Source organism: Pontibacter toksunensis (assembly GCF_042686245.1).
GTDB classification, from domain to species: domain Bacteria; phylum Bacteroidota; class Bacteroidia; order Cytophagales; family Hymenobacteraceae; genus Pontibacter; species Pontibacter toksunensis.
Genome location: NZ_JBHUOX010000014.1, coordinates 115,344 through 171,634, shown reverse-complemented (window position 1 = coordinate 171,634; position 56,291 = coordinate 115,344). Strand labels below are relative to the sequence as shown.

General features: G+C 48.9%; 54 protein-coding genes (1 of these 54 only partly in view). 32 read left to right on the top strand and 22 right to left on the bottom strand.

The window, feature by feature from the left end; genetic code table 11:
* Positions 1 to 79: 79 nt before the first annotated feature.
* The 5 genes from ACFS7Z_RS18040 to ACFS7Z_RS18020 all read right to left on the bottom strand — a co-directional run bounded on the left by ACFS7Z_RS18040 (position 80) and on the right by ACFS7Z_RS18020 (position 4,458).
* Entirely contained in the window at positions 80 to 247 is a 168-nt protein-coding gene (locus ACFS7Z_RS18040; protein WP_377487538.1) for a hypothetical protein, read from the bottom strand.
* 8 nt (positions 248 to 255) lie between these two features.
* A complete protein-coding gene (locus tag ACFS7Z_RS18035) occupies positions 256 to 1,437 on the bottom strand; it encodes a ribonuclease D (RefSeq protein WP_377487536.1) in 1,182 nt (393 codons plus the stop codon).
* 144 nt (positions 1,438 to 1,581) lie between these two features.
* Positions 1,582 to 1,809, bottom strand: coding sequence for a hypothetical protein (locus tag ACFS7Z_RS18030; protein ID WP_377487534.1), 228 nt, complete (start codon positions 1,807 to 1,809; stop codon positions 1,582 to 1,584).
* 356 nt (positions 1,810 to 2,165) lie between these two features.
* A complete protein-coding gene (locus ACFS7Z_RS18025; protein ID WP_377487532.1) occupies positions 2,166 to 3,911 on the bottom strand; it encodes a M28 family metallopeptidase in 1,746 nt (581 codons plus the stop codon).
* Positions 3,912 to 3,978: 67 nt separating this feature from the next.
* Positions 3,979 to 4,458 (bottom strand): very short patch repair endonuclease, encoded by a 480-nt coding sequence (locus tag ACFS7Z_RS18020; RefSeq protein ID WP_377487530.1) that lies wholly within the window; start codon positions 4,456 to 4,458, stop codon positions 3,979 to 3,981.
* Positions 4,459 to 5,086: 628 nt separating this feature from the next.
* Between ACFS7Z_RS18020 and ACFS7Z_RS18015 the strand changes: the two genes are divergently transcribed.
* From ACFS7Z_RS18015 to lpdA, 3 genes are all read left to right on the top strand, one after another.
* Entirely contained in the window at positions 5,087 to 7,852 is a 2,766-nt protein-coding gene (locus ACFS7Z_RS18015) for a 2-oxoglutarate dehydrogenase E1 component (protein ID WP_377487528.1), read from the top strand.
* Between the two features lie 110 nt (positions 7,853 to 7,962).
* Complete coding sequence (odhB, locus tag ACFS7Z_RS18010) at positions 7,963 to 9,549, top strand: 2-oxoglutarate dehydrogenase complex dihydrolipoyllysine-residue succinyltransferase (protein WP_377487526.1); 1,587 nt, start codon at positions 7,963 to 7,965, stop codon at positions 9,547 to 9,549.
* 211 nt (positions 9,550 to 9,760) lie between these two features.
* A complete protein-coding gene (gene lpdA, locus ACFS7Z_RS18005; RefSeq protein ID WP_377487524.1) occupies positions 9,761 to 11,164 on the top strand; it encodes a dihydrolipoyl dehydrogenase in 1,404 nt (467 codons plus the stop codon).
* Between the two features lie 150 nt (positions 11,165 to 11,314).
* Here lpdA and ACFS7Z_RS18000 read toward each other — a convergent pair whose 3' ends face one another.
* From ACFS7Z_RS18000 to ACFS7Z_RS17985, 4 genes are read right to left on the bottom strand one after another with little or no spacing between them, the layout of a single operon-like run.
* Positions 11,315 to 12,019, bottom strand: coding sequence for a hypothetical protein (locus tag ACFS7Z_RS18000; RefSeq protein ID WP_377487522.1), 705 nt, complete (start codon positions 12,017 to 12,019; stop codon positions 11,315 to 11,317).
* A 27-nt stretch (positions 12,020 to 12,046) separates the two neighbouring features.
* Entirely contained in the window at positions 12,047 to 12,937 is an 891-nt protein-coding gene (locus ACFS7Z_RS17995) for a DUF4097 family beta strand repeat-containing protein (RefSeq protein ID WP_377487520.1), read from the bottom strand.
* Positions 12,938 to 12,968: 31 nt separating this feature from the next.
* Positions 12,969 to 13,766, bottom strand: coding sequence for a HEAT repeat domain-containing protein (locus ACFS7Z_RS17990; protein WP_377487518.1), 798 nt, complete (start codon positions 13,764 to 13,766; stop codon positions 12,969 to 12,971).
* The gene (locus tag ACFS7Z_RS17985) at positions 13,753 to 14,265 is read right to left on the bottom strand and encodes an RNA polymerase sigma factor (protein ID WP_377487516.1); all 513 of its coding nucleotides are present in this window, start codon (positions 14,263 to 14,265) and stop codon (positions 13,753 to 13,755) included. The genes ACFS7Z_RS17990 and ACFS7Z_RS17985 overlap by 14 nt, the downstream gene beginning before the upstream one ends.
* 327 nt (positions 14,266 to 14,592) lie before the next feature.
* Between ACFS7Z_RS17985 and ACFS7Z_RS17980 the strand changes: the two genes are divergently transcribed.
* From ACFS7Z_RS17980 to ACFS7Z_RS17955, 6 genes are all read left to right on the top strand, one after another.
* Positions 14,593 to 15,444 (top strand): ABC transporter ATP-binding protein, encoded by an 852-nt coding sequence (locus ACFS7Z_RS17980; RefSeq protein WP_377487514.1) that lies wholly within the window; start codon positions 14,593 to 14,595, stop codon positions 15,442 to 15,444.
* Entirely contained in the window at positions 15,434 to 15,676 is a 243-nt protein-coding gene (locus ACFS7Z_RS17975; RefSeq protein WP_377487512.1) for a hypothetical protein, read from the top strand. The genes ACFS7Z_RS17980 and ACFS7Z_RS17975 overlap by 11 nt, the downstream gene beginning before the upstream one ends.
* 4 nt (positions 15,677 to 15,680) lie before the next feature.
* On the top strand, positions 15,681 to 16,418 hold the full coding sequence (locus ACFS7Z_RS17970; protein ID WP_377487510.1) for a hypothetical protein: 738 nt from the start codon (positions 15,681 to 15,683) through the stop codon (positions 16,416 to 16,418).
* Between the two features lies 1 nt (position 16,419).
* A complete protein-coding gene (locus tag ACFS7Z_RS17965; protein ID WP_377487508.1) occupies positions 16,420 to 16,788 on the top strand; it encodes a GntR family transcriptional regulator in 369 nt (122 codons plus the stop codon).
* Between the two features lie 39 nt (positions 16,789 to 16,827).
* The gene (locus tag ACFS7Z_RS17960) at positions 16,828 to 17,010 is read left to right on the top strand and encodes a hypothetical protein (RefSeq protein WP_377487506.1); all 183 of its coding nucleotides are present in this window, start codon (positions 16,828 to 16,830) and stop codon (positions 17,008 to 17,010) included.
* Positions 17,011 to 17,159: 149 nt separating this feature from the next.
* Positions 17,160 to 17,948, top strand: coding sequence for a pentapeptide repeat-containing protein (locus ACFS7Z_RS17955; RefSeq protein WP_377487504.1), 789 nt, complete (start codon positions 17,160 to 17,162; stop codon positions 17,946 to 17,948).
* A gap of 13 nt (positions 17,949 to 17,961) precedes the next feature.
* Here ACFS7Z_RS17955 and ACFS7Z_RS17950 read toward each other — a convergent pair whose 3' ends face one another.
* Entirely contained in the window at positions 17,962 to 18,555 is a 594-nt protein-coding gene (locus ACFS7Z_RS17950) for a hypothetical protein (RefSeq protein ID WP_377487502.1), read from the bottom strand.
* Between the two features lie 98 nt (positions 18,556 to 18,653).
* Here ACFS7Z_RS17950 and ACFS7Z_RS17945 point away from each other — a divergent pair, with 98 nt between their 5' ends.
* The 5 genes from ACFS7Z_RS17945 (at position 18,654) to ACFS7Z_RS17925 (ending at position 23,909) form a co-directional block, all read left to right on the top strand.
* Positions 18,654 to 18,878 (top strand): PLDc N-terminal domain-containing protein, encoded by a 225-nt coding sequence (locus tag ACFS7Z_RS17945; RefSeq protein ID WP_377487500.1) that lies wholly within the window; start codon positions 18,654 to 18,656, stop codon positions 18,876 to 18,878.
* Positions 18,879 to 19,263: 385 nt separating this feature from the next.
* Entirely contained in the window at positions 19,264 to 19,980 is a 717-nt protein-coding gene (locus ACFS7Z_RS17940) for an ABC transporter ATP-binding protein (protein ID WP_377487498.1), read from the top strand.
* Between the two features lie 53 nt (positions 19,981 to 20,033).
* Complete coding sequence (locus ACFS7Z_RS17935; RefSeq protein WP_377487496.1) at positions 20,034 to 21,278, top strand: ABC transporter permease; 1,245 nt, start codon at positions 20,034 to 20,036, stop codon at positions 21,276 to 21,278.
* 121 nt (positions 21,279 to 21,399) lie between these two features.
* Positions 21,400 to 22,647: an ABC transporter permease gene (locus ACFS7Z_RS17930; RefSeq protein WP_377487494.1), complete on the top strand. Its 1,248-nt coding sequence runs from the start codon at positions 21,400 to 21,402 to the stop codon at positions 22,645 to 22,647.
* A 164-nt stretch (positions 22,648 to 22,811) separates the two neighbouring features.
* Entirely contained in the window at positions 22,812 to 23,909 is a 1,098-nt protein-coding gene (locus ACFS7Z_RS17925; RefSeq protein ID WP_377487492.1) for an efflux RND transporter periplasmic adaptor subunit, read from the top strand.
* Between the two features lie 107 nt (positions 23,910 to 24,016).
* Here the strand turns inward: ACFS7Z_RS17925 and ACFS7Z_RS17920 are convergent, their stop codons facing one another.
* On the bottom strand, positions 24,017 to 24,607 hold the full coding sequence (locus tag ACFS7Z_RS17920) for a membrane-associated protein (protein WP_377487490.1): 591 nt from the start codon (positions 24,605 to 24,607) through the stop codon (positions 24,017 to 24,019).
* Between the two features lie 266 nt (positions 24,608 to 24,873).
* Here ACFS7Z_RS17920 and ACFS7Z_RS17915 point away from each other — a divergent pair, with 266 nt between their 5' ends.
* On the top strand, positions 24,874 to 25,371 hold the full coding sequence (locus ACFS7Z_RS17915; RefSeq protein ID WP_377487488.1) for a GNAT family N-acetyltransferase: 498 nt from the start codon (positions 24,874 to 24,876) through the stop codon (positions 25,369 to 25,371).
* A gap of 113 nt (positions 25,372 to 25,484) precedes the next feature.
* Here ACFS7Z_RS17915 and ACFS7Z_RS17910 read toward each other — a convergent pair whose 3' ends face one another.
* Complete coding sequence (locus ACFS7Z_RS17910; RefSeq protein ID WP_377487486.1) at positions 25,485 to 26,045, bottom strand: DUF4864 domain-containing protein; 561 nt, start codon at positions 26,043 to 26,045, stop codon at positions 25,485 to 25,487.
* 140 nt (positions 26,046 to 26,185) lie between these two features.
* Between ACFS7Z_RS17910 and ACFS7Z_RS17905 the strand changes: the two genes are divergently transcribed.
* The 5 genes from ACFS7Z_RS17905 (at position 26,186) to ACFS7Z_RS17885 (ending at position 30,866) form a co-directional block, all read left to right on the top strand.
* Positions 26,186 to 26,977, top strand: coding sequence for a phosphatase PAP2 family protein (locus ACFS7Z_RS17905; protein WP_377487484.1), 792 nt, complete (start codon positions 26,186 to 26,188; stop codon positions 26,975 to 26,977).
* Positions 26,978 to 27,029: 52 nt separating this feature from the next.
* Positions 27,030 to 28,292, top strand: coding sequence for a zinc dependent phospholipase C family protein (locus tag ACFS7Z_RS17900; RefSeq protein WP_377487482.1), 1,263 nt, complete (start codon positions 27,030 to 27,032; stop codon positions 28,290 to 28,292).
* Positions 28,293 to 28,523: 231 nt separating this feature from the next.
* Positions 28,524 to 29,012, top strand: a complete 489-nt coding sequence (locus ACFS7Z_RS17895; protein ID WP_377487480.1) for a hypothetical protein — start codon at positions 28,524 to 28,526, stop codon at positions 29,010 to 29,012.
* Positions 29,013 to 29,251: 239 nt separating this feature from the next.
* Positions 29,252 to 30,340, top strand: a complete 1,089-nt coding sequence (locus ACFS7Z_RS17890; RefSeq protein WP_377487478.1) for a DUF3616 domain-containing protein — start codon at positions 29,252 to 29,254, stop codon at positions 30,338 to 30,340.
* 82 nt (positions 30,341 to 30,422) lie between these two features.
* Positions 30,423 to 30,866, top strand: a complete 444-nt coding sequence (locus ACFS7Z_RS17885; RefSeq protein WP_377487476.1) for a hypothetical protein — start codon at positions 30,423 to 30,425, stop codon at positions 30,864 to 30,866.
* An 82-nt stretch (positions 30,867 to 30,948) separates the two neighbouring features.
* On the opposite strand, the gene ACFS7Z_RS17880 is transcribed toward ACFS7Z_RS17885, so the two are convergent.
* The 5 genes from ACFS7Z_RS17880 to ACFS7Z_RS17860 all read right to left on the bottom strand — a co-directional run bounded on the left by ACFS7Z_RS17880 (position 30,949) and on the right by ACFS7Z_RS17860 (position 35,870).
* Positions 30,949 to 31,233 (bottom strand): hypothetical protein, encoded by a 285-nt coding sequence (locus ACFS7Z_RS17880; RefSeq protein ID WP_377487474.1) that lies wholly within the window; start codon positions 31,231 to 31,233, stop codon positions 30,949 to 30,951.
* An 84-nt stretch (positions 31,234 to 31,317) separates the two neighbouring features.
* The gene (locus tag ACFS7Z_RS17875) at positions 31,318 to 32,844 is read right to left on the bottom strand and encodes a hypothetical protein (protein WP_377487472.1); all 1,527 of its coding nucleotides are present in this window, start codon (positions 32,842 to 32,844) and stop codon (positions 31,318 to 31,320) included.
* A gap of 101 nt (positions 32,845 to 32,945) precedes the next feature.
* On the bottom strand, positions 32,946 to 33,362 hold the full coding sequence (locus ACFS7Z_RS17870; RefSeq protein WP_377487470.1) for a hypothetical protein: 417 nt from the start codon (positions 33,360 to 33,362) through the stop codon (positions 32,946 to 32,948).
* A 215-nt stretch (positions 33,363 to 33,577) separates the two neighbouring features.
* Entirely contained in the window at positions 33,578 to 34,936 is a 1,359-nt protein-coding gene (locus ACFS7Z_RS17865) for a lysophospholipid acyltransferase family protein (RefSeq protein WP_377487468.1), read from the bottom strand.
* Positions 34,937 to 34,943: 7 nt separating this feature from the next.
* A complete protein-coding gene (locus tag ACFS7Z_RS17860) occupies positions 34,944 to 35,870 on the bottom strand; it encodes a M28 family peptidase (protein WP_377487466.1) in 927 nt (308 codons plus the stop codon).
* Between the two features lie 472 nt (positions 35,871 to 36,342).
* Between ACFS7Z_RS17860 and ACFS7Z_RS17855 the strand changes: the two genes are divergently transcribed.
* The gene (locus ACFS7Z_RS17855; RefSeq protein WP_377487464.1) at positions 36,343 to 36,993 is read left to right on the top strand and encodes a DsbA family protein; all 651 of its coding nucleotides are present in this window, start codon (positions 36,343 to 36,345) and stop codon (positions 36,991 to 36,993) included.
* A gap of 4 nt (positions 36,994 to 36,997) precedes the next feature.
* Here ACFS7Z_RS17855 and ACFS7Z_RS17850 read toward each other — a convergent pair whose 3' ends face one another.
* Positions 36,998 to 37,399, bottom strand: a complete 402-nt coding sequence (locus ACFS7Z_RS17850) for a hypothetical protein (RefSeq protein ID WP_377487462.1) — start codon at positions 37,397 to 37,399, stop codon at positions 36,998 to 37,000.
* Positions 37,400 to 37,632: 233 nt separating this feature from the next.
* Complete coding sequence (locus ACFS7Z_RS17845; RefSeq protein WP_377487460.1) at positions 37,633 to 37,851, bottom strand: hypothetical protein; 219 nt, start codon at positions 37,849 to 37,851, stop codon at positions 37,633 to 37,635.
* A gap of 110 nt (positions 37,852 to 37,961) precedes the next feature.
* On the opposite strand from ACFS7Z_RS17845, the gene ACFS7Z_RS17840 reads away from it, so the two are divergent.
* The 6 genes from ACFS7Z_RS17840 to ACFS7Z_RS17815 all read left to right on the top strand — a co-directional run bounded on the left by ACFS7Z_RS17840 (position 37,962) and on the right by ACFS7Z_RS17815 (position 47,039).
* The gene (locus tag ACFS7Z_RS17840; RefSeq protein WP_377487458.1) at positions 37,962 to 38,543 is read left to right on the top strand and encodes a CAP domain-containing protein; all 582 of its coding nucleotides are present in this window, start codon (positions 37,962 to 37,964) and stop codon (positions 38,541 to 38,543) included.
* Between the two features lie 145 nt (positions 38,544 to 38,688).
* Positions 38,689 to 41,502 (top strand): carbamoyl-phosphate synthase large subunit, encoded by a 2,814-nt coding sequence (carB, locus tag ACFS7Z_RS17835; protein ID WP_377487456.1) that lies wholly within the window; start codon positions 38,689 to 38,691, stop codon positions 41,500 to 41,502.
* A gap of 267 nt (positions 41,503 to 41,769) precedes the next feature.
* Positions 41,770 to 42,690, top strand: a complete 921-nt coding sequence (locus ACFS7Z_RS17830) for a hypothetical protein (protein WP_377487454.1) — start codon at positions 41,770 to 41,772, stop codon at positions 42,688 to 42,690.
* 513 nt (positions 42,691 to 43,203) lie between these two features.
* Positions 43,204 to 43,494 (top strand): DUF4834 family protein, encoded by a 291-nt coding sequence (locus ACFS7Z_RS17825; protein WP_377487452.1) that lies wholly within the window; start codon positions 43,204 to 43,206, stop codon positions 43,492 to 43,494.
* A 42-nt stretch (positions 43,495 to 43,536) separates the two neighbouring features.
* Positions 43,537 to 45,984 carry a YfhO family protein gene (locus ACFS7Z_RS17820; protein ID WP_377487450.1) on the top strand — a complete coding sequence of 816 codons (2,448 nt, stop codon included), beginning with the start codon at positions 43,537 to 43,539 and terminating at the stop codon, positions 45,982 to 45,984.
* A gap of 155 nt (positions 45,985 to 46,139) precedes the next feature.
* A complete protein-coding gene (locus tag ACFS7Z_RS17815) occupies positions 46,140 to 47,039 on the top strand; it encodes a 1-aminocyclopropane-1-carboxylate deaminase/D-cysteine desulfhydrase (RefSeq protein ID WP_377487448.1) in 900 nt (299 codons plus the stop codon).
* On the opposite strand, the gene ACFS7Z_RS17810 is transcribed toward ACFS7Z_RS17815, so the two are convergent.
* On the bottom strand, positions 47,040 to 48,218 hold the full coding sequence (locus ACFS7Z_RS17810) for a hypothetical protein (protein WP_377487446.1): 1,179 nt from the start codon (positions 48,216 to 48,218) through the stop codon (positions 47,040 to 47,042).
* A 65-nt stretch (positions 48,219 to 48,283) separates the two neighbouring features.
* Between ACFS7Z_RS17810 and ACFS7Z_RS17805 the strand changes: the two genes are divergently transcribed.
* Positions 48,284 to 48,919, top strand: coding sequence for a DUF4230 domain-containing protein (locus ACFS7Z_RS17805; RefSeq protein WP_377487444.1), 636 nt, complete (start codon positions 48,284 to 48,286; stop codon positions 48,917 to 48,919).
* 207 nt (positions 48,920 to 49,126) lie between these two features.
* Here ACFS7Z_RS17805 and ACFS7Z_RS17800 read toward each other — a convergent pair whose 3' ends face one another.
* On the bottom strand, positions 49,127 to 49,615 hold the full coding sequence (locus ACFS7Z_RS17800) for a regulatory protein RecX (RefSeq protein WP_377487442.1): 489 nt from the start codon (positions 49,613 to 49,615) through the stop codon (positions 49,127 to 49,129).
* 217 nt (positions 49,616 to 49,832) lie between these two features.
* Between ACFS7Z_RS17800 and ACFS7Z_RS17795 the strand changes: the two genes are divergently transcribed.
* From ACFS7Z_RS17795 to ACFS7Z_RS17785, 3 genes are all read left to right on the top strand, one after another.
* Entirely contained in the window at positions 49,833 to 50,714 is an 882-nt protein-coding gene (locus ACFS7Z_RS17795; RefSeq protein WP_377487440.1) for a DMT family transporter, read from the top strand.
* Between the two features lie 307 nt (positions 50,715 to 51,021).
* On the top strand, positions 51,022 to 53,625 hold the full coding sequence (locus ACFS7Z_RS17790; protein WP_377487438.1) for a DUF5686 and carboxypeptidase regulatory-like domain-containing protein: 2,604 nt from the start codon (positions 51,022 to 51,024) through the stop codon (positions 53,623 to 53,625).
* Positions 53,626 to 53,910: 285 nt separating this feature from the next.
* Positions 53,911 to 54,264 (top strand): hypothetical protein, encoded by a 354-nt coding sequence (locus ACFS7Z_RS17785; RefSeq protein WP_377487436.1) that lies wholly within the window; start codon positions 53,911 to 53,913, stop codon positions 54,262 to 54,264.
* Positions 54,265 to 54,318: 54 nt separating this feature from the next.
* Here the strand turns inward: ACFS7Z_RS17785 and ACFS7Z_RS17780 are convergent, their stop codons facing one another.
* Positions 54,319 to 55,269: an EamA family transporter gene (locus ACFS7Z_RS17780; protein WP_377487434.1), complete on the bottom strand. Its 951-nt coding sequence runs from the start codon at positions 55,267 to 55,269 to the stop codon at positions 54,319 to 54,321.
* 136 nt (positions 55,270 to 55,405) lie between these two features.
* Here ACFS7Z_RS17780 and ACFS7Z_RS17775 point away from each other — a divergent pair, with 136 nt between their 5' ends.
* A protein-coding gene (locus tag ACFS7Z_RS17775; RefSeq protein WP_377487432.1) for a bifunctional UDP-N-acetylmuramoyl-tripeptide:D-alanyl-D-alanine ligase/alanine racemase crosses the window boundary here: on the top strand, positions 55,406 to 56,291 show its start. It continues 1,571 nt past the right edge of the window; the window shows 886 of its 2,457 coding nt (coding positions 1–886); its start codon is at positions 55,406 to 55,408; its stop codon lies beyond the right edge, outside the window.

Here is a 56,291-nt window from a genome sequence, read left to right as displayed (position 1 = left end):
GGGAGAGTAGGTGGCCGCCAACCCCAACAACAAGGCGCCCCCTGTCCCAAACGGCAGGGGGCGCTCTTGCTTTAAGGACCTACGCAATGTGGAGCAGCGGCAGTAAAAGAGTGCCTGCCTCAGCACCGAAAGCGGTGGGTGGCAGAACCTGCACCAGCAGTAAGGGCGCCTGCCTTTCCATAGAAACAGGAACAAACAGAGAGGCCCCAGCAGTAGTTACTGCTGGGGCCTCTCTGTTATTTATCATACATGCTATTACTGTTCAACGTTCTTGAACACAGGTTCGGGCAAGTGAATATCTAATTCGGAGGCCGCATTGAGAATAATGTCGGTGGCATATTGTTTTGTGCAGCGCAACTGGCCGGTTATGCTATAGTCGGTGATAAGGCTTTGGTTAATAATAAGCCTGGAGGTAAACTCGCCATACTTTGACATGATATGCTTCTGCACTGTCGTCAGATCCTCTTTTCGCTTCTCTGTTTCCGGCGTGCGCGGAGGGCGCTGCCAACGATTTTGAGAATAATCGTGGCTGATATTTTCTGCCTTGGCTTTCCTTTTAGCTTCCTCTAAGGCCTCCTGTAGCAGCTTTTCGTTGCGAGATCTTTTAAGGGCACCATGTATTCCCTTGGTATGGTTCACCCATTCATGAATATCCGTGTTGGGGTTACTTGCTAACTCTACTAATCCTTCGTTAGAGATAACATAGGAAGATGGTTTATTCAGTTGCTTTCCCATTTCATCCCGAAAAGCAAATAACTCCTTCAAGATAAACTGCTGGTAATTGTTAAGCCTGTAGGCGTTCCGGAGCTTCATGTGCGGATTCTCAGGCTCTGAATAAATGAGAGACTCCAGTAATAAGTTTTCCTCCTTCAGCCAATGCATGCGGCCTTTTTCTTCTATTTCCTGTACCAGCCTTTCTTTTACCTGGTGCAGGTATATCACATCGATGGCAGCATATATCAGTTGAGCTTCTTTAAGCGGTCGTGTGTTCCAGTTACTCGATTGCTGTGATTTATCTACCTCCTGATCAAACTCTTCTTTCATCACAGTTGCCAGAGAAGAACGTTCATAGTTGAGGATTTTTGCGGCAACGTCAGTGTCCATCACACCCCGGATACTGCAGCCTAATTTGTCAAGCAGCAGGATATCATTGTTGGCATGGTGAATAATCTTTGTGTACTGCTCATCCTCTAACAGGTCGAAGAGTGGTTGGAGGTTGTTTATGGTGAAAGGGTCTATGATGTAGCAGGTGCCGTTTCCATCAGATATTTGCACCAAGCAAAGGTTGAAACCATACGTGAAGCGGTTTTGATCGAACTCAAGGTCCAGCGCAAGCACTTTATATTGATGCAAATCCTGAACTGCAGAATGCAGTTTCTCATCTGTCTCTATCAGCTTTATGTTTACGTCATCGTGCGTCAGCGTTTTGTTTTCCATTCCTAAAGTTAAAAAGTTTGCCGCATATATGACTCTTCTGTTTCTTTTTTAAAGTGTGAAAATACTATTTATAAAGAACAGGCGGCACAAAAAAAGGTCCCTGCCTTAAGAGCAGAGACCTTTTGTAATTATACTTATTTCTAACTATTCAATTGGCGGCTGCTCCTCCTGGATATCGTCAACTACGCCATCATTAACAGTTGTATCTTCCAACACAGTAGTGTCTTCAGTTTCCATTTCGGTTTCCATATCTGTTTCAACCTCCTCAGTAGTTTCAAGGTTCTCTGATTCAGTGGTTGTATCTTCAGATGAGCATGCCGTAAATGCGAACATTGCAAAGGCGGCAAAAGCTAATTTCCAAGTCTTTTTCATAATAAAAGTATATTTGGTTTTGTACTCCTTTATACGCAAAGTGAAAAAAGGTAACCTCTGGAGAATATATAAATTGGCTTTTTTGGAGTTAGTGGTTTTAAATCCTAAGTAAAGAGTGATATAATAGTGGCTAATGAATCAGGATTCAGAATAAAGGAAAATAGGTGTGAACCATCTGAATTTCTATTCTTAAATCTCCTATTGGAAAATTCATACTAGTTGCTGTTTACTTAAATGAGCTAGTCCATCTTCTTAACAAATTTACGCTACAGATAAGCGCAATAAGGTTGAAAATTAAAACAGAACGCCACCTGTACAAAGCATGTACAGGTGGCGTTCTGTTTTAATTAAATTTACTACAAGGCTACTGTGCTGTCCGGGGCTGCTGCTGAAAGAGAAGCTTCCCGCTTAGCTTTGAACTCAGTTCCCGGCTTCCACTCGGGGAACTTCTCCGTGTTAGCCACTTTATAGCCAACGCGCAGGAAGAGCTGCAGGTCTTCTACTGCACCATCTAGGTTCCAGTCATCGCGCACTTCATCCGATAGTTTGTGGTAGTCGTTGGCGGTGTAGTTGTCGTTCCATTTCTGCACATAATCAGGTGGCTGGTTACGGGCCACTACTCCTGATTTTGAGTACAGCGCAGGAACACCCTGCTTCGCAAACTCAAAATGGTCTGAGCGGTAGAAAGAACCTTTCTCTGGTGAGGCTTCCGGTACAATACGGCGGTCCTGCGTAGCGGCTTCCTCTGCTAACACATCTTCCAGTGTGGAGTTGCCATAGCCAATCACCACTACATCTTCCGTAGGGCCATAAGCATTCAGTACATCCATGTTAATATTGGCTACAGTCTTGTTTAGCGGGTAGAGCGGGTTCTCAGCATAGTACTTAGAGCCAAGCAAGCCTTTCTCTTCGGCCGTAACAGCCAGGAACAGGATAGAGCGCTTCGGCTTTGTTGGCATGGCAGCGTAAGCCTCTGCCAGTTCTATCAGGCCGGCAGTGCCAGTGGCATTGTCTAAAGCACCATTGTAAATCTGGTCGCCCTGCAGTGTCTCGTCTTTACCGAGGTGGTCCCAGTGGGCAGAGTACACCACGTATTCATCTTTTAACTTCGGGTCAGAGCCTTCCAGTTTTGCAATTACGTTCTTTGACTGAATTTCGCGCAGCTTGTTCTGTATGCTGAAACTGGCGGTGGCATCCAGGGGCACCGGCTTAAAGTCCTTCTGCAGGGCTGCCTGCTTTAGCTGGCTCAGGTCTTTGCCTGCTGCCGAAAAAAGCTGCTGCGCTTTGGCTTGTGTTATCCAGCCTTCAACGGCGGCGCGGTCCATGTTTTTGTTCGGCTTCTGGATGTCAAAGTTCTCACGGCTCCAACTGCCTGATACCACCTCATATGGATATCCGGCAGGCCCTGTTTCATGGATAATAATGGCTGCGGCGGCACCTTTCTCTGCCGCTATCTCATACTTATAGGTCCAGCGTCCATAGTAGGTCATGGCCTTGCCTCCGAACATAGTCGTGTCCAGTTCACCTGCATTTGCGCCGCTTGGTATAGGAGGGTCGTTAATGAGCATCACAATGGTTTTGCCTTTTACGTCCAGCCCTTTAAAGTCATCCCAGCCATACTCAGGTGCTACTATACCATAGCCTACAAACACAACCTCTGAATTGTTGATGTCGATGCTGGGTACAAAGCGGCGGGATACAGCCACATAGTCAGATGGGAAGTTGAGCGGAATCGTTTTACCACCCGCTTGGAAAGACGCCTTTGGCACCGCTGTGAAGCCAACCATCGGCACATTCTGCACATAGGTGCCGTCTGGATTGCCAGGCTGCAATCCAATTTCCTTAAACTTGCGTGTCAGGTAGTTAACGGTGGAGTCTTCGCCGGCAGTGCCGGGGCCCCGGCCCTCGAACGCATCGGAAGCGAGCACCCTGGTATGTTCTAAGACGTTGGCAGCCGTAATGGTTTGCAGGGCAGCCTGCAGATTGGTGCTGTCTGCGGAGGCAGTGAGGGCCGCTTCTGTGTCGCCTACCTCTCGGGAACTTTCGTTGCACCCTAGTGCTAACAGCCCCATCAGGCCGAGCAGTGGAAAATGTTTCTTCATAGATGTTAATAAGGAAAGTATTCCTCAAGTTAAATAAATTTTTCAAATCAAGGAGGAAGCAGGCATCTTATGCCGCAATCTCCCAGCTAGAGGGAACACCGCGGTGCAGTTCCTGAATCAGGATAACACTGGAGGTTAAATTCTGCTGCAACTGGCACTCCCATATTACAATACGTTGCCAGCCCGCCTCGCGGTACAGTTGCTGGTACCGGTTATCGCGGGTTATATTTTTCTCAAATTTATCCTGCCAGAACGTAACGTTTGTTTTAGGTAAGGACAGTTGGCAGTAGGGGCAGCGGTGCCAGAAGCAACCATGAATGAAAATGGCGAGACGCCGGCTGGGGTAGCAAATGTCAGGCTTCCCAGGTGCTTTGGGCCAGTGCACACGGTAACCACGCAGGCCGCCATGCCACAGCGCCTTGCGCAGCATAAGCTCAGGCTTCGTGTTCTTGCTTTTGTTGCCGCGCATATAGCGGCTTACCTTTTCCTGAGCCGTAAGAGGAGGCTGTGGAACTTTATACTTTCTCTTTCTGCGTTTTGCTGCCAATTGCTGCCTGCTTTATGCAGCAGTATAACAAGCAGGGCTTATAGATAGTGCCGCGGCAGGAGATGAGATTAGAGGCGATAACAGATGCGGCTTATGGAGCTGTCGTAGGAATCGTAGCCGGGCGGCTTTTGCTGAACCTGACATCCAAGGGCTGTACGTTTTCAAGCTGCTGTTTATTGTAGAAGTATGGCTTTGCCGGATAAGCGAAGTAGCAGCATTGCTATTATACCGAAGCCTGTAAAGTTGGTGATGGCGTTTAGCCTGTGGCAGTCACTACATATGCTGAAATTGTAACAACTGGTGCAGGAGATTGCCGTTACTATAATTTGATTCGGGCACCGTTCTCAAAGCCATATTAAAGTGTAACGTGCTATTTTTCTACTATACCGGGAGTGACTACATAATCATCGTAGAAAATATGGGAGGTTGTGCTGGTTTTCTTTAACTTACGACACGAACACTTTGTAACATAATACATCTGTGCCCGTGCAACAAAAAGGAATATATGAAGTTTCAGAATACATAAGAAGTATGATTCAGAACATTATTCGCTTAAACGAATACGCAGTATTCGATATTTGTGCAATACTTTTAACTTTACCTTCGACAAAAAGGGAGTAAACACTTTATGGATAAATATAGCTATATCGCTAATGCGCACGGCGATTATATTGATGAGTTGTACAAAACTTATCAACAGGATCCGGAATCAGTGGAATTCGGGTGGCGCAAGTTTTTTGAAGGGTACGATTTTTCAACTGCCTACGGAGAGAACGGTCATACTGCTGAGAATGGCGCTGCTACAGCTACCGCCCCTGCTACGGCAGGTGTAGCACAAGAGGAGTCAGAGAAAGAGGTGGCAGTGCGTAACTTTATTTATGCTTATCGCACCCGTGGCCATTTGCGCTCTAAGACAAACCCGGTGCGGGAGCGCAAAGACCGTAAGGCCCTGCTGGACCTGAGAGATTTCGGTCTTTCGGAAGCAGACCTCGATACTGTCTTCCAGGTAGGTGAAATTATCGGCATCGGACCTGCAACACTGCGGGATATCGTAGCGGCGGTTCAGAAGATCTATGAAGGCCCTATCGGCTATGAGTACATGTACATCCGCGACCCGGAGGTGCTGTCTTGGCTTCAGAACAAGATTGAAAATGAGTCCCTGAGCTTTAACCCAGGGATTGAATATAAGAAGCGCATCCTTTCCAAACTGAACGAGGCGGTAGTTTTTGAAAATTTCCTGCACACAAAGTTTTTGGGGCAGAAGCGCTTTTCACTGGAGGGTGGCGAAACAACCATACCTGCATTAGATGCCATTATTGACAAAGCTTCTGAGCTTGGCGCAAAAGAAGTGGTGATAGGTATGGCACATCGTGGCCGCCTGAACGTGCTGGCCAACATCATGGGCAAAACCTATGAGCAGATATTTTCTGAGTTTGAAGGCACTGCCGTTCCTGACCTGACCATGGGCGATGGAGACGTAAAGTACCACATGGGCTTCTCTTCTGAGGTGAATACAGCAGGAGGAAATACCATCAACCTGAAGCTGGCGCCTAACCCTTCGCACCTGGAGGCAGTGAACCCGGTAGTAGAAGGCTTTGTACGTGCAAAAATCGACTGCATGTACGAGAAAGACTCCCGCTCTATTGTGCCTATCCTCATTCATGGTGATGCGGCCGTAGCTGGTCAGGGCATTGTGTACGAGGTGACCCAGATGGCAAAGCTGAGCGGCTATCAGACAGGTGGTACTATCCATTTTGTTATTAACAACCAGGTAGGGTTCACCACTGACTTTGAAGACGCCCGTTCTTCTATCTATTGTACAGATGTAGCCAAAATTATAGATGCGCCTGTGCTGCACGTGAATGGCGATGATCCGGAGTCTGTTGTATTTGCGGTGCGCCTGGCTACAGAGTACCGTCAGAAGTTCCAGAACGACATCTTCATCGACATGGTGTGCTACCGTCGTCACGGCCACAACGAGTCTGATGAGCCGAAGTTCACGCAGCCACAGCTGTATAACCTGATTTCGAAGCACGCGAACCCACGCGAAAAGTATAACAAGGAGCTCATTAGCAATGGCTCAGTAGATGCCGAACTGGCGAATACCATGGACAAGGAATTCCGGCAGATGCTGCAGGATCGCCTGGACATGGTGAAGCAGAAGCCTTTGCCTTACAACTACCAGGTACTGGAGAAAGACTGGCAGGAACTGCGTCGTTCTACTCCAGAGGATTTCAACCAGTCGCCGGAGACAGGTATTTCCGCTGAAGCGATTGAGAAAGTAGCAAAGGCCCTTACCACTCTGCCGCAGGGATTCAAGCCACTCAAGCAAATCGACAAGCTCATAAAAGAGCGCAAGGAGATGTTCTTCGAGACACGGCAACTGAACTGGGCAGCCGGTGAATTGCTGGCCTACGGTTCTGTTGTGCTGGATGGCAAGATTGTGCGTTTCTCTGGTCAGGATGTGCAGCGCGGTACATTCTCACACCGCCATGCGGTGTTGCATGATGCCGTAACAAGTGCTCCATACAACAACCTCAACCACATAGAAGAAGAAGGAACAGGCGCATTTGAAATTTACAACTCGCTGCTGTCAGAGTATGGTGTACTGGGCTTTGAGTTTGGGTATGCGATGGCCAACCCTAATGCTCTTGTTATCTGGGAAGCGCAGTTCGGCGACTTTGCCAACGGTGCACAGGTAATGATTGACCAGTTCATCACTTCCACAGAATCGAAGTGGCAGCGTATGAATGGCCTGGTGATGTTGCTGCCGCACGGCTACGAAGGACAAGGACCGGAGCACTCTAATGCCCGCCCTGAGCGCTTCCTGCAGTTGGCTGCTGAGAACAATATTTTCGTGACATACATCACTACACCAGCTAACCTTTTCCACATGTTGCGCCGTCAGCTGGCCCTGCCTTTCCGTAAGCCTGTTGTTAACATGTCGCCTAAGTCGCTGCTGCGTCATCCGCTCGTAAGTTCTCCAATGGAGGATTTCACATCAGGTGGTTTTAAAGAGGTGATAGGCGATGATTACGCAGATGCCGCTTCTGTAACGAAAGTGCTGCTTTGCTGGGGCAAAGTATACTTCGACCTGCTGGAAGAGCAGCAGAACAGCAACCGGAAGGATGTGGCCCTCGTGCGTATGGAGCAGCTGGCGCCTTTCCCTAAAGTGCAGCTGGATGCAGAACTGGCGAAGTACCCGAACGCTAAAATTTACTGGGTACAGGAAGAGCCTGAGAACATGGGTGCCTGGAACTATATCCTGCGCCTGATGCGCAAGCAGGTAGAAGATGTGGTTGCCCGTAAAGCAAGTGCCTCTCCTGCCACAGGTTACCTGAAAGTGCACGTGAAAGAGCAGCAAAACCTGGTGGAGCGCGCCTTTTCAATATAAGTAGGAAATAAAGCGTGATGGACTGGAATAGTTAATTGTAGCTATTTTAGTCCATCACGCTTGTTTCATCCGTAATTCATAATTCGTAATTCATAATAGAACAAAAATATATGAGCTTAGAAGTTAAAGTGCCTGCCGTAGGTGAGTCGATCACTGAGGTAACGATAGCCCAGTGGCTAAAGAAAGACGGTGACCGTGTGGAGATGGACGAGGTGATAGCTGAGCTGGAATCTGACAAAGCCACATTCGAACTGCCAGCCGAAGGAGCAGGCATTTTACGCATTGTAGCACAGGAAGGCGATACCATTGAGGTAGGTGCCCTTTTGTGCCGCATTGAAGAGGATGGCGCAGGTTCTCCTGCTCCTGCCAGTCCGGCTGCTGAAGCATCCGCTGCACCGCAGGCATCTGCTGCCTCACCGGCATCTGCTCCTGCCGTAGCACAAGGTGGTGGCGAAACTGTGGACATGGTTGTGCCGACAGTGGGCGAGTCAATCTCAGAAGTAACCATAGCCAGCTGGCTGAAAAACGATGGCGATCGTGTGGAGATGGACGAGGTGATAGCGGAACTCGAATCAGACAAGGCAACTTTCGAGCTGCCAGCGGAGGCTGCCGGAACCCTGCAGATTGTAGCGCAGCAAGGCGATACTGTAGAAATAGGCGGTCTGCTTTGCCGCATTATAGCAGGTGCTGAAGCTCCCGCTTCAAAACCAGCGTCACAACCAGGTGCTCCTGCCGCACAGCAGGCAACAGTTCCGGCAGCTGCATCCGGGTATGGCGGAAGCCAAACTTATGCTTCCGGCACACCTTCACCGGCTGCTGGTAAGATCCTTTCTGAAAAAGGTATAAACGCAGCCGATGTACAAGGTACAGGCCGCGATGGCCGCATCACAAAAGAAGATGCACAGAGTGCACAGCAAGCTGCTGCAAAGCCAGCGGCAGCCCCTGCTCCTAAGCAGGAAGCAACTGCTGCTTCGGAGGCTCCGGCTGTAAGCGGTGACCGCAACCAGCGCCGCGAGAAAATGAGCTCGCTTCGTAAAACAGTTGCTCGCCGCCTGGTACAGGTGAAAAACGATACGGCCATGCTCACTACCTTCAATGAGGTAGACATGAAGCCAATTATGGACATCCGTACGAAGTACAAAGAGAAATTTAAGGAGAAGCACGAAGTAGGCCTTGGCTTTATGTCATTCTTCACGAAGGCTTGTACCGTTGCCCTGCAGGAGTGGCCGGCAGTAAACGCGCAGATTGACGGCAACGATATGATCTTTAATGATTTTTGTGACATATCTATCGCGGTTTCATCTCCGAAAGGCCTGGTAGTGCCGGTTATCCGCAATGCGGAGAGCCTGTCGCTGGATGGCATTGAAAAAGAGGTAATTCGACTGGCTAAGAAAGCACGCGACGGTAAATTGTCTATCGAGGAAATGACAGGTGGTACCTTCACCATCACCAACGGTGGTGTGTTCGGATCTATGATGTCCACGCCAATCATCAACGCACCGCAGTCGGCTATACTGGGTATGCACAACATTGTGCAGCGCCCTGTGGCTATCGACGGGCAGGTGGAGATCAGACCGATGATGTACCTGGCCCTGTCTTACGACCACCGCATCATTGATGGCCGTGAGTCCGTTTCCTTCCTGGTGCGCGTAAAAGAGCTGCTGGAAGACCCGATGAGACTGCTTCTTGGAGTGTAAAATTATGAAATGGGTGGAGGAGGAGAGGCTGTAAAAGTTGCTCCTCCTTTGCTTTTTATCTCTCTGCGATTGAACTGTCCCCTTGAGGGGACTATAGGGGTGTAGATTTTTGCTGAAGCCAAAGCAAAACATCCCCCTACCCCCTTCAAAGGGGGACTTTTCTACATGTAATCAAAACTAAATGAGAGGTAACTCTCCTAAAACATAAAAGATGAAATACGACGTAACCGTTATCGGTTCTGGACCTGGTGGGTATGTAGCGGCGATACGCTGCGCACAGCTGGGCCTAAAAACCGCGATCATAGAGAAATATACTGTGTTAGGTGGTACTTGCCTGAATGTGGGTTGTATCCCTTCTAAAGCGCTGCTGGACTCGTCTGAGCATTACCACAATGCGGCACATGTTTTTCAGGAGCATGGCATTGAACTGGATAACCTGCAGGTAAATATCCAGCAGATGATAAAGCGCAAGGGCGAGGTAGTAAAGTCGAATAACGACGGTATTGCTTACCTTATGAAGAAGAATAAAATCGATACCTACTTCGGCCTGGGTTCTTTCGTGAATAAGAATACAATCAAAGTAACTGGTGTAGATGGTAACGTGCAGGAAATTGAGACGGATAAAACCATCATCGCAACCGGTTCCAAGCCAACTACGCTTCCATTCCTGCCAATCGACAAAAAGCGCGTCATTACTTCTACAGAAGCTTTAACACTGACTGAAATACCAAAGAACCTCATCATTATCGGTGGTGGTGTGATTGGCCTCGAACTGGGTTCTGTGTATGCGCGCCTTGGCAGCAAAGTGCAGGTGGTGGAGTATCTGGACTCAATCATCCCTACGATGGACCGTTCCCTGGGCAAAGAGCTGCAGCGTGTGCTGAAAAAGACACTGGGCTTTGAGTTCTTCTTCAGCCACAAGGTAACAGGCGCTACCAACGAAGGCGAAACAGTAAGGGTAACAGCCGAGAATCCAAAAGGCGAGACTGTAACATTTGAAGGAGACTACGTGCTGGTATCTGTTGGCCGTAAGCCATACACCGAAGGCCTTGGCCTGGAGAATGCCGGTGTGCAGATGGGTGACCGCGGTATGATTGCCGTAAACGACCACCTCGAAACAAATGTGCCGGGTATATACGCTATCGGTGATGTGGTGCGTGGTGCTATGCTGGCACACAAAGCCGAGGAAGAAGGCGTGCTGGTGGCAGAGCAAATCGTAGGTCAGAAGCCGCACATTAACTATAACCTGATCCCAGGTGTGGTATATACCTGGCCGGAAGTGGCAGGTGTCGGCTTTACCGAAGAACAGTTGAAGGAGCAGGGGCGTGCCTATAAGTCAGGTTCTTTTCCATTCAAAGCCTCCGGCCGTGCAAAAGCCTCCGGCGATACAGACGGTTTCGTAAAAGTGTTGGCAGATAAGGAAACGGACGAAATCATAGGTGTGCATATGATTGGTCCGCGTATAGCCGACCTTATCGCTGAAGCGGTGACGGCCATGGAATTCCGTGCATCCGCTGAGGATGTGGCCCGTATGAGCCACGCACACCCCACCTATGCTGAAGCCATGAAAGAAGCCTGTTTAGCAGCGACTGAAAACCGTGCGCTACATATTTAACAGAGCCTTTCTGAAGTACATAATGGCAGCGCCACCTCAACTGAGGTGGCGCTGTTTGTTTTATTACCTATTAGCATCTTGCAGACTCCCACTGTCTTGCATACTCAGACGCTCGCAGGAGCTGCGCACGCTGCGAGGTCTCTTCATGAATTACTCCTGCTTACGGAGGTAAATGTCGTTGCTGATGCTCTCTAAGTTGATTAAAGAGCCGCCGCCATTTACTTTGCCTTTGAGCTTGTAGCCAACCATGGGTGCATCTTGTTTGCCGTCCGGGAATGCAATACCCAGGTCAGAGTATACTTCACCGGTTATGGTTTCCAGGGAGATGGTCGCTCCTTTTTTTTCGGCCCAGTTCATGTCAACAAAGCCGCTGATGGATTTAGCCTGAACAGGACCTGTCAGACCTCTTAATTCTATATTGCCATTGATGGTCTCCACAGATAAGTCGGCATCACGGGGTACAAAAATTTCATAGTTGATATCGGCGCATGTATAGGTGCGCTCTCCATCGCTTTGCATGCTATACCCGTTTTTGTTTCCCGGGCAATCTTCGGCTTTACCGTTCTTTAGTAGTGCTTTGTCCAGGTCTACTTCGGCGCGCGCGCTTTTGTCATCAGCCGTAAAATTAAGAAGCAGTGCATCATTCAACTTTCCGCTGTTTATCTCATAGGTAACTTTGATGGAAGCCTCATTTTTATCCCAGGCGGAAATCTTGATGTTGCTGCCAAAGGTAAGTTTCAGGTCGACTTTTTTGTTGGCTGGCACAGCCAGTGTTTTCTCTACCGTTTTAGATTGTGCCAGCAAGCTGGTGGCAAATGCAAACCACAGCAAGCTTAAGATGAATACTTTTTTCATAGTTCAGGTCTCTTTATCTGTTTCTGATTATTTACTCTTGCGGATAAACATGTCACCGCTGATGGTATACAAGCTCATTTCTACTCCACCACCGTTTGTGGTACCTTCTATGGTGTCGCCTCCGGCTACTCTTGGCAGCCCGCTTTTGGTGTTTTTCCCTAAGTTCATGTCGAAGTCAGAATAGATTTCTCCCTGAATAGACTTGAGCTTGAGATTAGCTTTGGTATTAGGAGGTAAAGTGACATCTACTGCGCCGGCCACGGAGGAGATGGCGCTGGGTTTACCCTGGTTAAGGCTGGAGAACTTCACTATAATATCGCCAGCCGTTGTGTTGGCTATAACCGGGCCGGAAACGTTCGTCAACCTGGCGGTGGAGTTATTCAGTTTTAGCTCTATTTCACCGTTCATATCTGACAGCTCCAGATTGTCGCCGGTCCAGTTTGTCTCTTCATACATGACCGCAGCATTCTTAGGAATCCTGATAACATAGTTTCCATTCTGGCGGGAGGCTTTACTGATTCTTAGTGTGTTGTTGTCTTTTGTTACAGCCAGGCCTAAGCCGGTGTTGTCTTCTACCGAGTTATAGAGTGGCTTAAGGCCTTTGGCACGTGCTGGTGGAGCCACAACACCACCCTCTGCTTCTATGATAACCTCATCGCCGTTATGCCCTACTACCTCGACACCACTGTTGTACACGCTAATAATGACACGGCTGTCCTTGCTGTTTGCCAGTTTCACCCGATGCATAAGTGGCTTGTCCTGTTCTGCTGCTTCCTGACCTGTGTCATCGCTATTCCACATGGCTAGAAGTTCAGGATTGTTTTCTGCACTGCTATACTGTGCGAATACTGTAGGTGCGCACATGGTTTTGCTGGTGAGCATCAGACATGCCGATGCCAGTAACATTATCTTTTTCATGTTTTACTTTATACTAAATGTCAGAATTGATTTATATAAGGATGCCGATTCCTTCTTCGGCTTTGTTTTTTACAATTGGTAAGACGTTTTCTTTTTCTGCCAGCTTCTGGAGTTGCTCCAGCGCTTTCTTCTCTTTAAGATTCACCAGCATGTCTATCAGCGTAATCTGCATCAGCGGGTCCGTCTGCATGGGCAATGACCTGATGAAGGCATTGCGCACCTGCGCATTGTCTTTGTACCGGTAGAGGGCCTCGCTGGCCGCCAGGCGCACATTCACGTTCGGGTCGCTGTTCATGGTGGTGATGAGCAGGTTAATCACTTCATCGTCTTCCGGTGCTGCGCCAAACTCCTGGCTCACTACTTTAATGCGGTCACTGGCTGAATAACCTGCTGTGGCACCGGCTGCGAGTACCTGCTTCATCTCCTGTACTTCCTGTCGCAGGGCCGCTATTTCCGGCGTCTGCTGTTCGGTGGAGGAGCTCTTCATATAGGATGTTCCCGCCCAGAAGGCACCTGCCATCAGTAATATACTTGCTGCCACGCGCCAGTAAGTAGCAGCTTGCTGCATCACCGGGAAAAACAGCTGCTTCCCCTGTTCAGGTGTCTGCTGCGCCTCTATTTTCTCAAAAAGCCACTCGTCTGCCAAAAACTTATCCAGTTGCTCTTCCTGCTGATGTGCGTAGTACTGAAACTGTGCCGCGTGCGGCTGCAAATGCTTTGGTAGCTGTTGTTCCTGTCTAAAGTACTCCTTCAGGTGCTTTTCTTCTGCCACAGTGGTTTCGCCATCGTAGTACTTTTGCAGTAGCGTCTCTATATTATCCCACTTCATAATTTTCCATCTTTAAAAAACCGTCACGGACACTTTTGCGGGCCCTCGAAAGAATCACCCTAATGTTGTTGATGGTTAAATTTGTTATCTGCTCCATCTCTTCGAAAGAAAGGCCTTCCACATCGCGCAGGTGCAGGACAAGCTTTTGCTGCTCCGGTAGCCCTGCCAATAAGCCCTGTACCTTGCTCACGCTGTCGGTCAGCTCAGTTTGCTCGTATGGAGTTACCTCTCCTGAACTCAGTTCCAGCCCTGTTGCATCTACTGTGCGCTTTCGCTTGCTCGTTTTAATTCTGTCCAGGCACAGGTTTTTGGTAATGGTCATGGCAAAGGCTTCTATACTGGTATAAGCATGCAGCTTGTGCTTGTTGGTCCAGAGTTTCAGGAACACGTCCTGCAAAATATCTTCTGCTTCTTCTTTATCACGAAGCAGAAAGACAGCCAGCCGATACAGCTTTTGCTTTGCAGGAAGCACCTTGCTTTTAAACTCTTGTAAGTCCATTCAATAACAGAGACGACCGGGGTGGGAAAACATTACAGCAGTTTAGGAAATATTTCGGAAAGAATTTTAGAAGAATAATCTAGGAGATTTCCCGCCATATGTAGCGCAGTGGCTGGAAATCTAAAACCGCACATGATTTGCAGTCCTGCTAACCCCAAATATCTCACAGTGTGCGCAGCTCTAATGAGCGTCTAAGTCTGCTGCTGCTATCGTTCAACTCTATCTTCTTAAACTGAAAAAAATATTTTATCGAAATAGTTGGAAATACCGAAACCTCTTTTACCTTTGTAGTGTACTATGTAACTAATACACTAGCCGAGCAAAACTATGATAGCGTTAAAAGACATTAACTTCAGGTATAAAAAGAAGAAACCGCTCTTCGAGAACCTGAACCTAACCCTGGAGCCGGGCTTTATCTATGGCTTGCTGGGTAAAAACGGCGCCGGAAAATCGTCGTTGCTGAAGCATCTCTCCGGCCTGCTGTACCCTGATAGCGGCCAGTGTATGGTGTTTGGCTTTGATGCTTCGGCGCGGAAGCCTGCCATGCTGGAGGATATTTACATGATACCGGAGGAGTTTAACTTGCCGCCTATCAGCCTAAGCAACTATGTAAAAACAAATGGTGTGTTCTACTCTAAGTTCAGCTACAACCAGTTGCAGGCGTACCTGGCAGAGTTTGAGCTGGACGAAACCGCTAAACTTTCCACGCTGTCTTACGGGCAGAAAAAGAAGTTTCTGATTGCCTTCGGCCTGGCCACTAACGCCCGTCTTTTAATCCTGGACGAACCAACCAATGGCCTAGACATTCCTTCCAAGAGCCAGTTCAGAAAAATTATGGCAGCCTCTCTGGATGAAGAAAAAATCATCATCATATCCACCCACCAGGTGCGCGACCTGGAGAACCTGATAGATAATGTGGTGGTGCTGGAGAAAGGCAACATCATCTTCAACCGCAACATGGGCGAGATATCAGAAAAGCTGGCATTTGAATACAACCTGGCTGGCGTGCCCGCAGAGGAGATACTGTATGCCGAGGAGTTGCAGGGGCGTAAGGCAGGCATCGTCAAAAACATTGCCGGCCACGACTCACGCGTAGACCTGGAACTGCTGTTTAACGGCATCGTGAAGAATGCAGCTTCTATAAACGAACACTTTGCCAACTACAAGTATGAATACTAACTCTAAAAACCTGCGCTACCAGCTTAAGCAGCTACGCATGAAAGGAAGCTCGCTAATGATTGCCTTCGCAGCTTTTGGCTGTGCCTTCCTGGTAGAGACGGAGCAGGTAGACGTTACTTATCCTTTAGAACTTGTTCTGAAGAGCTTTACAAACGACCCGATATCTTTTCGAATTTGCTCTGAAAGGCTTATAACCACCGACCCGATTATCCTAACCATTAGTACAAAATAAAACCATGAATACTGAACTGAACCTGAAACGGCTGGGCTTCTTTTTAAAGAGGCAGCTTTACTTAAACATCAGCACGATGTGGATTGCCATAGGCGCAATTCTTGGCCTGCTTTTAATACTCTCTGCACTGTTTGCAGTCTTCAGCGACGATGCCGAAGTCGTATTTGGTCTGCGCAACCTATACTTGGTTGTGTTTATGGTGGGTGGCTACATCTTCACGAGTAAAATTTTCGACGAGATGCACGCCCCCCAGAAAAGCTATATGTTTCTGACGCTGCCTGTTTCGGCTACAGAAAAGCTGCTGGCGGCCTGGCTTATCACCTCGCCGGTATATGTAGTGGTAGCAGGACTGATTATGCTGCTGCTAACCTCCTTTAGCGCCTTACTGGCGGGAAACACGGATGCTTTTCCTTATTTGATTGACGATGTTTTCTTCAACTGTTTAGGTGTATATATGGTCACACAGGCCGTGTTCTTCTTGGGAGCCACAACCTTCCGGAGCAACAACTTCCTGAAAACACTGCTGGTGCTAATTGTGGTGGTGCTGTTAATTGCCGCTTATACCGGGGGGCTTGGGTATTTACTGTTTGGACAGGCCCACAACAGGCTGGAGCCGGACAGCGGACTGAAAGATACCGCGGAATTTATTTTCACCAGAATCATCCCCATGCTGTTCTGGTGGCTGCTCGCGCCGTTCCTGTTAGTTGTATCTTATTTTAAACTAAAAGAAAGGCAGGTGTAAGATGGAATTCAAAGAGAATCAAGCTATATATCTACAGATCGCAAATCGTTTTTTCGAGAACATACTCCAGAAGAAATGGGACAGCGGCGACAAGATTCCCTCCATCCGCGACATGGCCGTGGAGTTTGAGGTGAACCCAAACACAACCATGCGGACTTTCAATTACCTGCAGGATAAGGGAATTATCTATAACAAAAGAGGCATTGGCTATTTCCTGGCTGATGATGGGTTTGAGAAAACCATTGCCATCAAAAAAGAGCAGTTTCTGGAAGAAGACCTGCCGGTATTCTTTAAGAGTATGCAGCTACTGGGCATTAAGCTGGATGATTTAAAGGCCTATGTGCAACAGAAGCCGGAACTGAATGTGTAGCAAGCCAAAACATTGTCTTCATCAATAAAGCACGAAAACATGAATACGAGTAATAAACTTTTGATGGGCCTGCTGGTCACTGTCCTGCTGTTTATAACAGTAATGCTTGTGACAGTCAGGGTAAACGTTAAGGAGAGAGAGCCAAACAAAGAAATAGTAACGCCTCCGTCTCCGGATACCCCGGCCGTGCCAGATGCCCCTGCGCCTCCTGCCGTAGAATAAGGAACGAAGTTCAACGCCCGTTAGCCTGAAAAGAGCTGCGGGCGTTTTATTTTCTGTAGATTTTTTCTTTGCCTCAGGCAACCTTTCTGCAGGGTGTCTCATCTATTAAGCAAACACTTCCACAGAGCGTAAAACCATTAACATAAACTATGATGAGAAAAGTACAGGTATTATTTGTATTGCTGTTGTTACCGTTGCTATCGTTTGGGCAAACAAGAGTGGATGCTTCGGAGATTCTTCAAAAGATTAACAGGGGAGAGGCCGTGTCCTACAAAAACGCTGAAATAACCGGCGACCTGGATATGACGAAGCTTGACAACATGAAGCTGAAGAACGGGAAAAGCGGCGACACCAAAGAGTACATCAGCACCGTGACAGCGCCTATAACTTTTGTGAACTGCACCTTTAAAGGCGATGTGCGGGCTTACTTTAATCCGGATAACGGCGTGTCCGGCGTGATGAATAACACAGGTGAAGTGTATAATACAAACTTTGAGAAGGATGTGCTATTTGAGAACTGCAAGTTTGAGCAGGAAACTGCCTTCAAGTACTCAGAGTTTAAGAATGACGCCTCCTTTGTTAGCAGCCGTTTCTCGGAAGAAGCACTATTCAAGTATACCAAGTTTGCAAAGAATGTAAATTTCAGCAATGCTCGTTTTGAGGATGAGGCTAACTTTAAGTATGTGAATTTTCCAAAGGGAATCAGCTTTGCCGGAGCTACTTTTGAGGAAGAAGCTAATTTCAAATATGCCAAGTTTCAGGAGGGCGTAAACTTCCAGAAGGCACTTTTCGATGGCACCGCTAACTTCAAGTATGCTAAGATTTCAGACACCTTCAACATTAAGGGAGCTGACTTCCGGGGCGGAGACGACTTTAAATATACGAAGCTGAATGACAGGTCCATATCACTGACTTCGCTGCAAAGCATGAACAAGTAGAAGCCTTAATCATCTAAACAGCGCCACCCACCGAGGTGGCGCTGTTTTTTATCAACGCAATTATACTGCCGAGCCCTTCGCTAAAGCTTAAATCTTTAACCGGAGGCAGTGCCAGCCACTCAGCCCGCACTTCGTTTATAAACTGCGTGTCCATTGCAGCTATTTTACCTTGTTTCTTTGCTGTTATTACGGCTGCTATGGCTGTTTTAAGTACATTAGCCTTTACGCGCAGCGTGTACTGTGCGTAGCGCGCAGGATGCAGGTGCACATACCGGCCTTCCACCACACCCCAGCGCATCACCCAATCTGTGCCATCAGAAAGCGTCACTAACCTATAGGCCGCGTCTGCCGTGGCCAGGTATTGCTGGTAAGCGGTTGGCTGCACCAGGTGAAGTTTCCCCAAATGCTGCAGCACCTCCGTCGCAATTTGCAGCGGCGACAGCGGCCCTGCATACAGATCCAATTGCGAACCACCAATTGTCAGCAAGGCGGACTTTAGTTCTGCTCCTGGAGTAGTTGCATTATGCTCTACAAACGCTTGAATGTAACTTAAGTGGTGCTTAAGCGGGTGAAACAGTATAGGGGCAGGGAGTTGTGCTGAAAACATACGTACAGAACCTGTGTTTGCTTCTTTTACCTGAGAAGCAGCGGCTTTTGTTTTTGATATTTAAAAAGTTATATTGAACAGAACTAAATCTGAAATTCATGTCAAACTTATTGTTGTTTCTTGGTGGCTTTGGTGGAATAGAACTGCTTCTTCCACTGCTCGGTCTGTTCCTGCTATGGCTTTATGCTGTAGTGGAAATTGTGACCGGTACCTTTCAGAATAACATCGATAAGTTAGTGTGGCTTTTACTTGTACTGGTGGTGCCGCTGGTTGGCGTTTTTTTATATTTCCTGATAGGCAGGAGACGAAGATTAGCACGCTAATAGACATACTAATAGATTCAAGAGTCCTTCAGTTGCTGCTGAAGGACTTTTTTATGCCACAACTTTCAACAGCAGGAAGGCTTTTGCTGTTGAGCCCATGTCCTGGTAACCTTGCTAAATTATTTTTTCCGGTAGGCAACCGAAACATTTCTTCACGCATCTATTCCTTTGCAGGGCAGCCATACCTTTCTTGCCGTGCTTTAATATGCTTAGCAGCTTCTTTTCGGAATATACTGATTAATAGGAGTTTTGTCGATAAGAAGATGCTGTAGGTCGATATAAAAACGTTATAAGTATAATTGAATCAATACAAAGTATAATATTCAGTACCTTGTATAACAAACTACCTTTATTAATTAAGTACTCCATCCAAAAGCCGCAGCCTATGATCCAGCTAAACAACATTCATAAATACTATGCAATGGGCCACAACAAGCTGCATGTGCTGAAGGGCATAGACATGCACGTGCGCGAGGGAGAGTTTGTTTCTATCATGGGTTCCTCCGGCTCTGGCAAGTCTACGCTGCTTAACATCCTGGGCATCCTCGATGATTACGACACAGGGGAATATACCCTCGCCGGCACCAGAATCAAGAACCTTTCTGCCTCAAAGGCTGCTTTTTACCGCAACAAGTTCCTGGGCTTCGTGTTTCAGTCGTTTAACCTGCTTTCGTTTAAGAATGCGATGGAAAATGTGGCGCTGCCGCTCTACTACCAGCAGGTGAGCCGCAAACAGCGCAACAAACTGGCGCTGGAGTACCTCGACATGGTGGGGCTGAAAGACTGGGCAGAGCATTCGCCTAATGAACTGTCGGGTGGGCAGAAGCAGCGTGTTGCCATCGCCCGGGCGCTTATCTCACAGCCCAAGCTCATCCTGGCCGACGAGCCTACCGGTGCCCTGGATACCCAGACATCCTATGATGTAATGGACATCTTTAAAGAAGTAAACCGCAAAGGCATGACCGTAGTGATCGTGACGCATGAAAACGATATAGCTGACCAGACTCACCACATTATCCGCCTGAAAGACGGCTTGATTGTAAATGATCATGGCCTTCATGAAACTGCTGAAGCAGTAACCTCCGGAGAGGTAGCGGGTTAGCTGGAACTCCCTTTATAGTACAGCAATCAACAATTCAACAAACAGCAACCAACATGTTTGACCTTGATAAATGGCAGGAGATAGGTGCTACGATGCAGAAGAACAAGCTGCGTACGTTCCTGACTGCCTTTGGTGTGTTCTGGGGTATCTTTATGCTGGTGCTGTTGCTGGGAGCAGGCAAGGGGCTGGAGAACGGTGTCATCAACCGCTTCGGCGACGGTGTCAAGAACAGCATCTATGTATGGAGCGGCAAAACTGCCATGGCGCACAAAGGCATGAAGCCAGGCCGTGAGATTAAATTCACGAACGAGGACCTGAAGGCCATAGAGCGTGAGATGACGAACCTGAACATACTGGCGCCCCGCAACCGCGTGTGGGGCGAATACACCATCAACTACAAAAAGCAGAACGGCTCTTACCAAGTGTTTGGTGCGGAACCGGATTTTATGAAGCTGAACGGAGAACGCCCTTACCGCGGCCGCTTGCTCAACACATTCGATGAGCGGGAGAAACGCAAGGTGGTGGTGCTGGGCGAGCAGGTGGCGCAGGTGCTTTTCGGCAAAGAGGACCCGGTAGGGGAGTATGTGAACATCCGTGGTATTCATTTTAAAGTAGTGGGCACTTTCAAAGCTAGCGGTAATAACAGCGGCCGTCGCGAGGAACGGGCTTATATTCCTTTCTCAACCCTGCAAAGCGCCTTTAACCAGCCCAACCTGGTACAGATGATGGCCCTTGCCGCGCAGGAAGGCGTTCCGGCCAAGGAGATGGAAGACCGGCTGAAGAAACTGCTGGCGCAACGGCACAAGTTCTCTGAGAATGACGATATGGCACTGGGAGTGGAGAATACCGAAGCAGAGTTCCTGAAACTGATGGGCCTGTTCAGTGGCATCCGCATCTTTGTCTGGATAGTGGGCATCGGTACCCTGATAGCCGGCATTGTGGGCGTCAGCAATATCATGATGATCATAGTGAAGGAGCGTACCCGTGAGATAGGTGTTCGGAAAGCGCTTGGAGCAACCCCGGCATCCATTGTTAGCCTGATACTGCAGGAGTCGGTGGTGATTACAGCCTTCTCAGGCTATATGGGTTTGCTGGCGGGAACAGGCGTGCTGGCGCTGCTGGATTATCTTTTGGTGTCGTCGGGGGCTGAGTTGCCTTTCTTTGCCAACCCCGAGGTGGATTTGGGCGTGGCTGTATCGGCTACGGTGGTGCTGGTGCTGTCTGGAGCCCTGGCCGGTTTAATGCCAGCCCTGAAAGCAGCCAACATCAAGCCAATAGAAGCCCTGCGGGCGGAGTAATTGATAATTGCTGATTGTCAGTGCGGACAGAATATATAGCCTGTGTAATAGAAGGTAGAAAGCAGCCTTGGTAACAAACCAAAATTGAGGTAACAATTAACAATAAACAACCAGCAATAAAATGATCGACATCGATAAATGGACTGAAATCTATAACACCGTAAAGAAGCACAAACTGCGCACGGCGTTGACAGCCTTTGGTGTGTTCTGGGGCATCTTTATGCTGGTGGTGTTGCTGGGGGCAGGCAAAGGGCTGGAGAACGGTATTACGAGTGAATTTAACATCGCGAAGAATGCTGTTTTTGTCTGGACGCAGCGCACCAGCGTGCCCTATAAGGGGCTGAAGGCGGGGCGCTTTGTTCAGATGACGAATGATGATGTGACTGCCATCAAAGCCATACCAGAGGTTGGCGTTGTGGCGCCCAGCAACCAGCTTGGGGGCGACTTTACCGTGAACTACAAAGACAAAAGCTCTGCTTTTACGGTGAATGGCGAAACACCCGACCTGCTCTCTGTCAAGCCACTGAAGGTAACTTCCGGCCGCTTTATGAATGGCATTGACATGAAGGAGAAGCGCAAAGTGGCCATAGTGGGGACGCGCGTGCTGGAGGTGCTGTTTCCGGGGGAGGAACAGCCCATCGGGAAGTACATCAGCATTAAGGGCAGTTATTTCCAGGTGGTGGGCACCTTTGAGCCTGTGGGAAAGGGAGAAGACGTGGTAGAGGATTCCAAAATCATCTTTATACCGCTTTCTACCCTGCAGCAAACTTATAACGCAGTAAACAAAGTCGGTTTTATGGCCCTTATACCCAAGCCTGGTGTACCTGCTGCCGTGATAGAAGATAAAGTGAAAACCCTGCTGATGCAACGCCACCAGGTGGCCCCTGAAGACCTGAAGGCATTTGGTTCAGCAAACATTGAGAAAGAGTTTCAGGAGGTGCAGGGGCTTTTCGCCGGTATCGCCGGGTTTAGCTGGCTCGTGAGTATCGGCACCATTCTGGCGGGTATCATTGGGGTGGGTAATATTATGCTGATTGTGGTAAAAGAGCGGACAAAGGAAATCGGGGTGCGCAAGGCATTAGGCGCTACGCCCTGGTCCATTGTCAGCCTTATTATCCAGGAATCTGTTGTGATAACAGGTGTGGCCGGATACACAGGGCTTCTAATGGGCACAGGCATTATTGCGCTGATAGAATTCTTCATGCGCAAATTCGACGTGCAGGCAGGCTTCTTCGGTATTCCGGAGGTAAACCTGGGCATAGCCGTCACAGCCACCGTGCTACTGGTGTTTACTGGTGCCCTGGCAGGCTTGATACCTGCCACAAAAGCCGCCCGTGTGAACCCGGTGGTCGCATTGCGCGACGAATAAAAGGACCTTTTTTGTCATCCTGAAAGAACTTCGAGGGCAAGCCGCAAAAGCTTGCGATACCTGCAGGCAAGATTCTTACAGAATGACAGAATGAGTTGACCGGACTAGAGTCAAAGGACTCAAGAGTATAGTGTGTAATCAAAGAACAATAATTATATCCTACTATGAAAAAGGTATTGCTTGGCGTTTTTGTGTTAGTGTTTTTAGGCCTGTCGGGTTGGCTGGGCTACTACTTCTACAACAAAGCGAACACAGACCCTGTGGTATACAAAACAGAGGCGCCCTTTGAGACAGATATCGTGAAGAAGACAGTGGCAACAGGCTCTATCGTACCGCGCAAAGAAGTGCAGGTAAAGTCGCAGGTGTCCGGTATTGTGGAGGAATTGCACGTGGAGGCTGGCCAGATTGTGAAGAAGGGGCAACTGCTGGCTAAAATCAGGATTGTGCCGAACATGGTGAGTGTGAACAACGCCGAGACTAACCTGCAAACAGCAAAGCTTAACTTTGAAGAGGCGAAACGCGAACTTGCACGTTACGACGAGTTGTATGAACAGAAGGTGATTCCAGAGCAGGAGTACCGCAAATACAAGGCAGACTTTGCCCTGAAGCAGGAGGCCCTGCAGGCAGCTGAAAATAACCTGCAACTGGTGCGCGAAGGCTCCTCCCGCAAAAGAGGCCAGCAGTCTTCTAATCTGGTGTACTCTACCATAGACGGCATGCTGCTGGATGTACCTATTAAAGTCGGTACTTCTATCATAGAACGGAATAACTTTAACGAAGGCACCACCATTGCCACGGTAGCCGATATGCGCAGCTTGGTATTTGAGGGAAAAATTGATGAATCAGAAGTAGGCAAGCTGAAAGAAAACATGGATCTGGTGCTGACAATTGGTGCCATTGAGGGTCGCGTGTTTAATGCCAAACTGGAGTATATCGCGCCCAAAGGAGTGGACGAGGAAGGTTCCATCAAATTCCCTATTCGTGCGCAGGTGGTGCTGGATGAGAAGGACTTTATTCGTGCAGGTTATAGTGCCAACGCCGATATTGTGCTGGACAAGCGGGACAAAGTAATGGCCATTAAAGAAAGCATGCTGCAGTTCGACAAAGAAAAGCCTTATGTGGAGGTGGAAACAGGTCCTCAGAAGTTTGAGAAGCGCATGATCCAAACCGGCCTGTCCGACGGCATCAACATAGAAGTGGTGTCCGGGCTGAGTAAAAAGGAAAAAGTGAAAGTGCCGGAAGCTGGCATAGCGCAAATCTAATACCCTGCGCCTTACAGCAAGTCCCACCGGTACTAAAATTAAACCAGGTAACTAAGTGATACACTTGGATAGCAGTCAAGCCATTGATAGAAATGCTGCACAGAACTTCAGTTAAAGATCCACCTTAATAGAAAGTGAGAGGGCAGGATGACGGCTGTTGCCCAGATGAGCATCACGCACAATAAGTATAAACCTTTCGGAATAGCTTTCTGTGGTTTGCTGCCGGGGCCGAACACCCAGTTAATGTTCTCCTGCGGGTCTGTCAGGAAGTACGTCACCGGCAGTACCAGCCATGTTAAAGCCAGCTGCCAGTAAACAGCATCTGTGTCGTATCCCCATACTATCAGCAGCCACACAACAACGGCAGGCAAAAACACGTGGAAGAGAGACAGGCCCCGCAGAAACAGGCTCTTCTCTTTATCGAACATATATTCACTCAGGCCTACCAGTTGCTTTCCTGTTACCAACCGCCCGAAGTAATCTATGTTCCAGGCAACTTCCAGTGCCAGTACACCTACTGCCATCATGCTTACCAACAGTTTGCTTCCGGTCCAGAGGGCAATGCCAATAGAAAAAAGCGTTATGTCTGAAAACCACAGAAAATTGGCTGGCCCGTATTTCTTCCAGTATACAGGTATGAGTACCAGCACAAACAAGGTATAGCTTAGCTGTAACCAAAGCGGAACAGTATATTCCATGCTGCTAAAAGATGTTGTTTTTAAAAGAACGGCGTTAAAATCAGCTCCCACAAAATACGTGGAATTGTTTAAGTGCCTGTAAAAAGAAAAATAGGATAATAGCTGAATATACAGCTAATTTTCTGTGCTCAATCGAAAGGAGTCTACGCCGCCGGGGATGTTAAGTTGATGTATGAAATTGGGAATAGCTGCTATATTTTGTTGGGAGCATTTAGAAAGCTTAAGTGTAGGAACTAAATTTGCCGCCTGTTTAACCTCTGCCACATATGCCACAGCACTACACCATGCCATCGTCAATTCAGATCGTGGACTTCAACCCGTTCTATGCGAAGGCTTTTTACGACTTGAACCACGAGTGGATCTCCAGGTACTTTGTAATGGAGGAAGCTGACGAAAAGTCGCTGGGCGATCCGCAGAATTACATCATCAACAAAGGTGGACACATACTGATGGCGCTGTTCCATGGAGAGCCGGTAGGTACCTGTGCCCTGCTGAAGGAAGAGGACGGTGTATACGAAATGGCAAAGATGGCTGTAACTCCCCGGGCGCAGGGGCTCCATATTGGCAGGTTGCTGGGCGAGCGCATCATTGAAAGAGGGAAAAAAGCCGGCGCCCGCAGGATATTCCTTGTTTCAAACCGCAGGCTCACCACTGCCCTCAGCCTTTACACCCGCCTTGGCTTTGTGGAAGTACCCATGCCTCCCAGCATCTACGAGCGTGCCGATATCAAAATGGAACTGGACCTGGAGAAGGCAGAAAGTTAGAAGGTTGGGAAGTGAAAGAGACAGAATTTGAACAGAAGGACGTTTATCCGGTATAGCGTTAAACAAGTCTTCCGTCTGTAGGCACACTTAGGATATGTAAGGGGCGCTTGTGTTTAAATTGAACTCGTTTCGGCACCTGGTTCCATGCGGGCAATGCCTTCTGTCATCCAGCAGCCTTTGTAGCTGCCTTTGCGCTGCTTCGAAAGTATAAACATGTATACTTCCTCCCGTCCATCCTGGCCGTCAATTACGACGAGCTGGTAGGCAGTATCATCGGTAACCACAGTTTGGCCTGTTTTGTAACTTTTAAAGTTTAATATAGAACGATAAGCAGGATCCCGGACAAGAACACGGAAGTGATCGAGCGGACCAATGTGAAGCTTGTTCTTTGGTGATGAGAAGTTAAACATCGTTATCACGCCACTGTCACTGCGGTCGTTCTGCTGCAGGGCACGCAGTTGAATGCCCACTACTTCCTGCGGAGAAAATGCCTTATCTGGTTTTAAATAAGTCCATTTAGACGTTGAGACGGTCTCTGCGTTAGGCGTCATGTAGGAGGCGTAATGCTGATCTTCTATAATTGGCATAGCAGGGAACTGCACCCAGAACAGTATCAGCAGGAGAATACCTGTTACGAGCATTATCTTGTCAAACACATTATCTTTTCCCTTCATATTAAATATGTACTTTATTTAGGTGGTCAAGGTTGTGGAGATACCCTTTTTTGGGGTGTACGGATATTGGGAGATGGGCAAGAGAGATAAACGGTAAACAAAGCTAATGACCTGCGTATACGATTATCAATCTATTCTTTATGAAGAACGTCCTGTCCGGTAATGTAAAGAAGACCGTTGCCTGGTTAAGGCAACAGCCTCTTATGCGGAAGCTTCGGCAGCGTCATCCTGAACTGTCGCAGTTTGTTGTAAACCGCTTCAATACGAAAGTGTTCGTCGGGTTGCCGCTTACGCTGGTGTTGCTGGCGTTTGCTGTAAACATGGCGCTTCTGTCGGAGCTTACCGAGAGCGTGCTGGAACTCGAGTGGATTGTTATCTTCGACAAGAAATTTACTTCCCTGCTCTATAGCATCCGATCTGAAGTCCTGAGCAGGATTTTCTATACGTTCACCCTGCTAGGTGAACGGGAGGCAGTTTTCATTGTGGGCGGCCTTGTGTCGGCTGTCTTCCTCTATCACAGGAACTATGTGGCAATTTTCGCCTTGTGGCTGACACTTGCAGGGGTAGGGCTCTCCACGAGGTATGGCAAAACATTCATCAGCCGCGAGCGCCCTGAAGATGTGGCCTATTATGCGGTAGAGCACTTTTCATTTCCAAGCGGCCACGCTACCACAGCCATTGCCCTCTATGGCTTACTGGCGTACTTCCTGTACCGGCGTTACCACACGCACGCGAAGCGGAAACTCCTGTTGGTGCTGGCGGCAATCCTGATTTTAGTCATAGGTTTCAGCAGGATTTATTTAGGGGTACACTATGTGTCTGATGTGCTGGCTGGTTTCCTGTTAGGAGGGCTGTGGCTGCTGGTGGGCATCAGCGTGGTGGAGGTAATGCTGTACCGGAAGAAGCGAAGGGCTGCCAGGAGCAGTACCTGAGGCGGCATCCTTTCAGCTGCTGATACGTAGTTTCATTTATTTATATGAATATATGGAATCAGTAATTAATAGTGCTTTCGCCGGCCTTGCCATCTCGCTCTGCCTGATACTGTCTTCAGCAACTACGGCCTCTGGTTACGGTATCCTGGCCCACCAGGCAGTAGTGGATGCGGCCTGGGAGAAAAGCCTGAAGCCGCTCCTGCTGCAGCGCTTCCCCAACGCCACCCAAGAAGAACTGCAGAAGGCGCACGCTTTTGCCTATGGCGGTTCTATTGTGCAGGACATGGGCTACTATCCCTTCGGCAGTGTCTTTTTCACAAAGCTGACGCACTATGTGCGCAGCGGCGACTTTGTGCTGAACATGGTAAAAGCTTCTGAGAATTTAAATGAATATGCTTTTGCGCTAGGCACCATGGCCCACTTTAATGCAGACATCTACGGCCACCCCATTGGAACTAACCAGGCAGTGGCACTGGTGTACCCGAAGGTGCGCAAGGAGCATGGCGATGTGGTGACGTATGAAGAAGACCCGCTCGCGCACATTAAAACAGAATTTGGGTTTGATGTACTGCAGGTGGCACGGGGCGGGTTTGCTCCGGAGGAATACATGAACTTTATCGGGTTTGAGGTGTCGGAGGAGGTGCTGAAGCGTGCTTTTGTAGAAACCTACGGGCTGGAGTTGGATAAGGTGTTCCTGGATCTGCCACTGGCCATCGGAAGCTACCGCTATACCATCCGGAATTTATTTCCCAGGCTCACAAAAGCTGCCTGGCAGGCTAAAAGGTCTGACATAAAGGAAGCAAAGCCAGGCGCCACACGGCGTGAGTTTGTATACCGCATGAACAGGAGCCGGTACCATGAGAAATGGGGGCAGAACTATGAGCGCCCGGGCTTCTTTACGCGCAGCTTAGCCTACATCATAAAAATACTTCCAAAGATTGGCCCGCTTAGCCCTCTCGCATTTATACCACCCACTCCGGAGGCCGAGGAACTCTTCCTGAAGAGCTTTAACGTAACAGTGAAAAACTACTCCGCTATGTTAGCGCAAATGGGGCAGGGAGAGCCCGTAATGAAGAACATGCAACTGGACACCGGGAAATCTACCGCGCCAGGCCAGTATAAACTATGCGATGAAACATATGGTGAGTTGCTTGGGGAATTGGCGGAAAGCGAGTTCAGGCATGTAACGCCGGCATTGCAAATGCACCTGTTGCAGTTTTACCAGAGAGCCGCAGTGCCGCATCAGAAAGAGGATGCAGAAGACTGGGTGGAGACACAGGAGCAGCTCGCCAGACTAGCGGCTATGCAGTTGTAGCGGGCGTGTAGCGATATTGGACATTCCTGATGGTGCCCTTTCCGTGTCCTGCTGCTAGCGGGGCATCGAAAGTTTAGTAAATATATAGCGAGGGGAAGAAGAAATATTGCTCCAGATGTAACTATATCTCCTTAATCCACGATAAACTAACTTAGGGCTTCGGGTAATTTTAACTGCAAAAGCAGTAAGAACCGGAGCTGACAATTGTACTTAATTAAACAAGATAAAACCATGGAAAACAACTTAGATAATAAATCAGCACAGAATAACCCTAATTCAGCAGCACAGGGAAGTACCAACTCCTCTACTAACAGTTCTTCTGCTAAAAGCAGTACTTCTGCACAGGGCAGCACAAACAGCAGCCAGTCTGCTCAGGGTAAGAGCAACCAGCAGGGTACATCAGGAAAAGACAGTATGAAGAACATACAGGACATGCTGCAGCAGTACTCTGGCCCAATTGCCAAGAAAATCAACAGCCTTACCACTACCCAGAAAATAGTAGGTGGCTCTTTGCTTGCACTCGGCGCAGGCTGGATTGCAATGGGCTCTTCAAACAAAAATAAACTTAAGAGCAAAGCAAGTGAGTTAACATCTTCTGCCAAGCAGAAAATAAGCTCAAAGAAGAGCGGAAGCACTTCTTCACACTCCAGCAACAACACAACTGGAAGTAGCAGCTCTTCCAGAACAGGAAGCTCTGCTGTTGATGCAAGAGTAAAATAAGCTTTTGCGCATCACGTTTAAAAACATAAAGCCAGGCACAACGCCTGGCTTTATGTTTTACTGGTACCTTCTATAGGGAGTATGGCTTAGGATTATTTATCAGGCACAATACCCGGCAGGTTGTCCGGGATACACTTCCTCTACCAGAATAACAGAATTGTTCAGGCCTGTTTCTTCACCTGTATCTATCTGAAAGCGTAGAAAGGCAGACACCTTTTCAATTCCACTAACACAGCACTATGAAAGAAGACATCATACTTCGTTTTGACCCGGAGCAAAGCCTGAACCCGGAGGGGAAGCATGTGCGCGACGGCTTGTCGACAGCACTCCGCACAGGTAGGAACCTCTGGCTGAGCTGCGATGAGCGCACGACCATTGAGCGCCTCACCCTCACCAGCGACGGCTCTTTTGCCGAGCATAAGTCTTTTGACCTGACAAACTACCTCGACCTGCCGGATGCAGACAACAGCGAGGTGGACATAGAAGGTATGGGCATGGCCGGTAACTACCTGTGGATTGTAGGCTCGCACAGCTTAAAGCGAAAAAAGCCCCGCAGCCACGACTCTGTAGAAGACCAGATGAAGCGCCTTGCTAAAGTCAAGAACGATCCGAACCGATACCTGCTGGCGCGTATTCCCTTTCTGCTGGATAAGGAATCAGGGGATTACGTGCCGCACAAAACTTGCGATGACCCGGATAACCCCGGGAAAAAGCTGCGGGCGGCGCAGCTTCACGGCAGCAGCACCAGCAGTATCCTGACAGATGTGCTGCAGGAAGACGAGCACATTGCACCTTTCATGCACATACCGGGCAAAGACAACGGCTTTGATGTGGAAGGGCTCACGATTAGCGGCAGGCGCATCTTTATAGGGCTGCGTGGCCCGGTGCTCAGAGGCTGGGCCATGATTCTGGAGATAGAGACAGAGGAAGACGAAAAGGGAATGCTCCACCTGAAGCAACTGACCAAGAAGCGGCCGTACAAAAAGCATTTCCTTCACCTGCGGGGCAAGGGCGTCCGGGAGCTGCGTGTCTGCGGCAACGATATCTACATTCTGGCTGGCCCCACTATGGACCTGGATGGCGTAATAGCCATTTACCGGTGGCCTGACGCGCTTCTGCAAGAGGGCGAGTGTATGGTGCACCACAAGGAACTGGAGCGCCTGGCAGAGGTGCCGCATGGCAGGGGGGAGCACTCTGGTAAAGATAAGGCAGAAGGGCTGGCGATTTTTGATGATCAGCACGTGCTGGTGGTTTTCGACAGCCCGACAGATGCCCGGAAGCCAGGAGATAATGCCGTTGTTGCCGATAAAATGAAAGTACTGAAATAAACTCATCTGAAACCTTGTGAGCAGCGGAAGACTATAACAGGTAAATCAGCTAAAGGAGAAATAAACTATACCGAAATAAAATATGAACAACATACTTAAATCTTTAGCAGGTAGCCTGGCAGGTGCCTGTATCGTAACGGCAGTACATGAAACACTAAGAAGGCAAGTGTCTGATGCTCCGCGCATGGATATATTAGGCATGCGCGCCATTTCTAAACTAATGCTGAAAGCAGATACAACGCCACCGCAGGACAAGGATGAACTGCATACCTGGGCACTGGCAGGCGACATTGTCTCTAATACTTTATATTATAGTCTGGCTGGCACAGGTAAAGATGCCTGGTGGCGTGGTACTATATTGGGTGTGGCTGCCGGAGCGGGAGCATTACTTTTGCCTGGTCCCTTGGGGCTTGGCGAAGAGCCTAGCAACAGAACAACTAAAACTCAGGTGATGGCCTTCAGTTATTACCTGTTGGGTGGCTTGTTGGCAGGTGCTATAGGGCATGCGCTTAGTGATGAGGAGTGATAAACAGTAAGCTTTATAAGCAGAAAAGGGAGGCCTATACAGGATCTCCCTTTTCTTTTGGAGTTGAATTTAGTTAAACTCCCTAGTTGCCGTTGTCTACTGATGGGGTAGTGGTGCGGGCTGTATCCATACCTATTGGAGCGTCGCTGTCGTCTGCCCCGGTGTTTTCGCCGGCACCATCATAGTCTCCTGTGCTTCCGTCACCATATTCTTCGGCTGCCTCACCGGAATTATTCATTCCGCTGCCTGCTTCGGCTTCTGTATTTGTTGTGTCCACACCTGTGGTGTTTTCACCTGAGCAACTGGTCAGGCCACCGCTCATCATAAGAATGGCTCCTGCCACTATAAAAGCATATGTTCGTTTCATGATTTTCAGTTTAAAATTGATTTTAAATATTCCTTCTCTTTACGAGGCAAAGAGAAAATTCGACTGTACACATTATCATCTTTGTTACTTCTCTGGTTCATTGGCACAAATGCAAAGTACCTCCCGCGTCGGCACGGCCACCTGGTAATCCGGTAGCGAAGGCTCCTTCATATATACTACCTGCAGTTGCTTGATGGGCTCAGCCGGATGGTCTTCGTTCCAGCGGCGCATCAGGTAGTTGCAGTAATAGGGCCGCATGTAAGCATTATTTACAAACAGGTAGTTTTCAGAGTACTTGCGCCAGCGGTCGTTCTTAAACAGCGATACCACAGAGGCCGGCTTCACATCATCCACCTCCTTCCCTTGCTGATTAAGGTCTATGGCTTTGCCTTTCGCCGTTTGCCCTTCCAGAATATACCAGCCGTCGTCCCGGAACACGATAGGCGCGAACATGCCCCAGTGCTGGTCCAGGCGCAGGAGGTAGCCAAACCACCTGCTGCTGTCCGGAATCTTTTGCAGGGGTAGGTGCGTCCCGCTCAGGTTCCACCAGATGCAATAGAGCAGCGTAACGGTAACAAAGCCATTACGCAACTGAGGCAGCAGGTGTGTGGGTAACAGGGGGCGGTGCATCTTCACCTCCACACTTAATAACCTTTGTTGGCGTAGCCTCCTAAAGACGTTCCTGAACTGCCCGGTGCCGGGCCTCCTGAACGAGGAAAGGAGTCGCCTGTCTATCCAATCCATGGCAGGAGGGGGTAGCAAGCCCGCTACTGAGGCAATGTTAATGAGGTAAAACAAGCCTACAAAAAGTGTCAGGCTAATGCCGATATGGAAGCCTACCAGCACACCCACCACCACTAACCTGAAGAAGGTTGTGTAGACCGGGATAAGGAGCAGGAAAGGCAATATCAACTCGGTATAGTAAGCAGCAAGCGTTAGCACACGCAGCAGTTCCGGGTAAGGGTAAATGATTCTGCCCAGGGGCATCAGAATCTGGTCGAGGCTGAGAGCATAGTATAAAGCTGTGCCGTCAGTGTGCCACTCCGGGGAGTTCTTAAGTAAGGCGGTGCTTACATAAACCAGACCCACCTGCACAATATAAGCCACTGTGGCAGGGCTAAAGTAGCTTGTGTCGGAGGGTGTGGTGGAAAGCTGCTGACTTTGCTTTGTAGCATCATAGGAGTAGAATCTGCCCCACGGCAGGAAGATACCCCAGAACAAAAGCATCCGCAGTAAGTCGTCTCCTCCCTGCCCAATCACGAGGTTCCGGTTTTGAAGCGATAACAGCAGCAGCCAGCTGGCGATGCTGGCCAACCTTGTTTTGTAGCCCAGCAGCAGGCAAAAAGCAAAAACAGCCGCTATGCCAAACAGCACCGCCTGAAACTGCCATAGTCCGCTTAGGGTATGGAAGGAGAAAAAATGCGGCAGCCAGAGGTGCTGGTGCAGCACATGCAATGGCAACACGCCCATGTTGGAATAATGCGCCTCCAGGTCTGTTGCCCTAATGGCCAGATCAAGCAAGATGATACCAGCCAGCCAAATCCGCATGATAGCCAGCGCCCGCAGGTCTACCGTGAAAACCTTGCGGAAGTATGTCTCAAGGTACTTCATCCGTGGATACGCTAAGGGTATTGTGAAAGCAAAAAGGCAAAGACCAAGTGGTTTTTGCCTTTTTGCTTTATAATAAATTAAACATTACATGTTCCATACTACTACATTGTAGTGGTACCTGTAGTGGTACCAGTAGTAGTACCAGTTGTCGTACCTGTAGTTGTACCAGTTGTCGTACCTGTAGTCATTCCGGTTGTTGTGCCCGTTGTTGTAGTACCAGTTGTGGTTCCTGTTGTTGTACCAGTTGTAGTTCCAGTCGTGGTTCCTGTGGTTGTACCAGTTGTGGTACCAGTCGTAGTACCTGTAGTCATTCCGGTAGTTGTACCATCAGTTGTAGTACCGGTAGTAGTTCCAGTGGTTGTACCATCAGTGGTTGTACCGGTAGTAGTGGTACCATAATCATCAGTAGTGGTATCTATACCCTCTGCATCTGTGGTTGTATCAGCAGTTGAGCAACCATATAACATGCCCGCTATCACGAACATGGATGCACATGAATTTAAAAACGTCTTTTTCATAACCTGGTTTGTTTGTTCAAAATGTTAAATTAAATTATTGAACTTAGCTTAGGCTTTTACGCTCTGTGAAAATTACCAGGCAAGATTATGTGCAATAAATTAATGCTTATTAAGGGATGGTAGTTATTTATAAGGCAGACAGCCTTAAAATAAGGTCAAAAATAAATTAGCGATATTTAATATTCAGTACAATTTTACGGCTGATTAGCTGATGTTCATAAAGAGGTGTTCAGCTGCTCCAGATACTCCTGTTTAGCCGCCTCCAACTCTGCCACAATCTCCTGCCGCTGTTGCCTTAGGTCTGCCATCAGGTCCTGCCGCTTCGCGAAAAGCCGTAGAAACAGCCAGTGCTCCTGCGTGTGCTGCAAGGTACTCCAGTAGTGCAGGGTGAAAAATCCGCTCAGGGGCAAGCTCAGGAAATACAGGAGCAACCACGGCAACGACAGGTTAAACAGGTCCTGCATCAGCCAGCATTCCAGCAGGTAAAAGTGCGGGAACGTGAATATACCTACTGTCAGCATGATGGGCGCGTACCATTCTTCCTCTTTTGTCACAGCCCTGGCAACCTTAGATGGAATAATGTACGGCAGGTAATTATGCAATAAGCCATAGAGGTAAACCGGTAAGCCTGCCACCAGGTAGAGCAGGTTCAGGAGGCTTTGCCGTATGATGGTTTTGCTTCGCTTCCCCATTACGGCATCCCGCAGGCGCAGGCGCTTTAGCTGCATCATATAGGAGTTCAGTTTCTGCTTCAGCGCCACCACCCGTGCAGGCGCTACTTGGCTGAAGTACTCAATGCTTTTCACGATGGCCTTGGTGAGCAGGAAATCCTGTTCGTGCGAAGGTACATCGGGAGGGGCTGCTGCTGCCAGGTGATCTTTGTATATTGTTTCTACCTGCCGTGCCAGCTCGTCTTCCTCATCAGTAGGAGTATGGATAATGAGGCTCTCTAATCGCAGTCTGATATCCTCTGTCAGGGCCAGTACAGCCGTCTGTCCGTCCTGTTGGTAGGTGGTGGCATAGTCAGCCACCGTAATCGGCTCCCCGATATTCACAAACACATCGCTTCGGAAGCGGGTGGGAGCAGCGTAATTTATGCCAACCGGTAGAATCTTTATACCCAGACTATAATCAGCGTCGGCTTCAGCGCCCAGTGCAATACGGGCTGTACCGGTCTTTAACTTGCGTAGTCGCCGTTGGTTAAAGCTGTTGCCTTCCGGGAAAATGAGCAGCGTCTTCTTTTGTTGCAGCGCCTTAAAGCTGGCGGCAAAGGCTTCGTCATTGCTGACTGCCTGGTCCGGGTTATCTTCGCGGCGGTGAATCGGAATCAGGTGCATCTGGCGCAGCATCCAGTTCTGAAAACCGGAACCGAACACTGTACTCTTGGCAATAAAGTGCACCGGCTGGTTTAGCAGCGAGGCCGTCACTATCGGGTCCATAAAGGTGTTGGGATGGTTGGATACCACCAGCAGCGGCCCCTCGTCGGGCATCAGGGAGCGGTTGCGTGCCTCAAACCTGCGGAAAAATACCTGCAGGCCGGTTTTATAGATCAGCTTTAGAATAGCGTAGAGCATGGCAGCATCAATTGGAAAGGGCTAACACCGTTTGGTAAACACCCGCTATTACCTGGGCCATACGCGCTATATCCAGTGTGGCAAGCGTATCTGTTTTCTTGTGATAATTGTTATTGCGGTAAAAAGAGGTGTCCGTAATCATAAGGGCATTGTAGCCAAAGTGCCAGTAGTTTAAATGGTCAGAAAAATCAACCCCAGGCACGGAAGCAGGCGCTTTCAGAGATTTAACCGGCAGGGCAGCCTTCCTCTTGAAGTTGCGCAGGAACCTGTCGCCGAAGTCACCGTTGCCGAACCGCTGCACCACTGAAATGAAGTTGGCCCGGGTGCCATACTTCAGCTTCATAGGGGCTAGTGGGTAGCGCTGCGAGTTTTCTGCATCAGAGAAATACCCAATCATCTCCAGCGACACCATGCCTAGTACATCTGTCTGCGCTTTTTTCAGCGACTGGGCATGTATGTAGCTCCCCATGTTTTCTGTCCGGAAGTACGGTGGTTCTTCCAGGGTATAGGCTACAAAATCGACCCGGAAGGGAAGTTTATGCTGCTGCAGCAGCCTTGCAAGTTCCAGCAAACCTGCCACGCCACTGGCATTGTCGTCTGCTCCCTGCTGGTCGCCATACACGTCATAATGCGCTCCTATTACTAGCACAGGTGCTGTTTTGGGTCCTGTGGAGAGTATGATATTGCGGTAATCGTTTCCATCTACCTTATACACCTGCTCCGTTACCTGCCCCTGCAGTGCGGAAAATTCAGTTTTTATATAATCTGCCACCTGGTTTAGAGCACTCAGGTTCCGGTAATTCCGTGCTTCGGGTGTGGAGGTGATAGCCTTTAAATGCCTTTTCAACTGCAGCGTGTCTGCCGCTACTGGTACAGTGGCGAAAGAAAGGTTTGCAAAAGGCAGAAAACACAAAAGTAGAAAGAGCTTTCTCATGAGGCATAAACGCTGCATATAGCAAGAGCAATATAGTTATTTCCCCGGTTAATGCCTGCCCAAAAGCGGAGCCCTTGTGCTGCTGCTGGTAGCTGTTCCGCGGACAAAGTATAGCGGGAAGCAGCAGGGTATAAAGATCAGGACCAATATTGTATTAAGCGGACAGAGCCCTGGATGCTGCTGTTCTGAAGGAAATGCCCAGACAGGAAAGAAGAGTGTACGTATCTGTGGTTTACCACCTTTTCGTCAGACCTCAAAGCGAATTCTGTTAACACAGGCACGATTGGTGAGGCACTTACTATTTTATTTGTTAGCATTCCGGGAGAGTACTGGTCACAGGAGCGGAATATTTCTTCTCTGAGAATAGCGGCTACCCATAGTCTTATCACACAAAAGAATCATTTCGTAAACTATAGCAGAAGACAACCTGCAGCAGGTCTGGCAGGTTTATCAATAGTAAAACAACACAGCAATGATGAAGTCAACACTCATATACATTCAGGACGCCCTGTGCGGCTGGTGCTATGGCATGAGCCCTGTTATGCAGCAGCTTTACAAGGAGCACAAGCAAGACTATAATTTTGTGGTGCTGAGCGGTGGCATGATACGGGGCAGCAATGTGAAGCCCATCAGCGGCATGGCCGACTATATCCGGCAGGCATCCCGGCAACTGGAGCAGGTAACAGGTGTAAAGCAGACACAGGCATACCATGAGCAAATCCTAGACAGGGGTACCTATGTCTCTGATTCGGAACCACCAGCCATTGCCCTGCTCATACTAAAGGAGAAATTCCCGGAGAAGCAAATACCGCTGGCTGCGGCCATTCAAAACCTGCACTTTGTGGAAGGGAAAGACCTGAACGAGGTAGAAACCTATCTGCCGGTGGTAAGGCAGTTCAAAGCCAGTGAGGAGGAGTTCAAAAAGAAATTTTCAGATAAAGACTATGCGGACCTGGCCAGGCAGGAGTTTGAATTGGTAGAGAAATGGGGCATCCGCGGGTTTCCGGCGGTAGTTGTGGAAACAGGTGAGAAACTATACATGGTGGCGCAGGGGTACCAGCCTTACGACCAATTGACAAAGACACTGGAGCGGATACAGCAGGAAGCTGCCGCATCAAAATAGCCGCTTAAGCCTCTACTGAAAGCAGCCACTCATAGGCGGAGGTCAGGTCTTCGAACACCTGCGCCTCAAAAGGAAGCGGGTACTGCTTGCTGTTCAGGAAATGGATCAGTTGCTCTGCAGCTACTTCGTCGAAAGAGTTAATGGCGGCAAAACGTATGAGAGGGAGCTGGCAGAATTCAGGAAGAAAGTCCCTGGCAGTCCATTGGATGTCTTCCATAGGAAGTGGCGGGAGCAGGCGCCTGTCCGAAATGGCGAATGGAATTTTAAGTTCCCGGATGTAATGAGAGGTCATGGTAACAGCTTCGCGGTACTGCTGGCTGCTACACCCGCCGTACCACTGGCTTACCAAAACATGGTGTGCCGCATAATATTCTAAATGTATATACTCAGAGTCGAACAAGACCATAACCAGCGGCATTTACAGGTATTTACATATACTAATATTAGTAATAACTATCTTAATAACAAACACTTTCACTTATTTTAAGTGCCACTTTAAAAAGAAAAAGTCTGGTTTTGGTTGGCTGCTGCTCAAAGCGGCAAGGTAATAGTGCTGTACCTGCAAAAAAACCAGAAGCCCCGGCTACAGGGTTCTTCTGTAGCCGGGGCTTCTGGTTTAATGTATAATCTAGAGATAAGTTACTTCGTGCGAAGTGTATTCGCGTTACTCCCGTCCAGCTTTCGGGTGTCCTCTTCCAGCCTGGCGGCTGCATTGCCTCCTTCCTCCTTGCCTTCGAAGCCTCTCTCGGTTATATCTGTTTCTTCTTTCTTCGTGCCCGTAAGTGGTTCGGGGTTCTCGTCTGGCAGGCGCTTGCTCTCGTCTGCATTCGTGATGATATCTTCTTCTTTTGGTGCCATGGCTGAAATACGTATGGTTATAGAGTAGTTTACGCATACCAGCCAGTTTGTTTGCGGCCACTCAATTTATGCATGATTTCAGCGTTAAGAGAGGTGTAAAAGAAAGAGGTATGATGTTGATGAAGTATGTGCTGTTGTGGCTGGCCTTTCTGTTGTCGCCCATGCAGCGGGAGGATGATAAACTGCAGACTGCCGCAAAGGCAAATTTTGAAGAATTAAATGCCGTGCGGCAAAACCCGAAGCTGTATGCCCAAAAGTATAAGCTAGCTGCGCTAACTAAAATAGCGCCGCGTGCGCCCTTTGTCTGGGACGAGACACTGGCAAAGCTGGCCAAAAAGAAAGCAGAGGACATGGCAAAGCACAACTACTTCGGCCACGTTGATAAAAAAGGCAAAGGTATGAATTACTACCTGTGGCAAGCCAGTTATCCGCTGCCGTCATACTATTCCAAAGATGCCCGCGACAACAACGTAGAGTCTATTGCCGCAAACACAGAGGACCCGCTGGTGTTTGTCCGGCAACTGATTGAGGACCAGGGTGTGCCTTCCCTAGGCCACCGGAAGCATTTGCTCAGCCTGAACGAAGAAAGTACGCCTGCCACGCACATCGGTATTGGCATTGCCTACAACCCCAATTCAAAGTATAAATACTACTGCAGCATCCTGATTGCGCCAAGAGTAGAAAACCAGTAAGACTTAAATAATTTTTGAAGCTTAAAAGTGCCGGTGCAGTAAAAAAGAGCCATAAAGTTTAACTGATTTTTAATCAGCGCTATTTTTACTTTGCCTCATTTAACTTTTAGCCTTAACTTTGGGCAATTTATACATACCAATCCAAATGCCTAAAGACACCAGTATTAAATCCGTTCTTATTATTGGTTCTGGTCCCATCATTATCGGCCAGGCCTGTGAATTCGATTACGCCGGCTCCCAGGCCGCCCGCTCGCTTCGCGAGGAGGGTATAGAAGTGATACTCATCAACTCCAACCCGGCCACGATAATGACGGACCCGGTAATGGCGGACCATGTGTACCTCAAGCCGCTGGAAAAGAAGTATATCGTTGAAATTTTAGAAAAACATAAAATTGATGCGGTGCTGCCAACCATGGGCGGCCAGACAGCATTAAACCTCGCCATCGACTGCGACAAAGCCGGTGTCTGGAAAAAGTATGGTGTCCGCATTATCGGTGTAGACATCAAAGCCATCGAGACGACAGAAGACCGTGAGCAGTTCCGCCTGAAAATGATTGAGCTGGGTGTGAATGTATGTAGAGGCGAAACGGCTACGTCATTCCTGGAAGGCAAAGAGATAGCGCAGGACATAGGCTTTCCGCTCGTTATCCGTCCGTCGTTTACACTGGGCGGCTACGGCGGCGGCTTTGTGCATACGCCGGAGGAGTTCGACGCTGCCCTGACTCGTGGTTTGCACGCTTCCCCTACACACGAGGTGCTGGTGGAGCAAAGCATACTGGGCTGGAAAGAGTATGAGCTGGAGCTGCTGCGCGATAACATCGGCAACGTCATCATCATCTGCTCCATCGAGAACTTCGACCCGATGGGCGTGCATACCGGTGATTCCATCACCGTGGCCCCGGCCATGACACTGCCCGACACGGTGTACCAGCAAATGCGCGACTTGGCTATTAAAATGATGAACGGCATCGGACAGTTTGCAGGAGGCTGTAATGTTCAGTTCTCCGTGAACCCGGAAGACGATACTATCATCGCCATCGAAATCAACCCGCGCGTTTCCCGCTCTTCTGCCCTTGCTTCTAAAGCCACTGGTTACCCAATTGCCAAGGTTGCCGCAAAACTGGCGATTGGCTATAACCTGGATGAGCTGAAAAACGCCATCACCAAAACAACATCCGCTTATTTTGAGCCGGCGCTGGACTACGTGATTGTGAAGATACCCCGCTGGAACTTCGATAAGTTTCCGGGTGTAAACCGTACGCTGGGGCTGCAGATGAAATCTGTGGGTGAAGTGATGGGCATAGGTCGTACCTTCCAGGAGGCGCTGCAGAAGGCCTGCCAGAGCCTGGAGATTAAGCGCAACGGTATTGGTGCCGACGGCAAAGAGAAAACCAGTTATGATGAGCTGATAGACAGCCTGAAAAACCCGAGCTGGAACCGCCTGTTCAGCATTAAAGATGCGATGCGCATTGGTATCCCGACCAGCACGATTCAGAAACTCACGAAGATAGACCCGTGGTTCCTGGCGCAGATCGAGGAGCTGGACCAGATGGAGAGGGAAATCCTGAAGTATAACCTGGCTAACATCCCGGCCGGACTGATGCGAGAAGCGAAGGTGAAAGGGTATGCTGACCGCCAGATTGCGCACCTGCTGCGCTGCAAGGAAAGCGAAGTACACACGGCACGCACCGAGATGGGCATCAAGCGTGTGTTTAAGATGGTGGATACCTGCGCCGCAGAGTTCGAAGCCAACACGCCTTACTACTACAGTACCTTCGACGGGGAGAATGAGAGCATCGTAACAGACAGGAAGAAAGTAGTGGTGCTGGGCTCTGGCCCGAACCGAATCGGGCAGGGCATTGAGTTTGACTACAGCTGTGTGCATGGGGTGCTGGCGGCAAGGGAGTGCGGCTACGAAACCATCATGATCAACTGTAACCCGGAAACTGTAAGTACAGATTTTGATATTTCTGATAAGCTATACTTCGAGCCGGTGTTCTGGGAGCATATCTACGACATCATTCTGCACGAAAAACCGGAAGGTGTGATTGTGCAGTTAGGTGGACAGACAGCTTTGAAACTGGCAGAAAAACTGGACCGCTATGGCATCAAAATCTTCGGAACCAGCTACCAGGCCCTGGATTTGGCAGAAGATCGCGGTTCCTTCTCCAGGCTGCTCCGCGACCTGGCTATTCCATACCCGCCATTTGCGGTGATTGAGACGGCTGAGGAGGCACTGGAGCTGAGCAAGGAGCTGAAGTTTCCGCTGCTGGTGCGCCCAAGCTACGTGCTGGGTGGCCAGAACATGAAAATTGTGATAAACAACAAGGAACTGGAAGCCCACGTAATCGACCTGCTGAAAGACCATCCGGGCAATAAGGTGCTGCTGGACCACTTCCTTGATAATGCCATTGAAGCAGAGGCTGATGCTATCTGCGACGGGCAGGATGTGCACATCTGCGGTATCATGGAGCACATTGAGCCGGCTGGTATCCACTCCGGCGACTCATACGCGGTGCTGCCTCCTTTTGACCTGAGCGAGCACGTGCTCAACCAGATTGAAGAGTATACCAAGAAGATTGCGGTGGCACTGCAAACGGTAGGGGTTATCAACATCCAGTTCGCTATCAAGAACGAGACAGTGTACATCATTGAGGCTAACCCACGTGCGTCACGTACCTTCCCGTTCATTGCAAAGGCATACCGGGAGCCATACATCAACTACGCCACCAAGATTATGCTGGGCGAGAAGAAAGTGAAGGACTTCGAGTTCAACCCTTACAAGCACGGGTATGCTATCAAGGTACCGGTGTTCTCTTACAACAAGTTCCCGGAAGTAAATAAAGAGCTTGGACCGGAGATGAAGTCTACTGGTGAGGCCATTTACTTTATCGATAACCTGGAGGACGACTACTTCACGCAGGTGTATTCAGAGAGAAACCTTTACTTAAGTAGATAATCAGTAGAGAATTTATCAGGCAAAGCCTCCTCAGCAATGGGGAGGCTTTTTTGTTGCCTCTGGTTCAGCGTTAATATTTTTTTCTTTCTGATAATGAGTTGTATAGCTTGCAGAATATATTTCTTATTCTGTAGATTTACACCGTAGTAGAACGCTGGACAGGAAGACGGCGCTAAGGTTTCAGCTTCCCATACTGATACCTGTGTAGGCCTTTTTCCGATCCGCACTCTTTCACAGTCTTTTGCCACACATTCTCAAACCTAAGGTATGCGTCCTTCTGTAGCTTTCAGGTATAAAGCAATGTCTTTTGTGCTGCTCTGTTTTATTATGAGCTGTACAGCACCACGCGCTGTTATAAACTCTGGTAAAGTAACGGCACCGGGTAAGTTTAAAGTTGGTGTAAACTTCGGCGGCAACATTGCCACAGAACCACTCGGGCAGCTGGACGATATTACCAAAGCAGCAGTAGATGCCATCGCCAAGAAAGACACCGTTTTTTATGATAACGAGGTGGAGACTGCCACCAGAGCCATGCTGGCTTACGCGCTGGACCCGGTGGGGCCTACCTTTGACCTGTACCTGCGCTACGGTTTGGTGGAGCGTGTAGATGTGGGGTACAAGTATGCCTCGGGCGTGCATGTGTTTGATGCCATGTTCCAGTTCATGGGCTCAACGGGCACACCTGCTAATCCGGGTGGTGACGGGAGGTGGTATGGCAGCACGGGGCTGCAATACGCAGGGCAAAGCTCTGATTGGGTAGATAAGCTGTTCCTGGGTAAGCTGCAGCCGGTGCTGCAGTTTACAGCTAAAAGGAAGGATGTTACAGTGCCGCTCATCTTCAGCAAGTCTTTTGGCGTGGAAGAGGAGATAGGAAGTATTGCTTTCGGAGCTGTTTACAACCACACCTTTATTGAGTATGGCTTTGAGCCGAGCAGGTTGTTTAAGAAGTACGGCGGTGAAAGCCTGGAACTGGATGCCTTAACGAACAAGAACAGCTTTTCATCCTACGGTATCTTTGTCAATGCCAAACTAGGCTATAAAGGAATCTATCTGCTGCCAGCCCTCACGATGTATTACCAGAACTATGGCAGCTATGAACTCCTCAACGCCAAAGCCTACAGCTTCTCCGGCATGACGTTTATCCCATCCATCGGACTACAGGTAAACTTCGGAAAAGGAAGAAAGTAGGCGATGTTCCCTACGCCTCTACGACACAACTTTCCATACCCTCTACTCTACAGTTTTTTCCAGCACGGAGTGAAACTGATTCCAGTCTTTGGGTTGAGCGCCTTGTAAATGTTGCGGTGCCGAACGGAGTGAGGCAGCCCGAGCAGCGCGAGGGCAGCTTCAGTTACACAGCGCGATGCCCAAAGACGAGGCCCCTCGGCCTGGAGAGCACAGAGCAATGACTATAGAACAGTAGGTCTGATGCCGCTGGATAAACAGTAACTACGGCAGCTTAGGCGCAAATGACTTAAACATCATTGGAAAGTTAGGTAGATCCAATTACCAGCTATTGAAGCAAGGCTAGCGAAAGAACTACACAGGGAACTAACCCATTCAGAAAGGCATTTCAAGGTATACTTCCTATCTTTGCGGAACATCCGCCAAAAAGGCATACAACAAAGTTTTGGCAGAGGAGTTGTAAGTAGATATGGGTACTGTTTTTGCAGTATGTACCTTACCTAAGAGAGCTTTATCATGATCAAATTCATATTCACCACACTACTCATCATTTTCTTCATCCGCATGGTCGCACCCTTGTTGTTCAGGTGGCTTATCGGGATGTTCATAAAGAAGAAAGTGCGTAACGGCACGTTCTTTTACTCGAACATGCACCAGCAGCAACGCCAGCAACAGGGGCCACACAGCAACGGAAGCCACCAGAACGGCAGGGCTAAGGGCAACGTGAAAATCGACTATATTCCGGAGCAACCGGAGCGCAAGGATTTCAATGGCGGGGAATACGTCGATTATGAAGAAGTAAAATAAAACTGTTATCTTTCAACCTCTATTCTGAGGTTTTTGAAAGATATGACAACTACTTCCTTCGATTTTAAGCGGGATGCATTACCCCACATCATCGCTGTTCTTATTTTCCTGATTTTAACGGCCGTATACTTCTCACCCGTTCTATTTCAAGATAAAGGCCTGGCGCAGCACGACATCCAGCAGTTCCAGGGTGGTGCCAGAGAAATACAGCAATACCGTGAGACTACCGGCGAAGAGGCGCTCTGGACAAACTCCATGTTCAGCGGTATGCCGGCTTACCTGATAAACACCCGCTTCTCAGGTGACTGGTCAGGATACATACACTCTGTTTTGACATTCAACCTGCCGGCCCTGGCAGGTAATATTTTTGCAACGCTGATTTGCGCGTACATTCTACTCGTAGCCATGGGTATGAGCTCGTGGCTGGCCATCGTAGGCGCTATCGCTTTCTCCCTCACCTCCTACAACATTATCATTTTAGAGGCTGGTCACAATACAAAGTCGCTGACCATTGCCTACATCCCGATGGTGCTGGCCGGCCTGATTTACGCGCTGCGCCGCAACCTCTGGATTGGCGCTGCGCTGTTTGCTGTGGGCCTTACCATGAACCTGCACTTCAACCACCTGCAGATGACCTATTACATGCTGCTGCTGATAATAGTCTTTGCCGTAGTGGAAATCATTTACGCTATCAAACACGGTACTTTTGCAGAACTCCTGAAGCGTGGATTGGTACTGGCTGTAGCGGCTATACTGGCTGTAGGAGTAAATTTCGGTAGGCTGTACACCACTGCAGAATACAGCCAGCATAGCATACGGGGCAAGTCTGAACTGACGCAGCCAAACAGCGGCGAACGCGTGGGCAGTGGTCTGGACAGGGAATATGCCTTCAACTGGAGCTACGGCATAAGCGAAACTATGACCCTGCTTATCCCAGACTTTTTTGGTGGCAGCACCACCGCACCATTAGAGACAGATTCAGAAACGTACCAGGCCTTTACCCGAATGGGGGTGCCGCCGGTGCAGGCAGAGCAGATTGTGAAGCAAGGCCTTCCGATGTACTGGGGTCCTCAGCCGATGACCAGCGGACCAGTGTATGTAGGCGCTATCGTTTGCTTCCTGTTTGTGCTGGGTATCTTTATTGTAGATAAACGCTGGGTCAGCTGGCTGGTAGCGGGAACGCTGCTTTCCTTTATGCTGGCGTGGGGCAAGAACTTCGTAGCCTTTAACTACTTCATGTTCGATTATTTCCCGGGTTACAATAAGTTTAGAGCGGTTTCTTCGGCCCTGGTCATAGCGCAGATTACCATGCCTTTTCTGGCAGTGCTAGCCCTCTGGAAACTCATCAATGAAAGGGGCCGCATTGAGAGCCTTGATAAGAAACTTCTTATTTCGGGAGGCATAACAGCTGGCATCTGTTTGCTCGTGTGGCTTTTTGCCGGGACAGCAAGCTTTGTGGGTGGTTCTGATCAGCAACTGATACAGGCGCAGTTCCCTATTGATGCGATTCGTGCCGACCGTGAAAGTATGATGCGCAGCGATGCTTTCCGCTCGTTCGTGTTTATTGTCTTAGCTGCTGGCTTACTGTACTTATATCTTAAGAACAAGCTTTCTGCTACAGTAGCCATTGCCGGATTAGGTTTACTGATTTTGGTGGACCTGTGGGCGGTGGACAAGCGCTACCTGAACAACAACGATTTTCAACAGGATGTGGTGGCAAATTACTTTCAGCCAACCCAGGTTGATCAGATGATCATGCAGGACAAAGACTTAAGCTACCGTGTCATCAACCTGCCAAACCCCTTCAACGAAGCGCGCACCTCATACTTCCATAAATCCATTGGTGGTTACCATGGCGCAAAGCTCCGCCGTTACCAGGATGTCATCGACCGCCATATTTCAAAGAACAACCTCGAGGTATATCGCATGCTGAACACGCGCTATGCCATCACAGGCGATCCAAAGCAGCCGGCACAACTCGTTCCGGGAGTGCTGGGCAATGCCTGGTTTGTAAAGGAAGTGAAGCCGGTGCAGTCGCCGGACGAAGAGCTGGATGCCCTTACGATGTTTGATGCAGGCGAAACCGCCGTGGTAGACGTAACTAAATTCCCAATCGAGAAACAGAACTTCACGGCTGAGAATGCAAGTATTAAGTTGGTGGAGTATCAGCCAAACTATCTGAAGTATACGTACCAGGCAGCGGAAGAAGGATTAGTCGTATTTTCTGAGATTTATTACGCCGATGGCTGGCAGGCATACCTGGACGGTGAGCCAGTAGACCACATCCGGGCGAACTACATTCTGCGCGCCATGCAGGTACCAGCCGGAGAGCATACCATCGAGTTCAGGTTTGCTCCGAAGGCTTATTACTTAGGCAATACTGTCTCTCTGGTGTCTTCTATCCTGTTGCTGCTGGTAATTGTGGGAGCCATTGTCTACGCTGTAAAAAAGAAGCCCACAAAAGAAGTACCCGTTGTAGAGAAAGTATAAGTGAGTTAGAGAGTTTGGGAGTTATAAATGAAGAGAAGGAACAACTATAATTTGTCTATGGAGACAAATTATAGTTGTTCTTCTTGTATCCTGTAAATCCTGATTCAGACAATACATAAGAGCCTCAGCTAGAGCTGGGTCTTCTTTATGAAGCCATGGATACACCACTGCAACAACTACAGGATCCACTGCTGCAAGAACACCAGGTAGAGCTATGGATAAAGCGGGAGGACCTGCTGCATCCGGAGATATCAGGGAATAAATGGCGTAAGCTGAAGTATAATCTGCAGCAGGCAAAACGCTTGCAGCATCACACGCTGCTGACCTTCGGCGGTGCCTACTCCAACCACATCGCAGCCACAGCGGCTGCGGGTAAAACTTTTGGCTTTAAAACAATCGGCATTATACGGGGAGAAGAGCACCTGCCGCTTAACCCTACCCTCCGGTTCGCCACCTCCTGTAGTATGCAGTTGCAGTACGTGTCCCGCGAAAAGTACCGGAAAAAAGATGATGCGGCTTTTCTACAGGAATTGTCGGAGCAGTATAGTCAGCCTTTTGTATTACCGGAAGGCGGCACCAACAGCCTGGCAGTAAAAGGCTGCACCGAAATTGTACAGGATATCGCCATTGACTATGACTACGTATGCTGCGCCTCCGGAACAGGAGGCACAGTGGCAGGCATCGTTGCTGGTCTGGCAGGAGAGAAGCAGGTGCTGGCTTTTCCGGCGTTAAGGGGTGGTGATTTTTTACAGGAAGACATACAGCAACTGGTCTACACCTACTGCGGCCATACTTATCACAACTGGCGCCTCATTGCTGACTACCACTTTGGCGGCTATGCAAAGGTAAAGCCGGAACTGCTGGCTTTTATGCAGGCGTTCCACAAGCAGCATCATATTCCACTGGAGCCGGTTTACACCGGTAAAATGCTCTATGGCCTCTTTGAGTTAATACGAAAAGGGTACTTCCCCAAAGGCAGCCGTATTGTTGCTATTCATACCGGTGGCCTGCAAGGCAACGCAGGCTTTAAGGAGCGGCTAGGGGTGGAGGTGTAGCTAGTTGTTGCGCCTGGTCTTCCACTTTTCTATTTGCCAGCTGATGCCTGTGGCGCCAAAGGCAAAAACAACAAACACCACGCTCATTAGAAAGCGGCCGGTTTCATTTTCGCTTGTAATGGTGGTGATGAATGCCTGCTGTACTACTAGCAGCACCCCAAACACCCGGACAGCAAGCGGAACATATTCTTTCAAAAGTGCTTTAGCGCCAAAGAAGTACATCGGGTACAGAAGCAGCGCAATCATCGTGTTATGAAACACTGAAAAGAACGGCTTCACATTCCCCCAGAACAGCAGGAAGCGCAAAGCAGACATCCTGAAAAAGTAGGAGGTGTTGTCGCGCACAAACAGGTAGAGTTTTGTAAGAGGCGACGCGTCTGCCGGAGGCATAACAATGGGTTTATCTGAATGTACGAGCAGACCTTTGTACAGGTAAATCACTTCTCCTTTCTCATAGGTTTCTACTACCGTAAAAGACTGCAGCAGGTACTGGTCCACTACAAGGATGGCGGCAAGCGGTACAATAACCACTGCTGCTATTAGCAACCGTTGTGCCTTTTTTGAAGGAGCCATCTGGTATGCTAGCGTAATCAGGTAGCCAGCGTAGGCCACTACTGCGATAAAGCCGTTCGGTCTAACCAGCGCCACATAGAGCAAGACCGGAACTGCCCAAAGTGACTGCCTCACGTAACCTGCCTTCACAATGAGGTAAAACGCATACATCAAAAGGCTAACATACAACGATTCTGTCATAATAAAGGCGTGAAACAGCTGCAGGTCATACCATATAATCAATATAAATGTGGCAAGGGCAGGAGCGAGCGAATTACCAGCCAGCAGCTTCGTGGTGCGGTAAAAGAAAACGGTGGCAATACCAGAGAGCAATGTCTGCACAATAATGACTCCTTTCAGGCCCAAGCCTAGCTTAAACAGAAGAGCAAGAAACAGTGGGTATCCCAGGTACTTCATATAGTAGTTGTTGGCGAAGTAAAACTCATCTGCAATACCTTGGGCATACTTCAGGTACTCCCAGGAATCGTCGGTAGTGCGGACGCCATACTTAAAGAAAAGAAGTGTATGCAGCACTGTCCAGAGAATGATGAATGCCACCTGTATCCTCTTTTCAGATGCTGCGCTTAGCTGCGGGTGGGGCAGCAAAGCCTGTAACTTATTAGGCATGATTTGTGTTAAAATAGCGTAAAAGTAATATAAATCCACGCGCATCTAAACACTTATTCCACCACATGCCCCTGCTCCGCCTCCTGTTTAAGCTTATCCCCTGGATTCTCATCATTTTGGCTGGTATCTTTTTCTGGCGCATCTTCGGAAGCTTCTTTAATAAAGATGAGAAGGAGAAGGTGCCGGAGGTGGTAGTGAACTTTAACACAGTGCTGACATCGGTTGAAGACATGGGCCGTATGGAGCTGGTACGCTACAATTTCAAGGATGTGGTGGAGTATGAGAAAACCGTCTCCCGCTTTATTCCAAACTCCAAACTAGTACTAATTGTGTCTGGTGAGGCCGTGGGCTGTGTGGACTTTGCCAAAATTACGCAGGCGGACATTCAGTTTCAGGGAGACACACTCGTGCAGGTGGCTTTGCCTGCTCCCGAAATCTGCTATTATAAAGTAGATCACAGCAAGTCCAAAGTATTCAGCAAAGAAAATACTTATTTCCAGGATGCAGAACTGGTGGAGGAGGGATACAAGTATGCCGAGCAGAATGTAAAGAAGGCTGCCCTAAACTCGGGTATTCTGCGGCAGACAACGGAAAATGCTGAAAAAATACTTAAACCCATGTTGGAGGAAATCACGGGCCGACGCGTGGTGCTGGTCCCACAACGCAGAATCCAGAACCTGCAGCTTCCACCTAAAAGGTAAAAGCAACACAAGTATCAAGTATGACGTAGCACGATTTCAATCATACAAACTTCACACGAGGGTAGCTCAAAGAAGTAGGAGAAGGTCGCAAATCAACCTCTTATCTATTTTAGGAGAGGAGGTGCCGGGAAGCCAAACTCCCTCTCCTGTTTTTAGGAGAGGGCTGGGGTGAGGTAATACCAGCGCCAAGGAATTCACTAAACTTGCCTAACCCTCTAACTCCAGTCGCTTTAATGCATCCTGCACCAGGTCATTTTCATAGCCTTTGCTCATGAGAAAGCAACTCAACTTTTGGCGGCGCGCGAAGGGGTTCTTTTCTTTCTCGGTGGCGTTCTTCTTCTCCAGCAGACCCAGCAGGTTTTCCTCGTATACCTCAGGGTCTATTTCTTTCATGCCCTGTTTGATGCAGTAATCAGAAATGCCTTTGCTCTTCAGTCCCTGTGCGATCTTGCGACGGCCCCATTTTTTCAAGCCATACTTGCCGCGCACATAACTTTGCGCGTACCGCTCTTCGTCAATCAGCTTCTCCTGGCTTAGGCGTATAATCAAATCTTCTACGTCATCCGGCTCTAGCCCGTAGGAGTAGAGTTTTGTTCGAACCTCCTGCTGTGTACGTTCCTGGTAGGCACAATAGGCTGCCGCTTTTATCAAAGCTTCTTTCGGTGTATAGTTCTTTTGTTGCTTCTGTCGCTCCAAGTCTGTTGTGGGTTGTTTATTCAAATATAAACAAACTGCTGCAGTGCATGGTTCTGAGGCAGGCAAGTAAAATAAGAGAGTTCTAGATGTTGGATAGCACAACCTCTGCATTCAGCTGTACAAGTATCAGGAATACGATTCTTTGAACAGCAACCAGCGCGCAACAATTAGTAATCGACACTCAAAACACAGACCTTTGTAGTGGAAATTGTTTAAGATGAAGTTATCAAAGGGAGTTATATACATGCTGCTGTCTACGTTCTTTTTTGCGCTGATGCAGGTGTGTGTAAAGTGGGTGCCGCATATTCCGGCGGAGGAGATTATTGTCTTTAGGTCGCTTATTTCCCTTGCTATCAGCCTGGTATTTCTGCGGCGGGCTGGTGTAAGTGTTTGGGGCAATAACAGAAAGTGGCTCTTTGCACGTGGTGCCTTTGGGGCGGTGGCGCTTATCCTTTTCTTTAATGTGCTGCAGAACATACCCCTCGCTACGGCCGCAACATTACAGTACCTGGCGCCAATTTTCACGGCCGTACTGGGTGTTTTTGTGGTGAAAGAGCGGGTGAGGCTCTGGCAGTGGGTATTCTTCCTAGTGTCATTCTCGGGGGTGCTGGTAATAGAGGGCGTGGAAACGAGTATAGATACCTTATACCTGTGGCTGGGCGTATTGAGTGCTGTGTTTACAGGAGTGGCTTATACCATCGTGCGGAAGCTAAACGTGAACGAACATCCGCTGGTCATCATCTTTTACTTTCCGCTGGTTACTTTACCAGTAGTAGGGGTTTATACGCTGTTTAACTGGGTGCAGCCGGAGGGCTGGGACTGGGCGATGCTCCTGCTGGTAGGGTTATTCACACAGTTAGGACAGTACTACATGACTCTTTCTTACCAGCACGAGGAGATTTCCAAAGTGGCTAACCTGACCTATATTGGAATTATCTACGCCCTCTTCTTCGGGTTTGTGTTCTTCGGAGAACTGCTCAATATCTGGACCTATGCAGGAATGGGACTGGTGCTGTTGGGCGTGCTGCTGAATGTGCAGTACAAAAGAAGGCTTACAAAGCAGGAGGCCTTGGTGAAGGTAGGCAAGCCTTTGGAATAGAATAAGTTGTACTATAAAAGCGCGTTGGGAAGAATCATATTTGCTTAGTTTTTGCGTTAGAGGAGCAGAGTCCAGAAATGCTATAACTCAGAAAGGAAGCTTGAACTTCTAAATCGGTTGAAAGGATACCAAAACTTTCCCATAAGGACAGAGAGCAACTTCAGCTACTAAGTTTCATCAATATCCTGGCTCTTTATGTTGTAAATTTTGAGTTGTCAGTTTTTTGAATAATATTCTTATCTAATTCAGAATCCTTTGTTATATAGCTTTGTCCACCTGCTTAGCTAAAGCGTCATAACCTTTGCACATGCGTCACTATTACCTGCTCTTCCTGTTGTTCCTGCTGCCACTTTTTTCTATGGCTGGTGTGATCCGCGGTCGTGTTACCGATGAAGAAGGAAAGGGCTTGCCGTTTGCGAGCATCTACATTAAAGAAGCAGCCAGTGGCACCGCATCCAACGACGAAGGCTACTACCAGTTGCAACTCAGCCCCGGCACGTATACTTTTGAGTTTAAGTATGTGGGTTACCGTGCCAAACTGGAGACGGTAACGATTGGGGAAGGAACGCAGGAACTTAACGTGCAGCTACAGCCGGAGGTGTTGAACCTAAAGGAAGTTATAGTGCGTGCTGCCGACGAAGACCCTGCTTACGCCATCATGCGCAATGCTATAAAGCTGGGCCGGTATCATCAGAAGGAGGCAAAGGCCTGGAGCGCCCGCGTGTACATGAAAGGCGTGTATCGGCTCGACAAAGTGCCGCCAAAGGTCTTGGGTATAAAAGTAGTGGATGTGGATACGGGTATTGTGTACCTGTCGGAGTCGGTGTCGGAGCTGAGCTTTAAGCGGTCAAATAAAGTAAATGAGCGCATTATTTCGAGCAAGGTAAGCGGACAGAAGAAAGGCTTCAGCTTTAACCAGGCCTCAGAGATGAACATCAGCTTCTACGATAACCTGCTGAAGGTGGAGGGACTAAGTGAGCGGGGCTTTGTGTCGCCGCTGGCTAACAATGCACTCTTCTACTACCGCTTCGAATACCTCGGAACGTTCCAGGAAAACGGCCGCACCATCAACAAGATAAAAGTCATCCCTCGCCGCAAAAACGACCCGGTTTTTTCAGGCAATATCTACATCGTGGATGGCAGCTGGCGCATCCACAGCACCGACCTCAAACTGACGAAAGACGCAGGTATAGACTTCGTGGACTGGATACGGGTGCGGCAGGTATATGCGCCGGTGGCGGAGCAAATCTGGCTGCCGGTGTCACAGCGCTTCAGCTTTGAGGCGGCAGGTCTGGGCTTCAAGGGCGGTGGCTATGCCATGGCAGTATACTCAAAGTACAGGGTGCAGCCAGCCTATGCAAGACCTCCTAAACTGGAGGAAGTAGCGCCGGAGCCAGCTACTACGGAAGAGGAACTTGCCGTAGCGCAAGCCAGACCTGCGAAGAAGCCGAAGATAAAACTGATAGAGCCGGAGGAGATAGCACCTGAAGCGCAGCAGCCTATACATGATGAGAAGTTGTTCAGTAAGGAAATTCTGGTAGTAGAAAAAGAAGCCAATGACCGTGATTCGGCCTATTGGGCAGAGATAAGGCCGGTGCCGCTGACGCAGGAGGAGGTAACAGATTACCAGAAAAAGGACAGCCTGGAAGTAATAAAGAAGTCAAAGCCCTACCAGGATTCTCTTGACCGGGTACGGAATAAACCTTCCTTTGGCAGCTTCTTTATCCGGGGCTACACTTATTCCAATACCTATCAGAAGAAGTTCTACAATTTTAATCCCCTAGTAAGTATAACCGGCGGACCCAGTATTTTGCAGTACAACACAGTGGAGGGTGTAGTGGCCGATATACAGATGGAATACACGAAACGATTCGAAGACCGCACCCGCTATGAAATTGCCCCAGCTGTCCGGTATGGCTTCTCGAACGAGAAACTGAATGCGAAACTGCGGCTAACCTATAACTATAACCCGATTGACAACAGCACGGTGTCTGTGGAGGGTGGCCGCTATGTAGAGCAAATCAGCAGTGTGAACCCTATTTCGCCCTTCGTCAACACCATTTACACCTTAGCGGCCGAGCGAAATTACATGAAGCTGTACCAGCGCGATTTTGGCCGCATCAGTTATCGTGGCGAACCATGGAATGGCGTGTTCTTGAATGGATGGATGGACTATGCGCACCGTATGCCGCTGCAGAATACCACAGACTTCAGCTTCCGGAAAGGCATGGACGACGTCACGAGCCGCTTTACCTCTAATGTGCCTGTTAATGCCGAACTGGCAGATGCCTCCTTCTCTCCGCACGAAGCACTTACGCTCAGCCTAACTGTTAGTGTGCAGCCAGGGCAGAAGTACATCACACGTCCGGATAACAAAATTAACCTGGGCTCAAAATACCCCACGTTCTCTCTTGGCTTCCGCACAGGTATAAATGCCCTGGGTAGTGATGTGAATTTTAGCACTGCCGCCCTGCGCATCAGCGACGATGTGAGCATGGGCCTGCTTGGCCTCAGCAAGTACAGTGTAATGGGAGGCACTTTCTGGAACAAGCAGGAGATGTACCTGATGGACTACAAGCACTTTAACGGCAACCGAACCTTGTTTGCCGGCGTGTACGAAGGGTTCCAGCTTCTGGACTATTACCGCTACAGCACCAATAACCGCTACCTGGAAGCGCATTATGAGCACCATTTCAACGGCTTCCTGTTCAACAAAATACCACTGTTCCGTAAGCTGAAATGGCAGGAGGTCGTAAGCGTGAACTACCTGAACACAAAGGAGTCGCGGAATTACCTGGAGTTGGGCCTCGGCATCGAGCACATCTTTAAAGTGCTCCGGGTCGATTTTGTGACTTCGTTTCAGGAGGGTAATAGGGCCAGAACCGGTATTATGTTTGGCTTTGGGTTTTAGAGAATTGGGTTTCTGAACGGCTGGAGTATAAATCACAGGTTGTTGAGCACCAGTCGTTGCCTCTCTTTACCCTTGTACTGTTGGTCTTTAGTTTTCATGAACTATTGAAGGGAAGTATAAGCGAACAGTAAAATATGTCCCTCTCCCTTAATTCTGAAGGGAGGCTTGCATCCACAGGAGGAGCAGGGTAGTTTAGCCCGAGTACCATTCTATTAGAAACTCCTTCCTACAACCTATTAGCGCTGTGGCCGTTAAAATCAGTACAATAACTAATTGAAAACGGACATGAAAACAATATCAAATATATTTAAAACAGGGGTGGCAGTGGCTTTTGCGGCTGTTATAGGATTTGGCTGTAACGGAGAAAGGCCAGCATCTAATCCCACAGACGATACCAGTACCTCCGCGGCAATTGTAGAAATGTCGGATGCAGAGCACCTGAATGAGCCGCGACCATCTACCATAGGCGATAGCGCTGTAACAGGCGAGCAGGCTGACCAGTTTGGTGACATGCGCTCTAACGTGGATACAGCGGCACGCCGTCTGCATCAACAGAACATGGAAAGGCAGCTAAAGGAAAATCCAAACCAGCGCCCAATTCCAACTACGCCTGAAAACCGTACAATCGACGGACAATAGTATAAGATAATTCTTTAAGAGAAGCCCCACCAGTTGCAACTGGTGGGGCTTCTCTTATTTTGTAACTGCTGTAGTGCCTACTGGCGGAATAACCAGGCCATTGCCCCGCTTCTTGCGTCCTTTTATGTTGAGGTTGTAGATTATCACAGAAATAAAAATCAGCAGGTAAGCCAGCAGCTTTGTTGGCGTCGTTTGCTCGTTAAAATAAAGGAACGCCATCACAAAATTAATAATGGGATTGATGTACATCAGGATGCCGATAGTGCCGGAGGTCAGTTCTTTCAGCGCAAAAAGATTCAGGAAAAGCGGCAGAACGGTAAAGGCAATACTCAGAATGGCAATATTCAGGAAGAAGTGGCCATTTAGAGCCACGGTGCTTTCACCCTTGAAATAAGTATAGAATGGTGCGAGAAGTGCAAAAGAGAGCAGCAACTGCAGCGTTAACAGCACAATTTTATCGTAGTTCTTGAGGAGGCGCTGCGTGATAAGATAGAAGGCGTAGCTCAGCGCGATAAGCAAACTAAACAGCAGACTGGACAACTCACCGGTGCCTACCAGCACACAGCTCAGGGCGCTGAGGCCAATAGCCAGCCACTGGTTTGCCCGCAGTTCCTCTTTCAGCAGTATAAAACCGAGCACTGCCGTTAGGATAGGACAAAGCAGGTAAGAGAAGGAGCCTGTCTGTATATTGATGTGGTTGATAACGTAGATAAAAGCCAGCCAGTTAACGGTGAGCAGTGCACCACCAAGGAAAGTATACAGCATAAACAGCCGCTTCTCGCGGGGCACTGCGTTTTTTACCTGCGCCAGTGTTTGCTGTACCTTCCTGCGCCGGAACAGGAGCGAGATAAGCAGCAGCAACACAATGGAAAAGGCCACACGGAAATGCAGGATCTGTCCGCTGGGGTATGCTGACAGTGCCTTGAGCGGAAAAGGGATAAATCCCCAGATGACAAAAGCTGCAATGCCTGCTGTGTAATATGGTTTGGTAGTAGTGGTTTCCACGGGTAATATTTAAAGCGCGCAAAATTACGTATTTGCTGCTTCTTATTTGTCTTTCTTCACCAGATAAGATGAAGTCTTCGTTACGAAATTCCTTCACTTTTAGCTTATCTTTGGTGCAGGCACACCTTTTCTACCCATGCTCACATTCCAGGAACTTATATCTGTTATACAAGGCCACGTGGTGCAGGTCGTGCAGGCACAGTCGGTGGTGCACCTGCTCACCGACAGCCGCAAGTTGTCGCAGCCAGCAGGCACGCTGTTCTTTGCCATCCATGGCAGGTATAACGATGGCCACAAATACCTGCCGCAGCTGTATCAGCAGGGTGTAAGGAACTTTGTGGTGGAGCAGGGGGAGGAGTCAGCGCTGAAGGAGCAGTATCCGGAGGCAAACATCTTGCAGGTACAAGATAGCCTGGAAGCGCATCAAAAGCTGGCGGCATTCCACCGGGAAAAGTTTCCTATACCAGTAGTTGGAATTACGGGCAGCAACGGCAAAACGATTGTAAAGGAGTGGCTGGCGCAGCTGCTAAGCCCCGATGAGATGGTAGTGAAAAGTCCGCGCAGCTATAACTCGCAGCTGGGTGTGCCGCTGAGTGTGTGGCAGATGGAGCAGAACCATACCTTCGCCATTTTTGAGGCGGGCATCTCGCAGCCCGGCGAGATGGAAAAACTGCAGCAAGTCATTCAGCCAACCTTAGGCATCTTCACCAACATCGGCAGTGCCCATGACGAAGGCTTTTCGTCCCAGCAGCAGAAAGCAGAAGAGAAGCTGAAGCTTTTCAAAGAAGTTGACTTGCTCTTTTACTGTGTCGACCATACACTAGTGCACGAGGCAGTGCAGGCGCAGGGTATAAACGCCTTCACATGGGGCAGGACACAGGCAGCAGACATCACCATAAAAAACACCAGCACCGTTGGTCACAAAACCATTGTGGTCTATACTTACCAGGGTGAGAAGCAGCGGCTGGCGATTCCGTTTACCGACGAGGCCTCTGTAGAAAACGCGCTCCACTGCCTGGCAG

Excerpts from the sequence above, each read along its gene's own strand:
- ACFS7Z_RS18030 (WP_377487534.1), bottom strand. The coding sequence starts at position 1,809 with ATGAAAAAGACTTGGAAATTAGCTTTTGCCGCCTTTGCAATGTTCGCA.
- ACFS7Z_RS17950 (WP_377487502.1), bottom strand. The coding sequence starts at position 18,555 with ATGTTTTCAGCACAACTCCCTGCCCCTATACTGTTTCACCCGCTTAAG.
- ACFS7Z_RS17875 (WP_377487472.1), bottom strand. The coding sequence starts at position 32,844 with ATGAAGTACCTTGAGACATACTTCCGCAAGGTTTTCACGGTAGACCTG.
- ACFS7Z_RS17990 (WP_377487518.1), bottom strand. The coding sequence starts at position 13,766 with ATGAAGTGGGATAATATAGAGACGCTACTGCAAAAGTACTACGATGGC.
- ACFS7Z_RS17980 (WP_377487514.1), top strand. The coding sequence starts at position 14,593 with ATGATAGCGTTAAAAGACATTAACTTCAGGTATAAAAAGAAGAAACCG.
- ACFS7Z_RS17960 (WP_377487506.1), top strand. The coding sequence starts at position 16,828 with ATGAATACGAGTAATAAACTTTTGATGGGCCTGCTGGTCACTGTCCTG.
- ACFS7Z_RS17825 (WP_377487452.1), top strand. The coding sequence starts at position 43,204 with ATGATCAAATTCATATTCACCACACTACTCATCATTTTCTTCATCCGC.
- ACFS7Z_RS18035 (WP_377487536.1), bottom strand. The coding sequence starts at position 1,437 with ATGGAAAACAAAACGCTGACGCACGATGACGTAAACATAAAGCTGATA.
- ACFS7Z_RS17955 (WP_377487504.1), top strand. The coding sequence starts at position 17,160 with ATGATGAGAAAAGTACAGGTATTATTTGTATTGCTGTTGTTACCGTTG.
- ACFS7Z_RS17985 (WP_377487516.1), bottom strand. The coding sequence starts at position 14,265 with ATGGACTTACAAGAGTTTAAAAGCAAGGTGCTTCCTGCAAAGCAAAAG.
- ACFS7Z_RS18000 (WP_377487522.1), bottom strand. The coding sequence starts at position 12,019 with ATGAAAAAAGTATTCATCTTAAGCTTGCTGTGGTTTGCATTTGCCACC.
- ACFS7Z_RS18025 (WP_377487532.1), bottom strand. The coding sequence starts at position 3,911 with ATGAAGAAACATTTTCCACTGCTCGGCCTGATGGGGCTGTTAGCACTA.
- ACFS7Z_RS17975 (WP_377487512.1), top strand. The coding sequence starts at position 15,434 with ATGAATACTAACTCTAAAAACCTGCGCTACCAGCTTAAGCAGCTACGC.
- ACFS7Z_RS17915 (WP_377487488.1), top strand. The coding sequence starts at position 24,874 with ATGCCACAGCACTACACCATGCCATCGTCAATTCAGATCGTGGACTTC.
- ACFS7Z_RS17840 (WP_377487458.1), top strand. The coding sequence starts at position 37,962 with ATGATGTTGATGAAGTATGTGCTGTTGTGGCTGGCCTTTCTGTTGTCG.
- ACFS7Z_RS17970 (WP_377487510.1), top strand. The coding sequence starts at position 15,681 with ATGAATACTGAACTGAACCTGAAACGGCTGGGCTTCTTTTTAAAGAGG.
- odhB (WP_377487526.1), top strand. The coding sequence starts at position 7,963 with ATGAGCTTAGAAGTTAAAGTGCCTGCCGTAGGTGAGTCGATCACTGAG.
- ACFS7Z_RS17815 (WP_377487448.1), top strand. The coding sequence starts at position 46,140 with ATGGATACACCACTGCAACAACTACAGGATCCACTGCTGCAAGAACAC.
- ACFS7Z_RS17880 (WP_377487474.1), bottom strand. The coding sequence starts at position 31,233 with ATGAAACGAACATATGCTTTTATAGTGGCAGGAGCCATTCTTATGATG.
- ACFS7Z_RS17995 (WP_377487520.1), bottom strand. The coding sequence starts at position 12,937 with ATGAAAAAGATAATGTTACTGGCATCGGCATGTCTGATGCTCACCAGC.
- ACFS7Z_RS17925 (WP_377487492.1), top strand. The coding sequence starts at position 22,812 with ATGAAAAAGGTATTGCTTGGCGTTTTTGTGTTAGTGTTTTTAGGCCTG.
- ACFS7Z_RS17920 (WP_377487490.1), bottom strand. The coding sequence starts at position 24,607 with ATGGAATATACTGTTCCGCTTTGGTTACAGCTAAGCTATACCTTGTTT.
- ACFS7Z_RS17820 (WP_377487450.1), top strand. The coding sequence starts at position 43,537 with ATGACAACTACTTCCTTCGATTTTAAGCGGGATGCATTACCCCACATC.
- ACFS7Z_RS17905 (WP_377487484.1), top strand. The coding sequence starts at position 26,186 with ATGAAGAACGTCCTGTCCGGTAATGTAAAGAAGACCGTTGCCTGGTTA.
- ACFS7Z_RS17895 (WP_377487480.1), top strand. The coding sequence starts at position 28,524 with ATGGAAAACAACTTAGATAATAAATCAGCACAGAATAACCCTAATTCA.
- ACFS7Z_RS17850 (WP_377487462.1), bottom strand. The coding sequence starts at position 37,399 with ATGGTCTTGTTCGACTCTGAGTATATACATTTAGAATATTATGCGGCA.
- ACFS7Z_RS17855 (WP_377487464.1), top strand. The coding sequence starts at position 36,343 with ATGATGAAGTCAACACTCATATACATTCAGGACGCCCTGTGCGGCTGG.
- ACFS7Z_RS18015 (WP_377487528.1), top strand. The coding sequence starts at position 5,087 with ATGGATAAATATAGCTATATCGCTAATGCGCACGGCGATTATATTGAT.
- ACFS7Z_RS17845 (WP_377487460.1), bottom strand. The coding sequence starts at position 37,851 with ATGGCACCAAAAGAAGAAGATATCATCACGAATGCAGACGAGAGCAAG.
- ACFS7Z_RS17870 (WP_377487470.1), bottom strand. The coding sequence starts at position 33,362 with ATGAAAAAGACGTTTTTAAATTCATGTGCATCCATGTTCGTGATAGCG.
- ACFS7Z_RS17935 (WP_377487496.1), top strand. The coding sequence starts at position 20,034 with ATGTTTGACCTTGATAAATGGCAGGAGATAGGTGCTACGATGCAGAAG.
- ACFS7Z_RS17940 (WP_377487498.1), top strand. The coding sequence starts at position 19,264 with ATGATCCAGCTAAACAACATTCATAAATACTATGCAATGGGCCACAAC.
- ACFS7Z_RS17945 (WP_377487500.1), top strand. The coding sequence starts at position 18,654 with ATGTCAAACTTATTGTTGTTTCTTGGTGGCTTTGGTGGAATAGAACTG.
- ACFS7Z_RS17965 (WP_377487508.1), top strand. The coding sequence starts at position 16,420 with ATGGAATTCAAAGAGAATCAAGCTATATATCTACAGATCGCAAATCGT.
- ACFS7Z_RS17805 (WP_377487444.1), top strand. The coding sequence starts at position 48,284 with ATGCCCCTGCTCCGCCTCCTGTTTAAGCTTATCCCCTGGATTCTCATC.
- ACFS7Z_RS17900 (WP_377487482.1), top strand. The coding sequence starts at position 27,030 with ATGGAATCAGTAATTAATAGTGCTTTCGCCGGCCTTGCCATCTCGCTC.
- ACFS7Z_RS17785 (WP_377487436.1), top strand. The coding sequence starts at position 53,911 with ATGAAAACAATATCAAATATATTTAAAACAGGGGTGGCAGTGGCTTTT.
- ACFS7Z_RS17830 (WP_377487454.1), top strand. The coding sequence starts at position 41,770 with ATGCGTCCTTCTGTAGCTTTCAGGTATAAAGCAATGTCTTTTGTGCTG.
- ACFS7Z_RS17795 (WP_377487440.1), top strand. The coding sequence starts at position 49,833 with ATGAAGTTATCAAAGGGAGTTATATACATGCTGCTGTCTACGTTCTTT.
- ACFS7Z_RS17890 (WP_377487478.1), top strand. The coding sequence starts at position 29,252 with ATGAAAGAAGACATCATACTTCGTTTTGACCCGGAGCAAAGCCTGAAC.
- ACFS7Z_RS17865 (WP_377487468.1), bottom strand. The coding sequence starts at position 34,936 with ATGCTCTACGCTATTCTAAAGCTGATCTATAAAACCGGCCTGCAGGTA.
- ACFS7Z_RS17930 (WP_377487494.1), top strand. The coding sequence starts at position 21,400 with ATGATCGACATCGATAAATGGACTGAAATCTATAACACCGTAAAGAAG.
- lpdA (WP_377487524.1), top strand. The coding sequence starts at position 9,761 with ATGAAATACGACGTAACCGTTATCGGTTCTGGACCTGGTGGGTATGTA.
- ACFS7Z_RS17790 (WP_377487438.1), top strand. The coding sequence starts at position 51,022 with ATGCGTCACTATTACCTGCTCTTCCTGTTGTTCCTGCTGCCACTTTTT.
- ACFS7Z_RS18040 (WP_377487538.1), bottom strand. The coding sequence starts at position 247 with ATGATAAATAACAGAGAGGCCCCAGCAGTAACTACTGCTGGGGCCTCT.
- ACFS7Z_RS17810 (WP_377487446.1), bottom strand. The coding sequence starts at position 48,218 with ATGCCTAATAAGTTACAGGCTTTGCTGCCCCACCCGCAGCTAAGCGCA.
- carB (WP_377487456.1), top strand. The coding sequence starts at position 38,689 with ATGCCTAAAGACACCAGTATTAAATCCGTTCTTATTATTGGTTCTGGT.
- ACFS7Z_RS17910 (WP_377487486.1), bottom strand. The coding sequence starts at position 26,045 with ATGAAGGGAAAAGATAATGTGTTTGACAAGATAATGCTCGTAACAGGT.
- ACFS7Z_RS17860 (WP_377487466.1), bottom strand. The coding sequence starts at position 35,870 with ATGAGAAAGCTCTTTCTACTTTTGTGTTTTCTGCCTTTTGCAAACCTT.
- ACFS7Z_RS17885 (WP_377487476.1), top strand. The coding sequence starts at position 30,423 with ATGAACAACATACTTAAATCTTTAGCAGGTAGCCTGGCAGGTGCCTGT.